The organism is Nitrosomonas marina, assembly GCF_900110145.1.
Classification (GTDB): Bacteria; Pseudomonadota; Gammaproteobacteria; order Burkholderiales; family Nitrosomonadaceae; genus Nitrosomonas; species Nitrosomonas marina.
Genome location: NZ_FOCP01000011.1, coordinates 57,672 through 105,759 on the forward strand (window position 1 = coordinate 57,672; position 48,088 = coordinate 105,759).

Sequence of the window (48,088 nt, forward strand, 5' to 3'; positions counted from 1 at the left end):
AGATCGATGACACCGTTTTCCAGGGCTTCTTCAGCGGTCAGGCTGGCTGCCTGGCGCACTGCTTTTTCCGCCCATTCGGCATTACGACCGCGCATTTGTGCCAGACCGCGGATATAAGCCACTGCATCGTTGATGATTTTATTTGACATGGGGTCTGCAAGTTGTGTTTCCTCCTCATTGCTGTCCCGAGACCGTTCAAACATATCCTTGTCAGGCGAACCTGGAAGACCACCGATCTGCACCGGCGTTGCCGCTCCAAGATTTGTGGCTGGCGCCATGGCGGCAATATGGCCAGCATACAGAATATACGTACCGGCACTAGCCGCACGTGCGCCACTGGGCGACACAAAAACAGCTACCGGCACTGGTGATGCGATTATGCTGCGAATTATTTCACGCATGGAAGCGTCGAGTCCGCCCGGTGTATCCAGCTGCAAAATAATCACCTGACTGTTCTGTTCGATCGCTTTGTCAAAACCGCGCTGCAGATAGTCATTGATAGCTGGACCAATGGCACCGTTCACACTCAGCCATAATGCCTGCCCGGTATTCTGCGCGGTCAATACTGGTGACCAGCAAATAAACAGGAGAAAAATAATAGCGCGGCTTGTAACTGAATAGCGCATGTTTCCAGTCCACCTCAGAAACAGTTCATACGGCATTGCTTACCCCATCCATTGCGTTCGAACCTGATCGCGATTTAATGCCAGCCATTGTAATGCAATGATTGCGCTGGCGGAATTGATTTTTCCTGATCTCAGATACTGCAGCGCAGTGTCGTAAGCAACAACATGTACCCGGATATCCTCGCCTTCATGCGCCACACCAAAAATACCGCCCGCACGTGCCGCGTCTACCCGGCCGCAAAACAAAGCAACTCGCTCGGTCATGCCGCCGGGACTGACCAGGTAATCATACAAAGGAATCAAATCAGCGACAACGCAACCCGCTTCTTCAACACTTTCACGCTTGACGACTTCATCCGCCTGTTCACCATCTTCGATAATACCTGCAACGATCTCAAGCAACCACGGACCGCCGGGCGCGCTCATAGCGCCGACACGGAATTGCTCAATCAGAATGACTTCATCTCTGTCAGGATCGTAAGGCAGCACTGCAGCCGCATGTCCGCGCTCGAACAACTCACGTACGATTGGCTGACTCCAACCGCCACTGAACAGGCGATGACGCAACCGATACCGGTCTATGCGAAAAAAACCCTGATAACAGACTGCTTGCTCGAGAATCTGCAGATCCTTGTCGTGCGCCATTGTCGCTTCCTTGTTCCTTCCTTTTCACATCAGTGCTTTTACTGGACAGTATAGTGTGGGAAGATATTATGTGCAAAAATTAAAAACAGTCACTCCAGTATAAAAAACCCGAACGGATGATCAGTTCAGTCTATACCACAAGGCGATAATTGATTCAGCCAACAATGCGCAATATCAGTGCTCGAAAACTTACGGTTTATCGCCCGGCTGGTCGAAACAACATGTCTATCGCCCCAATTTCACTGCACAATTCTTCATTGCACAATTCAAAATCCCCTGCTAGATTTAAGGTTGCTGAGAAAATGAATAATGGGCTCCAAAATATCCAGACTTGGCTCTAACAAACAGAATTTATTGACAAACAATACGTTATGGAAACAACATTACCACTTTATAGTTTCCGAATGCGCAGCACTCAAAGAAAATATCATGCATAGTGCCTCCGAAATAAAAATTCTAATAGTCGACGACGATACTTTCATGTTGAAAATTCTGACCAAAATGCTGAATAACCAGGGTTTTGAATCAGTAGATGCATGTGATAACGGAACCGACGCACTGGCCCGGATTGACCGGCAAGACACGTGCCCAGATCTGATTTTACTTGATCTCAACATGCCGAACATGGATGGCATCGAATTTGTCCGCTATTTGGTCGAACGCAAATTCCCTGGCAGCCTCATACTGGTCAGCGGCGAAGATGAGCGAATGCTTAAAACTGCAGAAAAACTCGTGCACGCGCACCGGATACCCATGCTGGGCTATCTGCATAAACCGGTCAGTCCCGATAAATTGAGCGCACTTATCACGAAATGGGCCCCGCCCGAGAAGCAGCAGCAACCGGTATCCGAAAAAAAAACGTACAGCGCAGAATCGCTACAGGCAGCAATAACCAACCGTGAACTGGTCAATTACTATCAACCCAAAGTAACGATGGCCACGGGCAAAATCATTGGTGTTGAAACGCTGGTACGCTGGCATCACCCTTCGGATGGACTGGTGATGCCAGGCCAATTCATCCATATTGCCGAACAGTGTGGACTGATCAACGATCTGACTTGCCTGGTTCTGAAACAGGCACTTACCCAGGCCAGAATCTGGCAGGAAAAAGGCATTGTGCTGCGCGTAGCCACCAATGTTTCAATGGATAACCTGACATCATTGGATTTTCAGGATCTGGTCGTTAATCTTGCCATTGAAAACGGATTGTCACCGCAGAACATTGTACTTGAAGTAACAGAAAGTCAATTAATGGACGCCGACTCGCGCGTGCCACTCGAGATTTTGACCCGATTACGTTTAAAGCGGTTTCATTTGTCGATCGACGATTTTGGCACTGGTCATTCATCAATGGCACAATTACGCGACATTCCTTTTGACGAACTCAAAATTGATCAGAGTTTTGTACATCGCGCGTGGGCAGACGAAACGTTACGTGCCATGTACGATGCCAGTCTCTCCATGGCAAAGCAACTGGGTATGGAGGTCGTAGCAGAAGGTGTAGCGGATGAAGAAGACTGGACGTTCATACGCAAAACAGGTTGCGATTTCGCCCAAGGCAACTTCATCTCGAAACCGCTCAAGGCCGAGGATTTTGAACAATGGATGAGCGATTGGGAGAATCGTTTGCATAACGGCCTGATCGCAAACACCGCCTGACTTTCAATCCCTTTCAAATCAACGAGTTAGTAACAATTCTTTATCAAAACCAATTGCAATACAGTGTAAACAGACAGCAGCGTGCTATAAACCCTGCATTAGCGCTGATTTTCCACGTAAGAAATAAAACTGAAACGTTTATGCGCTGTTTCAGCTTTCGCCGTTTTCGACTCATTGAGAATTTCTCGTTGGACAAACCATTCAGCTGTGTCTTTTTTGGCATTCTGTTTTTTTTAGTGGCCTGCTTACCGCTTTCTGTTGTGCGCGCCAGCACGCCGGAAGTTACCAAAAAACAAATCGGTATCGGCGCATTGGGTTATATCGAGCCCCGTTCCAGGGTGATCAGGGTTTCTCATAACGCTGGCCCGGAGGGGGCCAGAGTTGCGCAGCTTTTTTTTCGGGAAGCAGATCAGGTCAAATCGGGCCAGAAACTGGCCCTGCTTTCTGATCACAAAAAGAAATTTGCCGAAGTCGATGCTGCCAAAACCCGCATCAAGGCGCTGGATGCACAACTGGCTGCCGAAAAAGCCACTATGGTTTTTAATCAAAAAGAATACCAGCGTTATGAATCGCTTTCACGCCAATCGATGACAACGATCTCTCACGCAGAAAACAAGCATCTCGCGTTCAAGCAATCGCAATTAAACGTGGAGCGTCTTTTAGCTGAAATTGACAATGCAAAATCCCAATTATTGATTGCTGAGGCGGAGCTCGAAAATACAATTATTTATGCGCCGATTACCGGTACGGTGCTAAAAATTCTAACACGCCCCGGTGAACGCATTGCAGATGCCGGGTTACTGGAAATGGCCGATTTATCGCAACTGGACATTGTTGCCGAAGTATACGAGTCTGATTTATCCAAAGTCAAAGTCGGACAGCAGGCACGCATCAGCGCCCTTGGCTTCACACGCATGTACAGCGCCGAAGTCAGAGAACTCGGTTTTCAGGTCAAAAAAAACGACCTGAATGATACTGACCCTCTGGCCGACAGGGATAATCGTATCATTGAAGTACGTCTGACTCTTGAAACTGATGCCATCGTCGACCTGAAACATCAGATTTTTCGCCAGGTACGCGTGCATATCAAGCCGTGAGCATCGTGAACACATGGTTTTTTCCGACGCGGCTTGCCTGGCGGCAGTTGATCCATGACCGGCTAAAACTGGCTGCAGCCACCAGTGGTGTATTATTTGCCTGTGTTCTGGTTTTTATGCAACTGGGCTTCAAAGATGCGTTGTATGCCAGTGCAGCTTCCATGCCGCTGAAGTTCGATGGTGACCTGTTTTTGATCCACCAGCAAAGCGAGGCCATGTGGCGACCAGCGCAGTTTGAACGCAGCGAACTGATGCGCGCACTGGGCCACCCGGCAGTGGCTGAAGTTGCACCGTTGTATCTGTCACTGGCAACATTCAAGGCACTGGACACTCAGGTTAAGCGAACATTGATGGTCTATGGCTACGATCCGGATACCGATTTGCTGAATGTCGATGCCATCAAAACCAGGAAGCGTGAACTGCGGGTTAAAGACACTGTCCTGTTTGACGAATACTCCCGCCCTGAATTCGGACCGGTAAGCAACATGTTAGAAGCTGGTCAGAACAGAACAGAGGTTAATGATTACAAAGTTACCATTCTGGGTGTTTTTCAACTGGGCATTTCATTTGCAGCTGACGGCAATATCGTCACCAGCGATTTAAATTTCCTGCGCATCTTCCCGAACCGGAATGCCGAAGAGATTGATGTTGGTGTCATTCGATTGCAACCCGGTGTATTCATACCGGAGATAAAAGAAGAACTCCGTGCTCATTTGAACGACTTTGTAAAAATCTACACGTATGAAGAAGTGCTCAAACATGAACGGCTGTATTGGGAAAACGCCGCACCGATCGGGTTTATTTTCAACTTCGGCACCATCATGGGATTGATTGTCGGCATGGTAATTGTGTATCAGATCCTGTTTACCGAGATTAACAATTACCGTTTTGAATTCGCCACGTTGAAAGCCATGGGCTACCCACACAGCTATTTTATCCGCATGGTGTTTGCTTCAGCGTTCATTCTTGCCATTCTCGGTTTCGTACCAGGGCTGGCGCTGTCCAGCAGTCTGTACAATCTGGCTGAATCACAGATATTCATACCGATGCCTATGACATTTGAAAAAGCCTTTACTGTTTTCGTGTTTATCCTGTTTATGTGCACCACAGCCGGTTTCCTCGCGATCCACAGATTGGATTCAGCCAACCCCGCCGACATGTTCTGAGCATCATGGTCATTGACGTTCACAATCTGAATTTCAGTTTTGGCAGCGGTTCACTCACCCAACCTGTACTAAAAGGCATTGATCTCGCCATCCGAAAAGGGGAAATTGTCCTTATGACGGGCCCGTCCGGCTCGGGTAAAACCACGCTGCTCACAATTATCGGCGGTTTGCGACAGGCCTCGAATGGCAGTGTGGTGATTCTCGGTGAACAACTGGTCAACAGCAATGAGCAGACTAAAGTGAAAATTCGTCGCCAGACAGGATATATCTTTCAGCAACACAATCTGCTCAAATCACTTACAGCGCTGCAGAATGTGTGCATGACGCTGGAGTTACAGCGCGACCTGACAGAATCCGAACGACAATACCGCGCTCAACAGATTCTCGCCGCAGTCGGACTTGAAGACAGGATGCACTATTTTCCTGAAGCACTTTCCGGCGGCCAGCGACAGCGCGTCTCGATTGCCAGAGCACTGGCTGGGCGGCCCAAAATCATTCTGGCTGACGAGCCGACCGCATCGCTGGATAGACAAAGCGGACATGACGCCGTCGAAATTTTAAAGCAGCTTGCCAAAGAACTGAATACGACCATCCTGCTGGTTACACATGATTATCGAATTCTTGACATTGCCGACCGCGTGGTTGAGTTGGAAGACGGTTTAGTTAAAGCCGTTGAGCATCAAGAATAAGCGGCTTGTTGTTTTTGATACTTGTTTCTGGTTCGTGGTAACCGTCAGACAAGGGCAAAAACTCTTTGCATTCCGTTTAATCAGAAACGATAATCACCAGAAAACATAATCGTTCATCTGTTCGAGCCGTACTTTATAGTACGCTATCAGCCCAGATGTATACATACCGCCTGCTGCTCAGGTTACGCGAGACCCGTTGTGACAATCCTGTATCCGAACGATCCTGCACTTTTATACTTTGATTTCAATATCTCATAGTCCGGATTGAATCGCCCGGTCAGGAAGATATCCATTACTCACTACAGTTCATTTACATTCATCAGTATTTAAATTACCATTTTTTCCAATAAAGCTGACCATTTCTGATTCTATCGCCGCCGCCAGTATTTTACGCGCATCTTTTCGCAACCCTGCCTGTGTCGGATCATACCAGCCTGATCTGACTTGCTGACTTCGTCACAGGCCGAGCAAGCTTATAACTCTTTCAGTTTGACATAGATCAAGGTACGGTAGATGCATTACAGGCACCATTGCGAATCGTATATCATCCAATGACAATGATATCGTTTATTTTCAATTTTAAAGGACTATATCTATATGAAACAATTAGCACTTGTTTTTGTTTTGCTGTCTTCATTCATGTTTATGGCATGCTCTCCATCTGCACCGGAGTCTCCCAATCCGGACAGTTATGGGCAAACCATTCAACCTGATCATAATGTGCCAGCAGATCATCTGTAAACAAGTAATTTAAACGTACTGAAAGCATTGTTAACTCTTCATAACTTGCTTTCAGTAACTATTTAAAAAAACATTTTTATTAACTATCAGACAGATTCTTCCATGAACGCGCCTGGCACGCTTGATTTCAGCACAGTTCATGCGCACAAAAATCTATATTCGCTTCCGACTTAACAAATACCTTCACAACTCTTGCGTGTTTCCTGGATTTTTCGAGTGTCCATGACGCTCAGCACTGATTTCCACTAGATATAAAACAGCCCGGTGATGATTAAAATTCTGCCACTTACAAAGAATGATTCTGCCACTATCTCTATTCTGGCCAGAGAAATCTGGTTCAGACAATACTGTGACATGCTCTCGAACGCACAAATCTATTATATGCTGGCACAACGCTACTGTCCTGTGCTGATTCAGTCTCAATTATCAGAAGAAAATATCTGGTGGAAAAAACTGGTTATAAACGATACTATCATTGGCTTCTCCTGCTGCACGCGCGCATGCATACCGAATGAATTGAAAGAATTGAAAATCGACAAATTGTATATACATCACGACTATCACCGCAGAGGTTATGGCAAAATACTCATAGATGATGCGATAGAAACTATGCGCGGGATTGGCTGTAGCAAATTGACACTGACTGTCAACAAGGAGAACCATGGCGCTATCCACGCATACCGACATTATGGTTTCGAGATCATCGGAGACAGTGTCGTCGATATCGGCTGCGGCTTCGTCATGAATGATTACCTGATGTCGCTGACACCTGAGATTTCAATTTGAATCATTTCATTTCAGATGAATATAAAATTTACCAAGATGCACGGACTTGGCAATGATTTTGTGGTTATTGACTGCATCAATCAAAACGTTTCATTGAATCGCGAACAAATACGTTTTATTGCCGACAGGCACTTCGGGATTGGCTGCGATCAGATTTTGCTAGTAGAAAAGGCATCCACTGGTGCTGACTTTTTTTACCGCATTTTTAATGCCGACGGTGGCGAAGTGGAACAATGCGGCAACGGGGCGCGCTGTTTTGTTCGTTTCGTACATGATCAGGGTCTCACAAAAAAAAATTCGGTTCGAGTCACAACGCTTAGCGGTGAAATTACACCGGTATTACAGGAAAATGGTGATGTCATGGTCAATATGGGTATCCCCCTGTTTGAGCCAGAACAAATCCCCTTTGTAGCTGACAAACAGGCAATAACTTATTTACTTGATGTGGAAGGAAAGACTGTTAAAATTAGCGTATTATCAATGGGAAACCCACACGCGGTACGTATCGTTGAAAACGTGGAGACAGCGCCTGTAAACAGTGAAGGTGCATTCATCGAGACACACCCGCGTTTTCCCAAACGCGTCAATGTCGGCTACATGCAAATTGATGACCGTCATCATATACGGTTACGTGTATTCGAACGGGGCGCGGGAGAAACACTCGCTTGCGGCACAGGTGCATGCGCAGCAGTGGTCACCGGTATTCGGCAGAATCTGCTGGACACACCTGTGTCTGTCAGCACACGCGGTGGCAAACTGTCTGTCAGTTGGAAAGGAGAAAATACGCCTGTGATGATGACAGGACCTGCCGTGAGCGTGTTCGAGGGCGAGATTAATCTGTAAAATGGCAACCTAGACAAATCGGCTTGCTCAACATGCATTTATTCACATCAACACTAGGTATCCAGGAAAAATAATGAAACCGGAAGATGTTGCGCACTACCTTGCAAATCACCCTGATTTTTTTAACGACAATATGGATTTATTGGCCGATCTGCAAATTCCGCACCCGCACCAGAAAAATGTGGTTTCACTGCATGAGCGGCAGACAGCCGCCCTCAAAGATAAAAATAAAGTTCTGCAGGACAAGCTATTGGAGTTAATCAGTTTTGGCGAGGAAAATGATGCTATCAGCGAAAAAATGCACCGCCTGACGATTGCATTACTGACTGCATATAATTTCGACGATTTCCTAAACGGACTCAGCTACAGCCTGCGTGAGGATTTTGCCATTCCTTATTATGTCATGCGGCTATGGGAGCTTGAGTGTGAAAATAAGGAATATGAAGAATTTGCCGCAACCAGCGAAGACATTCATGCGATAGCCACAAGTTTGACTCAGCCATATTGTGGCAATCATGTGGCTGATGGCATCAAGGCGTTGTTTGCTGAAAATGCCGAACAGTTGCAATCATTTTCCATGATACCACTCAATACCACCCGCTCTATCGGCCTGCTGGTCCTGGCCAGCCCGGAAATTGAGCGCTTCTATGCCGATATGGGCACACTTCATTTAAAACGGCTTGGTGAACTTGTCAGCGCATCAATTGCGCGTCATACAATGACTACAAGTAACCCACAAAATCAACAACCAGCGCCCAACTGATGGACACCCAGTCTAAATCATTTGCAACCGCTTTCAATCAGCATCTTGCAAGTGAACGCCGACTTTCGGCACATACATGCAAGAGTTACGCCCATGACATTCATATTCTGTTCAGGGAAATCGCGCCTACCACAATTGCCCAGGCACAGTCCCAGCATATCCGCCATGCAATCATACGGCTGCACGGCATGGGATATTCAGGCAGGAGTCTCAGTCGCATGTTATCGGCCTGGCGCAGGTTTTATCATTATCTGATACGCGATTACAGCTTTAACCATAATCCATGCATAGGCATACGCGTGCCCAAATCGACCAAGAAACTGCCGCACGCGCTCTCTCCTGATGAAACCGCACAACTGCTAACCTTTGCAAGTTTGGAGTCCTTGACGATTCGTGACCGTGCCATGTTCGAGTTATTTTATTCTTCAGGATTGCGGCTGGCCGAGCTTACACAACTTCGAATCAATGATATAGATTTGTCGGAAGGAACGGTGAGAGTTACTGGCAAAGGCGGTAAAACGCGTATTGTACCGGTAGGAAAAAAGGCGATTGAAGCATTGCAGATATGGTCGGATTACCGAAGCCAGATCGTTAGAAATGGTATCGACACAATGTTTCTGACTCATCACGGCAATGCTATCAGCGCCAGAACTGTCAGCCATCGATTGAAAATTCACAGCAAGCGACAGAGCATGCACAAAAATGTCCATCCACACATTTTGCGTCATTCGTTTGCATCGCATTTACTGCAGTCAAGTGGCGATTTGCGTGCAGTACAAGAAATGCTGGGACATGCACATATTACATCCACCCAGGTATATACACACCTTGATTTCCAGCATTTGGCGCATGTGTACGATGCCGCGCATCCACGCGCCAAAAAGAAGCAAGACAATTGATACAAAGCGGATAGCATTCATTCTGCTTTATCGTCATCGCTTTCTCTCAGTATAGGTCGGCTGTTATCAGGTATAATTCAGGTTTTGAATCAGCTCAGATATAAAAACAGGTCATGACAACAATCGTATCAGTAAGACGGGGAAATCAAGTCGCACTCGGCGGAGACGGACAGGTTACCCTTGGCGCAGTCGTTGCCAAGTCGAGTGCACGAAAAGTTCGCAGACTTTATCATGACAAAATTCTAGCCGGATTTGCCGGTGGCACGGCCGATGCGTTTACATTATTCGAACGTTTCGAAGGCAAGCTTGAAGCGCATCACGGCCATTTGATGCGATCTGCAGTTGAACTTGCCAAAGACTGGCGCACCGACCGCATGCTGCGCCGGCTTGAAGCCATGCTCGTGGTCGCGAGTGAAGATTCGACATTGATTATCACCGGTGCAGGTGATGTTATCGAACCCGAATACGGTCTTGCAGCAATCGGCAGCGGCGGTTCTTATGCACATGCTGCTGCACGAGCGCTTCTGGAAAACACTGAGTTACCGCCCAAGGAAATTGTAACCAAGGCATTAATAATTGCAGGTGATTTGTGCATCTACACAAACCAGCAACATGCCATCGAAACCATAAACTAATTTGCGGCGTCCTTAATACTTTGCCGCTTTTACCAAACAACTTTTACATTTACACTTTAGAATCATGTCTCAAATGACGCCACAGGAAATTGTCCACGAACTGGACAAGCATATTATCGGACAGAATTCAGCCAAGCGCGCAGTGGCCATTGCGCTCAGAAACCGGTGGCGGAGGCAGCAAATTGCCGATCCACTGCGGCAAGAAATCACGCCTAAAAATATTCTGATGATTGGCCCAACAGGTGTTGGAAAAACCGAAATTGCAAGGCGCCTAGCCAAGCTGGCAGACGCACCTTTCATTAAAATCGAAGCAACCAAATTTACCGAAGTCGGTTATGTTGGCCGCGATGTGGATTCCATCATCAGGGATCTGGTTGAGACGGCAATCAAGCAATTGCGCGAAAAGGAAACCAAGAAGAAACAACCACTTGCAGAGGACCGCGCAGAAGAACGGATTCTTGACGCATTATTGCCGCCTGCACGGAATTTTGATTCACATCTCAGTTCAACCGAAGAAGACAACTCGACACGGCAGAAATTTCGTAAGAAACTACGCGAAGGTAATCTTGACGATAAAGAAATCGACATTGAAATCGCAACACCGCGCGCCAGTATGGAAATTTTCGCGCCACCCGGTATGGAGGACCTGACTTCCCAGATACAAGGGATGTTCCAGAATATGACCGGCGATAGAAAAAGGACCCGAAAGCTTACCATTCGAGAAGCAAAAAAACTGCTTATTGAAGAAGAAGCCGCTAAAATGGTCAATGATGAAGAACTGAAGCTCAACGCGATCCAGAATGTAGAACAAAACGGTATTGTTTTTCTGGATGAAATTGACAAAATAACCAGCCGCTCCGGCAATGTATCGGGGGGCGACGTGTCCCGCCAGGGTGTGCAGCGCGATTTGCTGCCATTGGTTGAGGGCACTACAATCTCTACCAAATACGGCATGATCAGAACAGATCATATTCTTTTTGTAGCAAGCGGTGCTTTTCATTTGACAAAACCTTCTGATTTAATCCCCGAGCTGCAGGGTCGTTTTCCGATACGTGTAGAGCTGACCAGCCTGAGCGTCAGTGACTTCGAACAGATATTGACCAATACCGACGCATGCCTGACTCGCCAATACGAAGCACTGCTTAAAACAGAGAGTATCGAACTCAAATTTTCATCAGACGCAATCAAACGACTCGCCGAAATCGCTTATTCCGTTAACAACAAAACCGAGAATATTGGCGCAAGGCGCCTGCATACCGTCATGGAAAGAATGTTGGAAGATATTTCATTTAACGCGCCCAAACACAGTGGAAAAACGATCGAAATTGATGCTGTGTATGTAGAGGAGCGTCTGGGTGAATTATCTCAGAGCGAAGATCTGGCGCGTTATGTGCTCTAATTATAGAAAGCAAAAAAAAGCATCTCGAGATAGAGATGCTTTTCAAATATAATCACTAGGAGAGAAACCGGACTTTAACATGCGGCATCTACCGAATGCCTTTGGGCAGTTGGTCCAGATAACTACCATTATATTAGTGTCCACTATTTTTATTTACATAATAAACCGGTTATTTACCGTCCATTTATCACATTTTTACCCGGACACCGGCTTGCCCGTACTAAATTACCGGGCCGCCTTCACTATTATTATTCCAATCAAGTATCACTGAAAAACTTGCTTCTGCCATGTTTCACAAGCAGTACTTATGCATTCCGGAAACGCGAACGCTTCACCAGAATAATGGACAAGACCGGTAAAACCAGACCAATAATGGTTACCGTTATCAGTAAATGGCCCAATTCGCTGTAATCCGCAGGAACAGTGATCTCACCTGTAACAGCGTCCTTCACTTCACGCGTTACTTCATAAATCTGATTCAGATATTTGGTACCCAGTTGAGAAGCTGACAACGCCAGATTTGTAAATGAGGCCATCACTGCAAAGAATGTAGCCTTGAGTTTGTCCGGAGCAGAGTTGGCAATCCATGCCAGCATCGGAATCATGGCTATCTGACCCAGCGGAGATTCCAGTGCCGTGTCAATCAACGCAATAAAACGTGCATCTACAACACCACCGGTCAATGCTGCAGTCCATTCATGCAATCCAAAGTACATACCGATTATGGGTAGGGATAAGAAAGTACCAGCAATCGTCAAGAATCCAATAATATAGGCGATAGAGCGCTCTGCCATAAAACGGCGAAAAATAAACATGCCGAATAACGTCAATGTTGCGCCTACCAGTGATAATACTGCGAGAAACTGCTGGTCAAACCCCAATTCATCTATCATCCACCAGGTGGAGCCGGCACCTGGTCCCGGAATAGCGCGGAAAATGAACACTAGAAACGCGGTGCCAACCAGAACATTACGTGCTTCAGGCTCGAGTTCATTCGTCAATCGCCACATCAGAAACAGCACAATCGACATGGATATCAGAAAAATCACCTCTTCCGCACCTGGCATACGACTCAAGCCTACTGTCAGTGAGGTGATCGTGAAAATCAAACCACCACCCAAGATCCACCAGTTTACAGGCGGCGGGTCCGTATGTATTGCCAGCAGGTTGGTCGCTTCGAGTTTGCTATATCCCTGGGAAATAAATCGTTGTATATCACGCCGGCGTAGCCAGGATGCCAACACCACACCCAAAACCGATACCAAGGGAATAATGAGCGCAAGTTCGTATACCAGTAAATACACTGCTTCTTTTTCATCTTCCGGTAACCCAGCGGCATCCCGCAACAAGAAAACATTTGCTACTGATACAAGAATCCCACCACCAACGATAGCCACCCGACCCAATGTCTGCATCGTAACGTGCATTAACTTGCGTGTCTGTGCACCCAGTGCCATTCCGTTTTCGTCGACACGTGGCACTGCTTCAACAGTCATCGCATCGGCGACAACATCCTGCAACACATATCCAATTGGCGCGAGCAATGCTGAAACAACGTACCAGGTTTCTACCGATGCCATTGACGTCATGATTTCCGTATGACCGAGCAATCCGATCATAATCAGCAGGCTTATCATGATCAGACCAGCTCCAAGATATACGAGCAGGCTCTTCCAGCGCCACATCAGATCAACAAGATGACCAAGCGGCATTTTTAACGCCCACGGCAACATCATCCAGAAACCAAGCATAGCCAGGAATTCAGCTGACAGTCCAAGTCTCTCCTTGACATAAAACGTCCCAACTATACCGGTCAGACCCGAAATACCAGCGGCAACATAGACCATGAGCGGCGGCATATAGGAAAGTCGCATTTCGCGGCCTAGCGAGATTATGTTTGCACTGAACCAGTGACTTGCAACTGAAAAAAAACCCGTAGCAGAAGAAATTTTCATGGATTGTTTTTATTAATAGGAATTGAGCATGCCGACATACTTAAAGTCAAAGTACAAATTATCATTCCAGCATCAGACTGGCTGCACAACAGCCTGAAGCAAACGATCACCTTCTCGTTAAAACACATTCACAGATGCAAATCTCAAACAGTAATGCACCAACGTGCCCATGATTCATATTGCTTCGACAGCGAAACTGCGAATAAAAATGCTCGCATTACGCATGACGGGAATGACGGATTTTTGAATTTTGAATGGCGTATGCCTTCCCGGAAGTTATTCTAATAATGAAGCCTGCAGAAACCTGTACCCATCAAAATTAAGTAAGATTCTGTATCGAAGACCTAGGCTTTCGGCAATGGGAACACCACTGACTCCACGACACCGCTTAATTCTTCCACGGAGACTTCCTCACCTGTTTGTTCCGCACCAATTTGCTTAATCCTGGCGATTACCTGCTGAACCAGTATTTCAGGTGCGGACGCGCCTGCGGTGATGCCGATCTGATGTTTGTTGGCAAACCAGTTATCTTTCAACTGTTGGGCATTATCTACCATATAGGCTTCTACATTGGCATTACGTGCAACTTCACATAAACGATTCGAGTTTGAGCTATTAGGTGAACCGACTACGATAACCAAATCACATTGCCTTACCATCTTTTTTACCGCATCCTGCCGATTCTGAGTAGCGTAGCAAATATCATCTTTCTTAGGACCGGTAATCTGTGGAAAGCGCCTTTTCAAGGCTTCAACTACCCGGGCTGCATCATCAACCGATAGTGTCGTCTGGGTTACATAGGCTAGATTTGATTCATCTTTAACCTGAAGTTTCTCAACGTCATCTTCAGTTTCGACAAGATACATACCCTTATCGCTTCCTTCAGCCTGGCCCATTGTCCCTTCGACTTCAGGGTGTCCCTGATGCCCGATCATGATGATTTCCTTGCCTTCCTTGCGCATCTTGGCTACTTCCACATGTACTTTGGTCACCAATGGACAGGTCGCATCAAATACCTGAAGCTCGCGTGCAGCAGCTTCTCTGCGGACTGCATGGGAAACACCATGAGCACTGAAAATCAAAATGCTGTCTTTTGGTACTTCATCCAGCGTCTCGACAAAAACAGCACCCTTTTTCTCCAGATCTTCTACAACAAAACGGTTATGCACGACTTCATGACGTACATAGATCGGTGCACCATGCATAGACAATGCACGCTCTACAATCCCGATTGCACGATCAACCCCTGCACAAAAGCCTCTGGGATTTGAGAGTAATACTCTGATCATTTCATTTTTCTCCATGAAAACATGCGTACAAATACATCATTCAATAAACTACTTTTAATCCTGTTCCTGACGGTAACGCTTAACCAGTTCAACACGTTTCAAATAGGCTTCACGCGCTATTTGAATATCCTCAAGATACTGCGGCAACTCTTTCATCAATAATGCCTGCGGCCCATCAACCAGTGCCTTACTGGGTGCCGGATGAAAATCCACCAGAATCATATTGGCACCCGCGATAACACCCTGAGCCGTTGCGTGCATTATATCGAGTATGCCGTCGGGAGAATCGGCCCGAGTCCCAACCGAATGTGATGGATCGATACAAACCGGCATTCGCGTCAACCGCTTAACTACCGGCACGTGTGCAAAATCGACAAAATTGCGATGCGGGTCACCCATATTCGTTTTCATTCCCCGTAAACCAAATATCACCTTGCGATTACCTTCAGAAGCCAAATATTCTGCTGCGTTTAACGACTCATCCAGCGTTATGCCGAATCCTCGTTTAATCAATACCGGAAAAGTCTGCTGTCGACCAACTATTTTCAGCAACTCAAAATTCTGGGTATTACGGGTTCCGATCTGCAACATGACACCTGTCGCGTTACCAGTCTGATGAAGCGCAGTACGTATTTCCTCCAGATGACCTTCATGGGTAATTTCCATCGCAATGACTTTTATGCCATATTTTCCTGCCAGGTCAAATACGTATGGAAGACAATTCTTACCATGTCCCTGAAATGAATACGGGCTGGTTCTGGGTTTGTAAGCACCCATTCGGGTACATACCTGCCCCTCGGCACGCAATGCTTTCATCATGACCTCAACATGCTCGATTGTATCAACAGCGCACAAACCCGCAAAAACATTTAGCGTATCCTGGCTGAAAACAACACCGTTATATTCAAAGCTGGAGGATCGATCGTCATTCTGATGTCGTCCCAGCACGCGATATTCTTCTGAGACACGCACCACGCGTTCTACGCAAGGAAGAATACTGATTTCCTCTGTAGATAGTGCCTTGGTGTTTCCGATCAAGTACAGTTCGGTCAGTGTTTGCTCTACTCCGATCTCGGTATGAACACGCGTTGTGATACCGGGCAGATTAGCAAGATATGCTAACAACTGTCTATATTCCGGGCTCTCAGGCCGAGTATTGGGAACTAATATTAGAATCATATAATAGCTTTAAAAAGTTTGCGCTGACAAACCAGGCACAAATCAATGAGTATTGAATTTTAACTGAAAATACAACCTGTCGCCATGGCTCCGCTAACGCTCCGCCACCCGATATCTGTCAAATGCCTGCAGACAAGCATGTATTAAATCACCTACACGTACAATGCCCAGAAACTGCTGTGTCTGGCCGTCAATCACTGGAACAGTTGAATGCCGACAATTCTTCAAAAATACATATGCCTGATAAACACTCAAATCATCTGTTAAAACTTCTGAAGGTGTTATAGGCATGTACTCACCCCATTGACCCAGGGCTGTTTGTTCGTCTCTGGCAATCAGCATCCTCGGATTGACCTGCCCCTGTAACACGCCTTCTTGATCAACAACATAGACTACGTCTGCCGATGATGCAAATGGCGCCACCCTGTGGCACGCTGTTTTCAATGTCATATCGGCAGTCAATACCACTGATTGTTTTAACATTAATGCGCTCACTGGTTGCTCAATCAGGATCTGTTGTATCTGGGAAGTTTCCGGCTCCATACCCCGCAAACGCAATTGATGAAAAAAATAGGATCGGTTAAACAAATCTCTGGTCACAGTACTTCCGACAACCACTGACACCATCACAGCTGTCATCAACAGATAACTGCCCGTCATTTCAAAAACTATCAAGATTGTCGCAATCGGCGCACCGATCACACGACTGACGACCGCACCCATACCAACAGCCCCGTAAATAGCCGGGGATACATCCATACCGGTCAATTCCTGCACGCCGATACCGAACATGGTGCCCATCACTGCACCGAGAAACAGCGCGGGTCCGAATATGCCACCTGAGAAACCTGTGGCAAAGCTCACAGATGTTGCCAACAATTTTGCCATTAACAGCATTACCAGAACACCCAGTGACAGTTCGGATTGCAATACATCGCGAATCACCTGCTCACCCAAACCAAATGTCTGTGGAAAAACAACTATAATGCCACCTAGCAACATGCTCCCTAACAGTGACTTGATCATCGCAGGACAGGGTAACCATTGTACGACAAGATTAAAACGGGCCATCATAGCCATATAAACGATGGCCAGCGCACCTCCACTAACACCTATCAGCGCAAACAGCAAATATTCCCAGTTCGCGAATTCCGGCAGGTCTGACAGTATAAAAATCAGACTGTCATACGCATGCAGTTTGACGACCGCCGTGGCCACCACAGACGAAATCACTATAGGCATAACAGATCTGCTGCCAAACCGGCCCAGTACTACTTCATGCGCAAACACAACTCCAGCCAGGGGTGCAGAAAATGAAGCAGAAATCGCACCCGCCACACCGCATGCAAGCAGGTTCTTTTTGCGCTCTGCCGTAAGTTTAAATACTTGCCCTAACCATGAACCTATAGAAGCCCCCAGATGGACCGCAGGACCGTATCGCCCGACTGATGCACCGGTACCGATTGACACAATGGTGGCTATCGCGCTGCTCACACCTGCTTTAATCGACATCTCCCCCGTTCCCAGCCGTGTTGCTTCAATGACATCAGCCGGCCCTTGATTTTCCTGTCCGGGCATTCCATATCGAATGATGAATCGAACGACAATCACGCCAACAACCGGCAGAAAAAACAAATGCCAGCTGGAAACTCTATCCAGATGATCATAGAGTTCAACACCCGCCTCTCCCAGAAACAGCAGATGTAAACGGTCAATCGACCATAAAAAGCCCAACGCGGCGTAACTTGTCACTACACCCACAATTACGGCCAATATCGCCATACGTATGGTTTCACGCCAATTGTTTTCGGAATCATCCATGGAATATCAAACTGTCACTAAGAAACATGGTTAGCAGTTAACGTCAGACCGGGCCGCGACAAAATGTCGCATGGTCATGCATATCAAATTAAACTAATGTAATATTTTCTACGTCAACGTTGACTGATCAAACAGAAAAAACCTGAAGACATGTGCCACTTTGAAAAGATAATAAGCTGAAAAGATAACATGCATCTTGAAACGAGCTCTAATCAATAGGGGGCAACCACGATTTTACTGGACTGAACTATGCGACGATACAAAAACCCGCACTTACTGTCATTCTGTATCTTGTGCATTCCCTGAGTATTTTTTTCTACACTGCAATAACTGGCCGGTTACGCCACAACTATTATAACTAACGCGCTATGTTTAACGATCTCAGCAAATCTCCGCTCAGCAAAAACCTGCAGCGATTATTCATGCTCAGAAATATTGCGATTCTCGCACAATGCCTGACATTCAGCCTGGTGTATATCATCATTGATATTGATATTCCGTGGACTGAGATGATTATTGTTGTCATCTTACTGGCAGCACTCAATTTATTAACTTGGATACGGCTATATCGAAAATGGCCCGTATCACATCTCGAATTTTTCGCTCAATTGCTGATCGATGTATTCGCGTTAAGCGCGCTATTATATTTCAGTGGCGGTTCAACCAATCCATTTATTTCCTTGTATCTTCTGCCCCTTACCATTGCAGCCGCCACACTTCCATGGCGCTATACCTGGGTTATGGCTATTATAACCATAGGTTGCTATACCATCTTGCTGTTTAATTATATTCCACTTCCACATGACCACAGCAAACATCTGATCGAATTCAATCTACATGTTTCCGGCATGTGGCTGGCGTTCGTACTCAGCACTGTCATTATTGCCTGGTTCGTCGTTAAAATGAGCATTTCTATTCGCGATCGCGATCACGATCTTGCCCTTGCTCGTGAACAGGTACTACGCAATGAACAGATTATAGCGCTGGGCACATTGGCAGCTGGTGCTGCGCACGAGCTTGGTACTCCACTCTCAACCATGGCCGTCATCACCGGAGAATTGCAAAAGGAATATGTCCACGATAGTGAATTTCAAAATAACATTCGCATTCTGCGTGACCAGATCACACACTGCAAGGAGACCTTGACGCAACTTCTTGCCAAGGCAGGACAGGCCCGCATCGAAGGTGGAAGTCAATTGCCTGTCAATGAATTTTTAAACTCATTGCTGGAAAAATGGGAGCTCATACGGCCGGCCGTAAAGTTCAGCCACCAAAGCAAGGGTCCATTGCCAGCACCAAAGATCATGGACAATCAGCTGGTTAGTCAGTCGATTCTGAATTTACTCAACAATGCCGCTGACGCATCGTCTAAACAAATCGAGATCAAGAGCCACTGGGACGAGAAAAACCTGCATCTGGAAATCATTGACGATGGCGATGGATTATCAGATGAAGCCACACAGCGTGCTGGTGAAGCTTTCTTTACCACCAAAACACCGGAGCAGGGATTTGGTATCGGTCTGTTTCTGGCCAATGCGAATATAGAGCGATTAGGCGGAAGCGTGCATTTATTCAATCTTGAGAACCGGGGCGCGTGCACACAAGTTACTTTACCATTAATTGAGTCCAAATCATGAACTTATCAGAATCAATAGATGCCAACGAACAGCCCGATCTGCTCATTGTCGATGACGATGAAATATTTTCCGACGTTCTGGCAAAAGCAATGGCCAAACGTAATTTCAATGTCCACACCACGCACACTATTGAAGCCGCACTGAATATGGCTGAAAGCATTGCACCGGAATATGCAATTGTTGATCTCAAATTATCCAGCGACTCGGGACTGGTGCTCGTAGAAAAACTAAAAACCCTGGATCCCGGCACCAGAATAGTCATGCTGACCGGCTACGCCAGTATAGCAACAGCTGTTGAGGCAATTAAACTTGGCGCCACGCATTATCTGGCCAAGCCTGTCGATGCAGATGAAATCATGGCCGCATTCGAGCGCACCAGTGGCGAAACCGATACACCCATCAGTGCAAATCCATTATCGGTAGGCAGACTCGAATGGGAATATATACATCGTATTCTGGCCGAGAATGATTATAATATCTCGGTCACAGCACGGGCATTGAATATGCATCGCCGCACACTGCAGCGGAAGCTTGCGAAAAAACCACACCGAGAATGACTTCAAATCTATAGCATCCGTTTTTACACCGAAACACAGAGAGATGGAACTTTTATCCTGTTTCCGTTACCTACTTTAGACCCTAAGTATAGATAATCAGGCAGATGAAAAAATTTAAACCAGGTCAGCGGTGGATTTGTAATGCCGACTTGCAACTGGGTCTTGGCGTTGTACAAACTGTTGAAGAACGTGTTGTCAGTATCGCTTTCATGGCATCAGGCGAAATACGCACCTATGCCCGCCAGTCCGCTCCACTGACACGCGTAATTTTTGGTATTGGCGATACAGTTACAAACATAGAAGGTGTCGCCATGCAAATATTAACCGTACAGGAAGAAAACGATCTTCTGATCTATTCTGGCAAAGACAAAGCCGGCACTGTATTTACGCTACCGGAAAACCAGCTGGCCTTCCATCTACAGTTCAACAGACCCATCGACAGGCTGTTCAACCTGCATCTTGACCCGGATAAATGGTTCCGATTACGTTATCAAACCTGGCTACAAAGCAATCAACTCTCAAATTCGCCCTTATATGGCTTGCTTGGCGGACGCACCAGCATCATTCCACATCAGCTATATATCGCCCATGAAATCGGTCGGCGGTTTGCGCCGCGTGTTTTACTGGCCGATGAAGTTGGTTTGGGTAAAACAATTGAGGCTGGCATGATTATGCACCAGCAACATTTAACCGGACGCGCCAAAAGGATTCTGATTGTGGTTCCGGAAGCACTGATCCATCAGTGGCTGGTAGAAATGCTGCGCCGTTTCAACCTTAGCTTCAGTTTGTTCGACAAAGAAAGGTTTGCAACAATTGAAGCAGACCATACCCATTCAAATCCTTTTCACAGTGAGCAACTGGTTTTGTGCGGACTGGATTTCCTCTGTCACAACCGGAAACACATTCAGGCAGCCTTAAAAGGTGACTGGGATCTGGTAACTGTTGATGAAGCGCATCATCTGCAATGGACAGAAGCTGAGTCCAGCCCGGCATATCAGGTAATTGATCAGTTGGCGACGTGTACACCTGGCCTGCTGTTATTGACAGCAACACCCGAGCAGCTGGGAAAAACAAGCCACTTTGCTCGCCTGCGCCTGCTGGATCCAGACCGCTATTCAGATTTTCACCGCTTCGTCGCTGAAGAGCAGCAGTTCGAACCGATTGCAAATGTCATCGAGCGGCTGATCGACGGTCAAACATTAAATGATGATCACATACACACAATACTATCCACCGAAAATACAACACAAACCCGGTCGCTGATTACCAGCCTCGAAAAACCAACGCTCGAGCCCGAAACAGATTCACAGACACGACATGTACTCGCGTCGCTTCTGTTAGACCGTCATGGTACCGGACGTGTACTGTTTCGAAATACTCGAGCGACAATTAATGGTTTTCCAGAAAGAAAGCTATCGGTTGTTCCATTGGCGCTTCCCGATTATTATGACGATTGTTTGACGAGTTTTGAAACGAATCCATTGTCCGAACCGCAGCTGTTGCTTTATCCGGAACTGCTTTATCAGGCCAGCGCCGATAACAATGCTCCGGAATGGATAGAAATTGATCCACGAATTGACTGGCTGAACAAAACTGTTCGCCAGCTCGGACCTGAAAAAATTCTGGTAATAACAGCCAGCGCACAAACAGCGTGCGATATAGCATTTGCGCTCAAAATGCTGACAGGCATTCACACCCCAGTATTTCATGAGCAGATGACGCTTCTGGAACGGGATCGTGCAGCAGCATTTTTCGCCGACAAAGATGCAGGCGCCCAAATTTTGATTTGTTCTGAAATTGGCAGTGAGGGACGTAATTTTCAGTTTGCACATCATCTGGTTTTATTTGACCTGCCATTCAATCCTGATTTACTGGAGCAAAGAATCGGTCGACTGGATCGCATAGGCCAGACAGATACTATTAACATTCATGTACCCTGTTTACAAAACAGCGCTCAGATGATTTTGCTCAACTGGTATCATGAAGGGCTGGATGCGCTACAGAAAAACTGCCCAGCGGGACAAGCTGTTTATCAGCGTTTCAAACAAGAACTGATATCAGCTATGCATCAACGAGAACTCGAGTCAATCACCTTTGCTGATTTAATCAAGCGGACCCGGCAAGCGAATCAGATGCTTAGCGAGGCGCTTGAACGCGGACGCGACAGACTGCTGGAATATAACTCATTTCGTCCGCATATTGCCGAACAGCTTTACACCATTGCTATTTCTCAAGATGAAGACAACAGCATACAACAGTATATGGAATCTGCATTCGATTGCCTCGGCATACATATCGAATCACATCGCACTGATAGCCATCGTCTAGAGCCCAGCGAGCATATGACAGCAACTTTTCCAGGATTACCAGACGATGGCCTGATTATTACTTACAACAGAAATACAGCGCTTGCTAACGAGGACATGCATTTTCTGACTTGGGAACATCCCATGGTCATTCATGCTATGGAGCGCGTACTGAATACCGAAACCGGCAATGCTACCGTATCAAGTTTTTCACACTGCGACGCCCAACCTGGAACGCTGTTTGTCGAGTGTCTGTTTGTACTCGATATTACTACGGAAGTCTCTGTTGCTGACAACCACAATCTTCCGTCTATCATGGTTCGCACGATCATTGATGAGCATGGTTGCTCTGAACATCCAACGCTAGATCATGACAGCATTAATCGGAATCTGACTACAATATCACCACATGTGGCCAGCCAGGTCATCGAATTAAAGAAAGAAGCTATTAAGGTTATGGTTGTCGACAGCGAAAAACTGGCTCAAGCACAAATTCCATATATTACTCAGCAATGCAGGAGCCGATTACAAAAAAAGCTTACTTTGGAAATAGAGCGACTGAAGGCATTACAGAAAATCAATCACAGCATTCGTGCAGCAGAAATCCGATTTTTCGAACAGCAATTGGAAACTATAACCCGGGTGCTGGATTCTGCACAAACCAGACTGGATGCAATACGAGTGATTGTTGCAATTTGAGTGATTTACGGGATTTTTGCGCACACACCGCTTTGACCGGATTTATTCACAGCAATCCCATTTGTATTTTAATTTTATTATTGTCTGAATTTAATCATGAACGAATCACGTATTATTGTTGCACTGGATTTCAATAATGCCAAACAAGCATTGAATCTGACCGCCCAGCTCGATCCACAGCTATGTCGTTTAAAAGTCGGCAAAGAACTATTTACCGCAGCAGGGCCAGGTCTGGTCGAACAGCTGGTACGAGGCGGGTTCGATGTTTTTCTTGACCTGAAATTTCATGATATCCCCAATACTGTTGCAGGAGCCTGCAAAGCAGCTGTCAGTATGGGCGCATGGATGCTGAATGTGCACGCTTTTGGCGGAAAAAAAATGCTGCTTGCCGCGCGCGAAGCGATCCCGCAGGGTACGGCCAAACTGATCGCAGTGACGTTGCTAACCAGCATAGGGCGAGATGACCTGGATGATCTTGGGCTACATGAAGAGCCTGAACAGATCGTACGCCGACTCGCGGCATTAACTGAAAGCTGCGGACTCGACGGAGTGGTATGCTCCGCACTGGAAACCAGCAGCCTAAGACACCGCGTGAAACCAGACTTTACACTGGTTACGCCCGGAATACGTCTAGAGGATAACAATCACGATGACCAGATACGCATTGCAACACCGTCTGCTGCGATAAAAAACGGTGCCGATTACCTTGTCATTGGCAGACCGATTACCCAGGCACATGATCCGCTATGCACGCTACAACAATTAAATCAGACCGTACAAAATGAAAGACCCGCTTCACCACACACTTTATAAAGCGGGCTAAAAATCATGTCAGCAAATTTAAAGACATAGTCTTCAAACTACCCGATTAACGGACAGAAATTGTCATCTTTTCATTAACTTGTTCAATTCTGAAATGACGCAACACATTCATGCCCAACAACGCCTCGCCTGATAAATCAGGTAAGATAGTGACGTCAACGTGAACCAGCCGGTATTTTCCGAATGTCAAATCGGATACAGTTGCAGAACACGCATCTACCAAACCGTTTGCGGTCGACACAATGCGAGGCTGACATTCTTTGATACCAGCCCTTGCTGCAATCTCGGCGGAAATAGAAACGGTTGTAGCCCCTGTATCAATCATAAATACGACAGGTGAACCATTGATAGCGCCCGAGCTGAAATAATGGCCTGCTGGCGTTTGCAGCAATTCTAACGCACCATCACCGATCACCTCTGAAGGTAATTTTATTTGCTGAGGGTCTACCGGACGCGCTGTGCGATATGCAAGCGCAAGCTGTATCGGGTCGAGGCTCGCGCCATAGAACTCGAGTGACGTAGTCTGACCAGTTTGAATAGCGATGCCACCTTCCACCAGAGCAGTCGCACCATCAGCAAATCCGCTATCGAAATTACACCAGCGCAATCCGAAAAAAACCTGCATGCCATATTGTCCGATCGGAACACTAAGCTGAACAGCCTCTGCGGGCGCAATCGAAACGGCGAAAAATTGCTTCAACCCCGTGTTGTCAGATAATACAACCACCATTGGATATCCATGTTGATTATGAATTTGCAAGCCGGAATAGAGTACATCAGTCCGCTTCATGAAAGCCGGTTCAATGGCATAAACGGACCCATGAGCGGGCAAGGGCTGGCAGTGGGACGGAAACAACATGGCATTATTTTCCAGTTGCTCCACAGCAGGGTAATTTTGTTGAGGCAACCATTCCTTTTCCCAGACCACCAGGCACATCAATCCGATTGCCAATCCAATTATAATCGCCCTGACGTTCGATCCATATGAATAATACGGAACTTGTAATGCAGAATTTGCCTTATATTGTCTGCCATCAAATCGGTACGTCCGGGCGTTGCCGCGCTTTTGAATAAACATTACCAGCCTGCTCTCTGTTTAATGAATTAAATTCCCAGTTAAAATTACATTGCCAGGCCGTCCTCAAAATCCGCTGATTTAACATTCATGGCGGAACGACACACCCACAGTTTATTAACGGCAAATTGCTGATTAATTTATATTCAGTCAAGGTTCAGTTCCACCACCCTACAATTCAGTCATTAGAATCGAAAGTGACTGGATGCACGATCCTAATAACAATATGAAAACCAGAATTGCTTTCGACAAAAAACTGTGGGCAGGACTGGACATAAAACAATCACCTGCCACGAAAACTTAAATATCAGGCTGAGGAGATTTATCCATAAGTCTGGTTATTGATGGAGGTGTATCATGACTTCAAAAAAATTATTAATCATGTCCGCATTACTCACACCATTGCTTCTTAGCGGATGTGTTGCTCCACCTTATTACAATGGAGCTGGATATTATGGGAGCGCCACCAACGGCTACGGCTATCGACCGGCCTTTTATGGCGGAGCGAGCTACGTAGGCGGCTCCAGTCACTTTTATCGTCCTTACAGAATTCATCGTGGAAGACACGGACACATACGTGGCACTCATTCGCATTTTCGCAGCGGACACAAGCATTTCCGAGGCAGCCATGGGCATATCCGACGCGGGCATTCATCCTTCAGAGGAAGTCACAGAAGCGGCAGTTTCCGACACGGGCACAAGCATTTCCGTGGTAATCAAGGACATTCCGGACGTGGGCATTCGCGCTTTAAAGGTGGCCATGGGAGAGGCGGCCATCGTCATTGATTCACGCAGCACCCAACATGATGCAAAACATGCCTAACACGGGTGTTTTATGATTATCCCTTCAAACATCGGAAGAAGAATCGATATATTTGCTGTAAAATGTCTAGCAAAACATACTTTATCCAGTAATTTAATTGCAAGAATAATACACCGTGACTGCGCATCATTCCGACGACAACAGTTCCTCACACGAGTTAACAACTTCTCTTTCCTATCGTGACGCCGGCGTCAGTATCGACGCCGGTAACGATCTGGTACAGGCAATCAAACCACTTGCCAAACGTACACAGCGTCCAGAGGTATTAGCCGGTATCGGCGGATTTGGCGCATTGTTTGAATTATCCGGAAAATACCGGAACCCGGTACTGGTATCGGGCACTGATGGCGTGGGCACCAAACTAAAGCTTGCTTTTCAATTGCACCGGCACGACACTATTGGCATAGATCTGGTAGCCATGAGCGTGAATGACATTCTGGTCTCTGGTGCAGAGCCGCTATTTTTTCTCGATTATTACGCTTGTGGCAAACTTGATCCAGACATAGCATCTGCCGTTGTCAGTGGCGTTGCTGCAGGCTGTGAGCAGGCCGGTTGCGCCCTGATAGGCGGCGAGACTGCGGAAATGCCAGGGATGTATTCTGAAGGAGAATATGATCTGGCCGGTTTTGCTGTGGGAATAGTGGAAAAAGACAAGATTATCAACGGCTCAGATATACAGGCCGGTGACGCCGTGATCGGCCTGGCTTCAAGCGGTGCGCACGCAAATGGTTTTTCATTGATTCGCAAAATCATCACCACAAACCACATCAATTTGTCTCAGGATTTTCATGGAAAACCTCTCAGCGATATTATTCTGGCACCGACAAAAATTTATGTAAAACCAGTACTATCGCTGATGAAACAAGTATCCATCAAGGGTCTTGCACATATAACCGGCGGCGGTCTTACAGAGAATCTGCCGCGAATTCTTCCGATCCAAACTACTGCTGAACTGAACACGAACGCATGGGACTTACCCATACTTTTTGATTGGCTGCAGCAACAAGGCCACATTAGCGATGATGAAATGTTTCGTGTATTTAACTGCGGCATTGGTATGGTAATAGTTGTCGCTGCAGATCAGGCAGATAAAGCTATTCAATGCCTGCAACACGCCGGTGAAACGGTTTTTCCGATAGGTAAAATAAAACAACGTACGCCCAACCAGCCAGCAGTCATACTGAAATAGAATCCTTCAGTTACGTTTGTCATGAAGACTCTGATCATTCTAATTTCTGGTCGTGGCAGCAACATGCGTGCCTTACTTGAAGCCAGGCTACCAGTTGATCGTATTATCGTTATTAGTAACAATCCAGCTGCTGAAGGACTAAAAACCGCTGCCACTAAGGGTGCGCAGACGATATGTATCAACCATCATGCTTTTTCAGACCGGACAGCCTTTGATAGCGCGCTGGCTGACGAAATTGACCGTTATCAACCTGATCTGATTGCACTCGCCGGGTTTATGCGTATACTCACAGACGATTTTGTTTTACGCTACCATCGTCGGCTTATGAACATCCACCCATCTCTGTTACCCGCATTCCCGGGGTTACATACACACAAGCGCGCACTGGGCGACGGTGTAAAGATTCATGGTTGCACGGTTCATTTTGTAACACCAAAACTCGACCATGGCCCTATCGTGATTCAGGCAGCTGTTCCGATATTTCCCAATGACACTGAAAAAGCGCTCGCAGAACGTGTCCTAAAACAGGAACACCGAATCTATCCCCAGGCCGTTCGCTGGTTTCTACAGGGCCGAGTCAGGCTGACTGAAGATACTGTAACCATAACCGATACCTGTGTTCACGATTCAGTGATTTACTCCCCCGGACTGCAGGAATGAAATTCTTATTAATTTCTCTGATTTTATGGTCCACGAATTCAGTCATCCACGCAGCTGAAAACAATTTGAATGCTGAAAAAAAAGATACGACAGGCTCACCGGCACGTATCCATATCAGTTATACCGTTAGAACGGGAATTGGTAATGGTGAACTGAATGAAACCGTTGATATCAGCCAGGAAAGTGATTCTCATATATATAGTATTATCAGTAATGCACAAGCAACTGGCGTTTTCAAGCTAGTTAATCCCGGCAATATTTTCAGAAACAGTCAGGGTATCGTAACCGAACTGGGTTTAAGGCCTGTCCGTTATTCAGACGAGAGAACAAACAACAACTCAAGCCTGGCACTGTTTGACTGGGAGAACAGAATACTGACACTGAAACACCAGAATGAAGAAACACAGACAACTTTAAATATCGACACACAAGATCGTTTGAGCCTGTCATACCACTTTATTTTTGCTCCCGAACATATATTAAAGGCAGGAAGTCTGCTCGCCATCAATGTAACCGATGGACGCAGCCACCAGTTAATGCAGTTCGAAGTCAGCAGAGAAAAACTCAGCACACCCCTGGGTGAGATGGAAACGATCGTATTGACCAAACAATTTAACCAAGACGACAAGATGCAGAGAAAAATATGGCTCGCGCCCGAGTATCATATGATTCCTGTGCAAATTCAAACCATAGAGGAAGATGGTTTGAACGTTGAGAAAATCATCGCCGAAATTCAGATTGATTACACAGACAGTAAAACCTGCTGCAAAAAATAACACCACAACTACGATGCAATTGACACTTGTGCAACTGAATAAAGCAGTTGAATCCCTACAGAAGCTGTTGCCACTTGAGTATCCGGCAGATTCAATACTAAGACGTTTTTTTCAACAAAACCCCAAACTCGGTGCACATGATCGCGCATTCATCGCCGAGGCAACATTTGGAATTTTGCGCCACCGATTCTTTTTGCAACAATGCACTGATTCGGCTGCACCCCGCTTACTACTGCTGGCATACCTGGTCCGTTTCCATAATATTAATGCGCACGAACTGAAGAACTGGATTCGAGACTCGGAAATGAGCACATTACAAACCATATCAGAAACAGCACTTGATTCACAGCCATTGAATGTTCAAGCTGAATTTCCGCTGTGGTTGATAGAAAAGTTGAGGTGTTTCATGTCCGACGACGCTATTCTCAGTCTCGGACTTTCACTGCAGAATGCTGCGCCACTGGATCTACGGGTAAACACGATGCTTGCCAAACGCGAGCATGTTCTCGAAACGCTGTTGAAAGACGGAATCCATGCAGAAGCTATGCATTTTTCACCCTGCGGTATTCGTTTGCACAGTAAACCAGCAATCAACCGTCATCCGCTTTTTTTAAACGGAAAAATCGAAGTACAGGATGAAGGTAGCCAATTATTAGGTTACTTACTGGCGCCCAGACGTGGAGAAATGGTAGTTGATTTTTGCGCCGGCGCAGGCGGCAAAACGTTATTGATTGGCGCGCTTATGCATTCAAAAGGTCGCGTGTACGCTTTTGACATTGATGAGAGACGCCTGAACAAACTGAGGCCCCGCCTCAAACGCTCAGGATTATCCAATGTTCACATTCAGCGCATCGCAAACGAGAATGATCTTAAAACAAAGCGTCTCTCGAAAAAAATCGATCGAGTACTAGTTGATGCACCATGCAGTGGTTTGGGAACCTTACGCCGCAATCCCGACTTAAAATGGCGGCAATCACCACAGAGTATCAAAGAATTACAAGCAAAGCAGTCATCAATTCTGGATTCGGCAGCTGGTTTGGTCAAACCTGGTGGGCGATTAGTATACGCCACCTGCAGTTTTCTTCCTGAAGAAAACCAGCAGGTTATCGACACATTCCAGTCAAAAAATGCAGAATTTGATTTACTAGACAGCTCTGAACTGATGGCAGAACAGAAAATTTCAATTAATACTGGAAAATTCCTACAGCTCTCGCCCAACATCCATCAAACCGATGGTTTCTTTGCGGCAGTATTGCAACGTAAAATACGCTGACCACAAATTGTCATACGGAAAATAGGAAAAAAAGATCAAGTAGACGGCCTGTGGTTAGCAGTATGCAACAATACGGGCAGAATGATTAAAACACATACCAGTGTCAACACAACACCGATCAGCAACAATAATCCCATACTGGTGGTGCCCTGGTGTTGCGAGAAGATCAAACTCCCAAAACCCGCCATTGTCGTTAAAGCACTATAATAAATAGCGCGTGCTGTACTGGTATATAGTAAATTTTTATACGCTTCCCCGTTATTGCGACTTCTATGCACCATATGAACGCTACAATCAATACCGATACCCAGAATCAACGGCAAGGCAATCACGTTGGCAAAATTAAATGGCAACCCCATCAATACGGTTACAGCGCCAGTAAATAACGCTGCGAGTATCAACGGCACCAATACAAGCACAGTCGATTTTAAGCACCTAAGTAATACCAGCAATGCTACTACAACGCCGATAATCGCCAGCGAGAATGCATGGATAAATGCGTCAACTACCGCCTTGCCCGCTTCCAGACTGATAACAGGTACGCCAGTTGCTCCGGGAGCTACATCCTGAACTGCACGCACAAACATTTTTAATGCATCATTATCACTAATATTATCAGCAGGGTATACTGCAATACGATACACTTCCTGTTTGCTTAACCAGTGCATTCTAACTGATTCAGGTATGTCTTCCAGGGTAAAGATCGACGCACCCAACGCAAGCTGCAGACGTTGCAGGGACACTGGCAGTAAATGCAACAAATCATGCTCGACCCCGGACAACAGGTTTTCCCGTGCTTCGTCTTCAGTCAGCGCATTCAATCGCGACAGCAGATTACGTAATGATACATGCAGTTTTTTTGCCGCCTGGGTAGCTTGATGTGCAGGCTGCTCATCCAGAAAAAGTGACAGCTCGCTCTTCAAATCCATCAAAACATTACGCTGTTCATCGATATTGACCCGTTTCTGAGAAGTTGGGGCAAATGAAACCGGTCCGAGAGTCATTGCCATCTCTTCAATCAAACGAATCTTCTCTTCCTGATCATTCGGCACAAAATCCAGCATGGTGACTACTTTGTCCACTTCCTGCAAACCGGTTAACTGTTGAGCAAGCCTTATGGTTTCATCACGGTTATCAGCCAGCGCAATGATATGCCAGGGTGAATCATCTGAATTTTCCAGCAACTCACGAAAAGTTTCCACAGACTCCGCCCTTGGATCATTCAGATTGAGTAGATTGTAATCAAACTTTATCTGCGGAAGTGCGAATATCGAAAGTAATGCGGCACATGTTGTCAAAATATAAATGCTTTTCCGTGCATGAATCGGCCATTCCAATACAGTATGCACAGGCTTAACAGAAATCAGCGGTTTGATAGGCTGTATTGGAAAAAATCGTTGCAAAGCAGGGACGATTGTCAATGTCACCAACAAACTGATAATCATGCCCGAACCGGAAATCAGACCTAGTTCCGCTACGCCATCATACGATGTTGGTATAAAAGCATAAAAACCAATTGCTGTCGTTACTGCGCAGATTGTCAAGGCTCGCCCGATATCACCGCCTGCCATGGGTAGCGCTTGAATAACCGGGGAACCGTTTTTTCTGATTTCTTCGTGCCGTAATAAAAAATGTATTGCGTAATCCACACCCAGTCCGATATACAGAACCGCAAAGGCAATTGAAATCAGATTCAAATGACCTACTGCAAACGTTGCAAATGCAGCAGTTAAAATCAACCCTAATATAAGGCTGAATATCACTGTCATGATTGCACCGAAACTACGGACCGCCACAAGCAGTACCACAATAACCAGCACCAACGCGAGTATTCCGGCACTTTGCGCACCATGCATGGCGCTATTCAGTTCATCGAAAGCAAGTGCCGCTTCGCCCGTAATGCGTAATTTTACTGGCGTATCACGGGCCAGCCCCATTTCCATTGCTGTTTCACGCACAGCATTCATCGACTGTTCTGCAGCAAACAACTGCGCATAATCATGCTTGGGTCTGGTCAATATCAATTCTTGATACATACCGTCCTGGCGCTCACCATCTAACAGTATTTGCCAAGATAACGCACGCGGTTCTCCAGCGAGTCTGGCGTCCAATGTTGAACTAACACCATTGAAAACAGTTCCGAGTTTTAGATTCCTGCCGCTATTGATCTCAGCGACGGCTTCGGATAGTACTGATATAAATGTATTGAGCGTCGGATTATCAGCAAGACGTGCGATCAGTGGCTGAGCAGCAGCAAGCTGATCCGTGATTCTTTCCAACTCGGACAAATCTTTGTAGAGCAAGCCATTTTGCTGAAAAAAAGGATCGCCGCTTAAATAGCTAGCCTCGTAAAAGTGAGTACCATCGTTCTGGAGATAGTAGGTCAGTTGTTTAGCGGCCGCATGCGCCTGTTCGGGTGTTGGCGCATCAACTACCAGAAGCAATGCATCCTCATATTGCGGAAACGCTTCTTTATAGCGTTTGTGATTAATCCGGAAGGGAACATCCTCTGATAGCATGTCAGTTGTATCAGTCTGTACACCCAGGTTATTTACGGTGTAGGTTATACTGATTCCAGCCGCGACAACTGCCAGAATAATGATCCAAATGGCTTTTTGATAGGAAAACGCTGTCCAGCGAGCGAAAAAAAGACTACCTGAGCCGATTGAAATTTTCACATTAAATCCTTCTGAACACTAATGCTTCATCAATCTAGTAATGAATAGCTAATAGCATTTCAGGCAATCTCGTCTGAGCAGCTACTCGCTATGCTCGGCTTCTGCAATTTTGACATTCAGCATGTCTATCAATGACTGGAATCCTTCGCGTTGCAAGATTGATCGATATTCGCTACGTTTAATCGCCAAATCACTGACGCCATCAAATAAAATGTTCACAATTAACCAATGCTCTTCTGGTTGATGAAGCACGTAATCAAAATTCACTGCGCCGCCATCTCCCTTGTTGAGCCGACTGCGCACCAGTTTCTGGTTTCTTGGCAAATCGCGCTGTTCGATAAACTCGAACTGCTCGTCATTATATTGTTTAAATCGGCCGGCATATGTTGCAATACTAAGCTTCCTGAATGTTTCTATAATCAGATTCTGTTGCATTGTATCCAACTCGTGCCACAGACTAGCCCCAAGGATGGTTTTGATAATTAGATCAATATCATGCGTCTGGTTGACAACGGACGTTAAAAATTCAACTCGTTCTGAATAGTCAAGCTGTTCCCCCTCACGCATTACATGCAACAAGGACTGTTGCAAAAAATCAATTGTACTTTGTGCACTATCCAATTCGGGTTCATCTGCGTGTGTAATACCGATTGGAACCACAATGAGCAAGGATAGCAGCGCAGCGGTAATTAAACACAACGGCAAGCTTATTTTTCTAGTAGTCTGTTTTGCTTTCATATCGACGGTCCTTCCAGCGAGCACGTTCACCGCGCCAGTAACGTATTGCTGAGGTCCATGTCATGGCAAGATACAGCGTACCAATAACTGGTAACGCAAATACCCATATTGGTGAACAATGAAAATAAGCCAAAGTCGGCCTATATGCTAAATACATGACCAGCCACGCTGCTGCACAAAGCATATAGGCTTTCTGATCATCAGGCAGCAACAAGAACAAGAATGGCCCAAACCAGAACATTGATATCATAATCACGGTACACAGGATCAATAATGGCAGCGAGTAATTAAGTTGTGTATACGCCGTTCTGGATACCATTTCCCAGACAGTCTCCAATCTAGGATAACCACGCTGACTGCGTACTGAGTGACTTAAACCTAACCAGATTTTGTTTCCTGCATGTTTGATGCGTGCAGCCAGCGTACAATCATCAATTAATGCATTGTGTAGACTGGCAAATGCTCCCACAGCACGCAATGCCTTCGTTTCCACAAGTATACACCCACCTGCTGCAGCAGCCATGCTTGAAGCAGGTTTATTTGTCAATCCAAAAGGATACAACAGCTTAAAGAAAAAGATAAATGCGGGCATGAACGAACGCTCTACAAGATTATTTAGAGGTGGCGCGGCCATTATTGACACCAAGGAACATTGCTCTTTTGTTGCTTTATCCAGAAGCGCGGCAATAATTCCTGGCGACAGAGCAATATCAGCATCAAGTAATAATGTGTAAGCGGTACGCACTTCCCGCAATCCCTGTTCGAGAGCCCAAAGCTTGCCACTCCAGCCAACCGGCGGCGCGACACCGCTAATAACCTGTGCTCCATTCGCTCGCGCTAACAGTGCTGTCTGATCCGTAGACTGATCATCTATAACAAAAATTTTTAAACCAGTCCCCTGGGCATGGACAGCTTCGAGTGTGTGTCTGATAAACTCCGCCTCATTGCGAGCTGGAATCAACACCGTGACGTCCTTTAGATTAGATGCAGAATGCGAACTCTGTTCTGGCTCTATCTGCTCATGTGTACTAGTCGGTCGCCAGGGGAGCAAAAGTATCAAAGACCAACCAAAAACTCCAAATGCGCCTAATACAAATCCCAATAAGCCAATCAACGAAGGATTAAACATAAAAACTTATAAATCTTTCGTTACAACAATCACCCACTGATTCACATTGCATGTGAAGCCACATGACAATCATTCGGTTCAACACTGCAACAGTGTTGATGTGATTCTTGTCTATTTATTTGATATCGTTACAGGAATGTCTGCCAGTTTTTTCCTTTTTTTGTCAGCTTCAGCAATCCACTTGGGTAAGGGTTCTGCTACCATTTCACCAGTTGTTCTGGGACCTTTAACTGAGGTTACAAGTGCCTTCCAGGGATGCTGCAACGTATCTTCCACTGCAGTGGCTTCGTAACCACAATGCGCCATGCATTGAGCGCATTTTGGGTTGTTTGCGTTACCGTATTTTTCCCAAGGTGTTGTATCGAGCAATTCCTGGAATGTATTAACATAACCCTCGTCAGCCAGTAAATAGCACGGTTTTTGCCATCCAAAAACATTTCGTGTCGGATTACCCCAAGGAGTACACTTATAATCCTGGTTTCCCGCCAAATAATCGAGATAAAGAGCCGAGTGATTGAGCCGCCATTTACGCTTCAGTTTTTTGCCTAACGCAAAAATACCGCGAAACAATTTTTTAGTATCGGCACCTTTGATAAATACATCCTGTTTGGGAGCATGCTCATAACTGAACCCCGGAGCAATTGTCGCGCCTTCAACGCCAAGTTCCATGGCATAATCAAGAAATTCGACAACATCTTCCGGTGTCTCGCCTTGAAATAACGTGCAATTAATTGTAACCCTGAATCCTTTTTCCAAAGCAATTTTAATCGCCTCAACCGCCCGGTCGAATACTCCATCTTGACAAACCGAAGCATCATGCCGTTCTCTCATACCGTCCAGGTGAACTGAAAATGTCAGGTATGGCGACGGAGTATAGTCATCAATTCTCTTCTTCAACAGCAACGCATTGGTACATAGATACACATATTTTTTGCGTTTAATGATACCGGCAACTATTTGCGGCATTTCTTTATGCAATAAAGGCTCGCCACCCGGAATGGAAACCATGGGTGCACCACATTCATCAACAGCCTGCATACACTCATCATACGATAACCGTTTATCCAGAATTTCCTCTGGGTGTGCGATTTTTCCGCAGCCAGCGCAAGCGAGATTACAACGAAACAGCGGTTCCAGCATTAAAACCAGCGGGTACTTCTTGACTCCCAAAATTTTTTGTTTAATCAAGTATGTGCCTACCGCGATTTGTTGGCGTAAGGGTACTCCCATGGACAAAACCTCCAAAAGCTTGTATCGATTGCAAAATATTGGCGGGTAGATGCCAAGCTCATGACATCAGAAATCAATATGGTCACATCAAAAATTTAATGCACCACACAATCCGCAATCGATTGAAAAAATGAAATATATACCGGCGGTTCTCAAAAAAGCTCCTTAGTTTCCTGAAAACCAATTACTCAGTAAACATTGTAATTATATCTTAATCCCACATGGAAACTGAACTACCAATCGCAAATCATTTGCATTCACCCGATAGCGATTGGACCATAAATTTCCTTTCAAAACAATTAATTAGCAACTATAAACGGTATTAAAAATCTGCTCATGTACAATTTGCATAAATGCAACACTGCGATGATATTTGTGTTTTGAAGCACACTATATTCAGAAAATTTCTTAAAACAACATTGTATGCGTTTACAAATTATGAGATTACTTATCCAGTCAACATTTTGATTCAAATTGTATACAAGTATCACCCATTTTCGGTTGATGGAGTGCCGGACAGGAAGCTTTTATGACAATTTGCTAAAAATCGACTCCAAGTGCACGCAATGTCTCCTTGGTAAGCTCACCCGTTGCCAGATCGTTATCTTGTTGAAAATTTTCAATGGCAGATAAAGTTCTTGGACCACTAATTCCATCGACTGGGCCCGGATTGTAACCAGCGTTTGCCAGAGCTTGCTGCACGCGACGTATTAAACCAGGTGTTGCTGCAACAACTTCATGTGAATCTTCCATAATTTCAATAGCCGGCTCAACAACTGTTGCCTCTAATGCATCGACAGCATCTTCCTGTATCTCGCTGACCGCAATTTCAGCTTCATTAGCAGTTTCTTTCGCTGCGTCAATCATCTCGTCAACCGCATCACCCGCCGTTTTCGCAGCAGTGTCAATTGATTCGCTTGTTGCTTCAGACAAGTCATTCAAGATACTTCCATGGAACTCATCTCTTCTTCCAAATCAATATTCCCAAACGGTTCAATGTCATCCGTTTCTTCTTGTATATCTACTAAAGGTTCAGGCTCAATGATTGTTTCCAAACTTTGAATTGGCTCATCAGTCACTTGCTCCTGGCTCTGAGTTGCCGCATCCTCCGGCTCATCACCGCAACCGGATAGAAACCCGGCAGTAAACAAGAAAACAACACTAGCTGATAATAATTTAACCCTGCTTGATTTCATTGACTCCCTCCGTACTTATGATACATAGACAACAAGCGATAACTCACATAATGCTGCATTTACTCTGCAATATACTCAATTGTTTTGGTATTATTATTATTTAATATTAATAGCATAACTCTCTTCAATGAATGTTATCCAGAACGTTTACTGGCTATAAAACATTCATCTGCGCACTGCTTAAGCACGCTACTCTGCTCTTGAACAACACAATATATCAGAATAGAGATAATTTTTAATTTTTTATCTGTTTTTCATGGTGTTGGCTGTCTCAAAAACAATTTTTAACAACTCGATAGGGAAAAACATCAAATTTTCCTCATATCCGGTATAGACTAATTTATATTGTTCCAAATTACCAATTTTTTTATTCTTATAGTCACAAATTATATGATTTTCGTTTTGCTCCATAATGAAAACTCACACATTCGAAAAACGACACTTGTGTTTAATTGGCGCAGGCCATAGTCATGTGATGGTGATCAGACAACTGGTCACAGAACCATTGCAAAATACAGATGTAACGTTAATAAGCCCGGATATGCATACTCCCTATTCAGGCATGCTGCCTGGGTTGATTGCAGGCCATTATTCATTTGAAGATTGCCATATAAATGTACGACGTCTGTGTCAGTGGGCTGGCATCAGATTTGTTCGAAGCACAGTTGAACAGATCAATCCGGAGCTTCAAGTGATCAACTGCCCAGATTTTTCACCTATTAGATATGATCTGCTATCCGTAAATATAGGCTCACGACCCACTACGCATGGAATACTCGGTGCAGATAAGTTTGGTTGTACCATCAAACCGGTTCGTAATTTTCTTTTACGATGGCTTCATTGGCTGGACTCTCGAACCGAGTCAAAACGAAAACAAAGAATTGTCGTGGTCGGAGGTGGTGCTGCGGGGGTTGAAGTATTGCTAGCAATGCACTATCACGTGCAAGCCTCAACCACAATTGACACCGACTTTACACTCGTTAGCGGTGATTTGACGATTCTTACCACACATAACAGCACAGTACAGAATTATTTTCACAGACATTTGCAGTCCAAAGGCATCACTGTTAGAAATGGAAAAGTGTCTTCTATTGACGAGCAGTTACTACATTTCCAGGATGGCTCCTCTTTAGATTACGATTTTACGGTGTGGGCGACACATGCTGGCGCATATTCATGGCCGGCAAGAAGTGGAATACAATGCGACTCATGCGGTTTTATTAAAGTTAATCAAACCCTACAAAGTATTTCGCATGAGAATATCTTTGCTGCAGGTGATTGTGCTGCATTTATGCCACAAGCATTGTCCAAGGCTGGCGTATTTGCAGTGCGACAAGGACCGGTACTTCTAAACAATTTAGTCGCATCAATCAATCAGAAGAAACTTTCCTCATTTAAGCCGCAACAACAATTTTTGAGTTTAATCACTACGGGCGCACGACATGCAATTGCATCACGGGGGGGCATTTTCTTACACGGAAGATGGGTCTGGCATTGGAAAAATTTTATTGACAGCAAATTTATGAAATGTTTTCGCCACTAACACCAATATCAAACAAAAAGTGCGGCAACGCAGTACACTTCTTACACCTCGGTCAATAATGCACATTAACGCACATGTCAGGCTGGTATAAATAAATCAAATATATGTGTCATTATCAGCGACTAATTAACGCATACAGGATGCAAAATTACATCAACGTGCTTTTATCAACTTTACAAGTAAAGATAAGTCCTCATTCTGCAAACCGAATTAATTCTGATACACCAATACAAAAAGAAAGTAACACAAATGTCTCAAATAAAACTATATATACAATTCATGAAAGATCGGCGCAATTGTTGTTTTGGCGCAACAACTGGCCAAGATTGCCTTGACAGAAAAAACCTCCTTATATAAGCTGCGCTTTGGTCAAATACGACACACTTATTGAACATTTGGAATGTCAGCTGTTAGCGATTAAGTAGGAATTTCCGGTAAGCGAAAAGTCAATAGACGACATATAATAAGAGTTGACACGCACCATCAAATACCTTGCTATAGGAAGCAAGATGAAACGTACAAGTTATATTACTTCGAGGGGAAGATCTTGAGTTCGACAATAACCAAGTTGAACGCTCCGCTAACGCAAGCGTTTGATTTTCAGCCTTCAAGCGAATTAAAAACAACACCAACACCGACACGCAACACTCTTGCGCAGCGACTGGCGGGGTTTGATACTCTGACGAACGCACTTGAATACGCTGCGCAAGGAATAACGGGATATAACTTCTATAATGCAAAAGGTCATTTGCAATCAGTTTTACCCTATAAATTGCTCAGGAACAACGCACGTTCGTTTGCTCGACGGTTAGCCGGATTCAATTTAGCACGAGGCAGTCGCATTGCCATAATAGCTGATACATCCCCTGAATTCATTGAGTTATTTTTTGCTTGTCGATATGCTGGATTAGTCCCGTTTGCCATGCCTGTGCCTGTAAATTTAGGCAGTCACGGTATTTATGTGCAGCAATTAAAAGGAATGCTTGAAAGCAGCCAAGCTAGTTTAGCGATTGCAAATCTGGATTACTTCAATTTTCTTGAAGAGGCTTCCGAAAAAACAACCAACATTCAATGGATTGGAACTCCATCTCAACTCAGAGAACTACCTGAGAAAGAGGTGTCACTCCAGCCTAATACACCAGACGAGGTGGCGTATCTGCAATTTACGTCGGGAAGTACGCGCATGCCCAGAGGTGTTGTAATAACTGAACATGCGCTCATGTGCAACCTAGAAGGTATCGTACGCAATGGTTTGGAAATAAAACCTGAGGATCGTTCTGCGTCGTGGCTGCCTTTTTATCACGATATGGGTTTAGTAGGACTGGTGTTAGCACCAATGGTCACTCAGATTTCAGTTGATTATTTAGCAACACGTGATTTCGCAATTCGCCCCCTGCAATGGCTGCGTCTTATAAGCCGTAATCGCTGTACAGTTGCTTTCAGTCAGCCTTTTGGGCTTAAGTTATGCACAATGCGTGTTCGTGAATCCGACTTAAAGGATCTTGATCTTAGCTGCTGGCGCGCCGCCGGTATCGGCGCAGAAATGATTCGTCCGGAAACTTTAAGAAATTTTGCAGAGAAATTTTCTTCTGCGGGCTTTAGTGACAGCGCATTTTTACCATGCTATGGACTTGCTGAATCAACGCTTGCAGTTACATTCTCAAAAATTGGCAATGGATTCCACAGCATTCAGGTAGATAGCAAAACTCTCATAGACAAAAGAATGGCTACGAATTTACGGGCTGAAGGACGCAAATATAACGAATTTGTTAATTGCGGTCGCCCGCTTCCAGGACATACAGTCAAAATTGTAGATGAGACAGGGCAACAGTTAGGTGAAAATATGGTTGGAAGTGTGCTTGTTCATGGCGCAAGCGTCATGACGGGTTATTACAACAATCCAGAAGAAACAAAGAAAGCCCTAATGCCCAATAACTGGTTAGATACAGGCGATATTGGTTTTTTGTACGATGGTGATTTGTATATCACAGGTCGCCGGACAGATGTTATTATCGTCAATGGTCGAAATATTCGAGCTCAGGATATCGAAGAATTAGCAGAACAACAACCTGAAATCAGATCAAGAGAAGCATCTGCATTTGGAATCAATGATGCAGATGGAATGACGACTATAGTTCTCGTGATCGAGTGCCGATTGACCTCGGCAGCAGAGCGTCACTCATTAATCAAAAGATTACAACAACTGGTTTACATGGCCTTTGGTGTTAACTGTATTGTTGAATTGGTGCCACCACACACATTACCGAGAACCTCTTCTGGCAAGTTATCGCGATTTGCTGCTCGTCAGGGCTATATTCAGCGAACAAATCTGGACGAACAACTGTTGTCAGTAGCCGAGTCAGGAGATCGTTAGGTCAATATGCGGAAATTGGTAGCAATTACGGGTGCTACTGGTTTTATCGGTCAACGGTTAATAAATAAACTTGCCAGCGAAGGCTGGCAAGTAAAAGCGCTCACCCGGAATAAACGAGAAAATTCAAAGTTTATACAATGGGTGTATGGGGATTTAGACAACCATACTGCACTCGCAGAACTAACACAAGAAGCTGCAGCCATTATTCATTGCGCAGGTGCAGTGAGGGGTCGTACGCTCAATGATTTCATCCATACGAATGTGATTGGGACCAGAAATATCCTTGATATTGTCGCTCGACAAAACCATCAACCCCGCTTTTTGTTTGTTTCTTCGCTAGCCGCGAAGCACCCAGAGTTGTCATGGTACGCTACAAGTAAAAATATTGCCGAACATGAAGTGATCAATCATGCAGCTGAACTGCAGTGGACCATATTTCGACCTACGGCAGTCTATGGTCCCGGGGATAAGGAACTCGCCCCTCTATTCAAATCAATCCGCAAAGGCCTGCTACCCTTGGTGGGAAAACCAAGCAATCGATTTGGCCTGATACACGTAGATGATCTAGTTCAGGCAATTCAATTATGGCTTGTTTCTGAAAAGCCGTGCAACGGTATATTCGAACTAGATGACGGCACACCCAATGGTTACAGTTTTGAGTCTCTAGCAGATTTGGCACAGAAAGTTTGGAAAAAGCAGATTCATTGTATAATGATCCCGAATTTTTTAATCAGGACTATAGCTGTTCTCAATCTCTGGTTAGCGCACTTGTTGCGTTACTCACCGATGTTGACACCAGGAAAAGTAAATGAACTTCAGCATCATGACTGGGTATGTGACAATACTCCGCTTATACGTGTATTACCTGCTTGGCAACCAAGCAATCAATTAAATGAATCGCTATCCCAAATCATTTAGTGCAAATATTTAAGGATCCCAAATTTTATGACTGATAGTAATTATGATGAAATTCTGCAGTTACTCAGGGATCGCCTTAGCAGCATAGCAAGTTCTGAAATAATCATAACAGCAGAGACCAATATCATCAGTGAGTTATCAATTGATTCAATCAAGCTATTGAATCTTATCATGGAAATTGAAGATACCTTTGATATTTCCATTCCCATCAATGCACTAGCTGATGTTCAAACTGTTCATGATCTAGCAAGTCTAATATCCAGAATAAAATCTAATCACTAAATGAATTTACTCGAAAAACTCGATGCAGCCGCTGCTGCAAGGAAAGCTATGCTTCCAGAAGGGGTCGGTGCTTTCGGCATACCTATCGAAGAAGTATACTCGGCGACGGAAGCGAGAATAGGAGAACGTCGCGTCATACTACTCGGTACTAATAATTATCTTGGCCTAACCTTTGCTCCTGAGTGCATACAAGCAGCCCATGATGCATTGGACGCAGAGGGTACGGGTACAACTGGCTCCAGAATGGCTAATGGTAGTTACTACGGTCATCGTGCACTTGAGAGAGAGTTTGCAGAATTTTACGGATACTGCACCGGGATAGTCTTCACAACCGGTTATCAAGCAAACCTTGGAACAATTTCGGGTTTAGTGAGCCGCGGTGATACGGTATTAATTGACAGTGATTCTCATGCAAGTATTTATGATGGTTGCATACTCAGTGGCGCGGAAATTATTCGCTTTAAACATAACGATATGATCGATATGGAAAAACGCTTACGCCGCCTGGGGAATCGCACAGCAAATACATTGATTATAGTCGAAGGTATCTACAGCATGCTGGGAGATCAGGCACCACTGGCTGAAATTGTAGATTTAAAAAACAAATACAACTGTACTCTTTTACTTGACGAAGCTCACTCGATTGGTGTGCTCGGAGAGACAGGCCAAGGTTTAGTCGAAGAAACAGGTCTACAAAACGAAGTTGATTTTATCACCGGAACATTTAGTAAGAGCTTATGTAGTATCGGTGGTTTCTGTGTCAGCAATCATCCACAGCTGGATCAATTACGTTATCTCAGCCATCCCTATATTTTTACAGCTTCGCCCTCGCCAGCAACAATAGCCTCAACACGCGCAGCATTGGTTCTATTACGAGAAGGGAAAACGTTACGCAGACAACTCTGGAGGAATTGTACACAGTTGTACGATCATCTACAAAAAGCTGGTTTTACACTTGGCCCGGAACCTGGTCCGGTCATCGCTGCAATACTCGACAACCCTAGGCAAGCGCTACAAATCTGGCAGAATTTGTTGGAAAACAATATCTACGTTAATTTAATATTACCGCCTGCCGCACCTGATGGAAAATCTCTCGTCCGATGTAGTGTAAATGCTGCCCACACTACTGAGCAAATTTCTTACGTAGGCGAAACTTTTGCAAGACTACATCGACAAATATTAGATACAGATGCATAAAAAAAATGTTTTGATGATTCAGTTTCTAATTATTGCGCTGTCTGTTTGAATTATTTAATCGCACTAATCTGGCTCACCTGAATAAAGATACAATTTAACGTAGACTAATAACAGGCCACCCTTTCGTTTCCGCGTGTCTCTTCAGAGTGGGATCGGGGTCGACAGCAACTGGATGGGTAACCTTACTTAATAACGGTAAATCATTAAGTGAGTCGCTGTAAAACCAGCTTTGTAAAAACGATAGCCACGTTAAATTATGTTGGTTCAACCATTCTTCAAGGCGATCAATTTTACCTTCCCTAAAACTCGGTTTGCCTGCGACTTTACCTGTAAATTCACCATTTTCTTCCTCAGGATTTGTGGCAATCAAGTGTTCAATTCCGAACAATCGCGCTATTGGCGCAGTCACGAAACTATTTGTAGCTGTGATAATGATACATAGATCTCCGTCAAGCATATGATTTTCTATTAATTGTTTTGAACCTGGCGCTACAAGTGGTTTTATTTTTATTTCTATAAATTCCTTTCGCCATTTTTCTAGCTGACTTCGCGGATGCCTTGATAGGGGCTTGAGCTGAAAATCCAGAAATTCATGAATATCCAAAGTACCTGCTTTATATTGTTCATAAAATTCTAGATTTCGCGCCTCATGCAATTCACGATCCAACGCTTTTTTTTCAATCAGGAATTGCGCCCATTCGAAATCACTATCACCTGCTAATAAGGTATTATCCAAATCAAATAATGCGAGTTTCATGATAATAAATATTTGTTTATGACATGCTACTTAACATTTCTTTCAATAACGGAATTGTAATTTGGCGTTTATGTGCCAATGAAAATCTATCAAGAGCATCAAGTAGCATCATCAGAGAAGACAAATCGCGTTGTGTATGTTGTAACAAATACTGGCACACTGCTTTTTTTAGTACAAATCCAAGGTCCGCGGCTTTTTGCTGTAATGCCTTTATTTTCTCATCTTCTGTTAATTCATGAACCTGATAAACCAGCCCCCATCCTAATCGGGTTACCAAGTCACGTCGTAGATTTAATTGTACTGGTGGCATAGAACCACTTACAAGCAGTGACGAAAATCCCTCTTCCTTCATTCGATTATAGACATTAAATAAAGTTATTTGCGATTCGTTATCTAACAAATCTACATCATCGACTGCCAAGCACCGCAGGCAATCCGCTGATTGAATGATACTAGTTATCTCTCCAGAGCAATAGTAAGCCATATAATCACATTGCAGGACCTCCCCGACCACAGCCTGGAGCAAATGGCTTTTACCACAGCCAGAATTTCCCCAAATATATACAAACTGTTCCTTTTCACGTGCAAAAATAACATTTTTCAGTGTCTGTACTAATTCGGAATTACGCCCTGTCACAAAATTAGTCAATGAGGGCTTTTCATTAGGTTTAATATCAAGCAATAATTGCTTCATGGGAAAACAACTATATAAATATTCATCAAGTATCAATTTATGCTGAACATAAAAAGGAGCTTTCCAAAAAATGAATTTTTCCTAAATTATTTAATTTTTTACAATTCAGAGTTTGATTGATAAATTTTGCTAAAACTAAATTACTTACCTTCTCACGATCTTCATATTCAAAGTTGAAACGACGATACTTACCCCAACCCACCGCTATGACGTTCATTAAATCCGTATAATTTTAATCCGGTGACAGAAGCGAATCTACTTGGAAGTCGATCATCCGTTAGAATAAATGACGCTTATTTGGAGAAGGCTCTATCCCTGACACCTTTCTATCTTGCTTAATCTACGGCGCCAATCCGTTCCCAATTGAATTCGATTGCCCAGCTCTGCTCCTTGGATTCTAATGGACTCTAGGTGTAAAAGTAATGGCTTAGGTTAGTCGGCCTATCGATACGATTTATCAGACTTATGGCCTCTCTGTTAATTAATCTCCTGCTAAATAATATTAATGTATTTTCCAATAAATTTATTCAGCAATTGATATTTGCTTACTATCCTTTTCAAAACAACTAGAAAACAGAGTCATATCTGATTTTTAATCATCAAACATCTGATACCTGTCCGTTCAGTAGCTGTCGATAGTATACAGTTATTTCATACACCAACTTAAACCAGGAAACAGCTTAAGCATTCAGTGGTTTAACTCGCTATGAAAATCCCAATCAAATAAATACTGTAGTTTGAAATTTCTTAATTAAACAGGGAACGCCACTTCTGATTCTTGATTTGTAATCCTATTTACAGCTCATCTGGTATTTGTAGCAATATATATTCTAAATTACAGACAAAAAAAGCCGGTACACCGGCTGTCATATGACAGTGGTGTACCGGCGTTGTTGCTTGCTTCTGGTTTACAGTCTGGTAAAGACCGGGATTACCGCTCCAGCAATACTGTTAATATAACGATTGCCTTCTTCATCCCATGTCATCAACAAACCTCCAAAACGGCTCTCAGGGTCACCCAGCAATGCCATCAAACGCTGTACTTCCCATAACGCATCTTTGGCTTCCATCTTGACTTCGCGGGTCTCGCCCGGCTCTATCGCCGCTTCATCATCCAATGTCAAACCGGTCGCAACCAGTTCCCTCGGATAATCCGGATCAAGATGCTCACGTCCCAGCGTGTTTACAAAACGTACACCCGCCGTCGTGAATTCACCTATGTTGATCGCCGTATCTCCATTGTTGGTAATGTCCATGGTTACACGTAACGCACGGCCAGGTACGTCATAGTTCGCATGGGTCACCTTGATCGCGACCGGATTCGGCTCAATCGGCAACGGCTCTATCTTGGATTCACCAGCCTGGATCGGAATCGTGTAAGGATGTTTGCTCTCCGTATAACGATATCCACCCCATACCAGCGCACATGTCAGGATCGCAACGCCCCAGGCCACTTTACGATCCATCGGATCCAGCAGCAGATCGTCACCATACGCCAGCAATACGCGGCTGCGTGGCAGGAACATCGGACGCGCTACGTAGTAGCCAATCCAGAATATGCCCAGACCTGTCCATACTATGTGCCAGAAAATACCATTGGCAAAGTTGAATGTTTCCGTGTCAATGGTCTCTCCCGTCAGTGTCTTGACAGGGTTGGTAAAGTCATCCCAGCTACCCGTGATGTTCATCCATGATGCAGGTCCCGCAATCGGTCCCGCTTCCTTCACGTTGACCATCGCGTGCATGTGATGTCGTCCAGGTATACGTGCTTTCAGCCTGACTTCAAACTCATAGTCACGACCAATTACCAGCGGACCAGATATGAACATCGGCTCGCCGTTCAGCTTGGTGCTCAAACGTACAAACACCGGGCTCGGGCTACCTACGTTAAAAAACGCACGATCCGGCTTGCCCACCGCACGCGGCCAGTCTTCCGCCATATGGAATTTACCAGTCATCGTCGCAATGTCGTTCACTTTGGTGACCTTCGGTTCCCATCTCATGTCATACCACTGGATGGTACGCATACGAAGGAAAGGCTCCTGTGAACGTTCACCATGCGCCGCTACCGGCGTAACATCGACCGCTACTGTCAACGCTAATGTCGCAGCTCCTACCGCCGCTCCATAAAGCCCCATGACGCCCAGCTTGAATATGTTCTTTATTCTCATTATTTAATCCTCTCTGCAAATCCTGGTTCACCAAATGCCGTGACGTCGTGTTTCTGCGAGATACGGCCTCTTTCGCCTCTAACATAGTAAAACGCGGTGCAATAGATTTTGCCAAAGTACCACCAGACGCAGAACATCAGCATCGATACAAAGGCCGAGAAGAACGCTGCAATTACCGTCGTGTGACCTCCAAACGTTCGCAGTGAGCCTTGTTCAATCAGCCTCACATACTCCGGTGTACCTGTACGTACATACAGGAAGCCCGTGTAGTCAGCTACTGACAACAGTACCCCTTCTACAACTACAGGCAGATGGGTCGGTCCAAATATCGGCCAGTTGCCAGGGTAAAAGAACAAGCCCCAGAATCCACCACCCAGCAGGGCCGTGATCAACCAGTTACCCGTCAACAGCATGATCGTGTCCAGCATCAGCGCGCCAGGTATCATGGTCGAAGGCAATACAAAGTTGATCGGGTAGTGTGACCACCAGTAAAAACCCCAGTAACGTGTCAGCCACTCACCCGTCAACAGGCATACGATACACAGGGTCGCTCCATATGGTAAACGGTAGTTCACCCACAAGTAATACATCAATGCCGCACAGTACATGACACCTACTATCGGTGTCACTACAGGCCACCACTGACGGTCTTTCCAGTCAAGCCAGAAATCCCAGTCCCCTGCCAACAGCATGAAGTGCATGTGGAATGTACCTACCAGCAGAATGCACAGAATCGGAAAATATACCGCATCTATATATCTGGACATTCTGATCGCTTCTGGCGGCATCTTCGCCGCCGCTAAAATTTCGTCTGTTCTGCTCACTAGACTCTCCCTTCGTTTGTTTCGTGTGATATTAATTTTAATAACATGACGATTCCTTATTGTCTTTTACGACTCCCCTTACGAGCAGTACGCTCTCCTTACTCCCTCGGCGCCATACCACTCTCAAGCATCGCCCCTACCCATCAGCAGAGGCGATGTAGTCAGCCTAGCTTAAGGAACAATCCGGTTGTCAAGGATTTCTTTGCTCTGGTTGTTCCAGATAACGTCCGTCAGGTTAGAGTAGCGCGTAATGATCTGCGCAGCTATACCACCCGAGAACAGTCCGGCCCAGCCCAGTATCACAAAGCCCCAGTGCAACGGCGCGCTAAACAGTTCTTCCATGAACCA

Annotated in this window: 43 protein-coding genes (1 of these 43 running past the window's edge); 25 read left to right on the forward strand and 18 right to left on the reverse strand. The window is 45.2% G+C overall.

The window, feature by feature from the left end:
* Together BMX44_RS09165 and nudF are read right to left on the reverse strand one after the other, a co-directional pair.
* A protein-coding gene (locus BMX44_RS09165; RefSeq protein WP_090631854.1) for an NfeD family protein crosses the window boundary here: on the reverse strand, positions 1–626 show its beginning. Its footprint begins 754 nt before the window's first position; the window shows 626 of its 1,380 coding nt (coding positions 1–626); the start codon lies at positions 624–626; the stop codon falls past the left edge of the window.
* 39 nt (positions 627–665) lie between these two features.
* Positions 666–1,271 (reverse strand): ADP-ribose diphosphatase, encoded by a 606-nt coding sequence (gene nudF / locus BMX44_RS09170; protein WP_090631682.1) that lies wholly within the window; start codon positions 1,269–1,271, stop codon positions 666–668.
* A gap of 309 nt (positions 1,272–1,580) precedes the next feature.
* Here nudF and BMX44_RS09175 point away from each other — a divergent pair, with 309 nt between their 5' ends.
* The 11 genes from BMX44_RS09175 to hslU all read left to right on the forward strand — a co-directional run bounded on the left by BMX44_RS09175 (position 1,581) and on the right by hslU (position 11,948).
* On the forward strand, positions 1,581–2,930 hold the full coding sequence (locus tag BMX44_RS09175; RefSeq protein ID WP_342708034.1) for an EAL domain-containing response regulator: 1,350 nt from the start codon (positions 1,581–1,583) through the stop codon (positions 2,928–2,930).
* 140 nt (positions 2,931–3,070) lie between these two features.
* Positions 3,071–4,027: an efflux RND transporter periplasmic adaptor subunit gene (locus BMX44_RS09180; RefSeq protein ID WP_090631687.1), complete on the forward strand. Its 957-nt coding sequence runs from the start codon at positions 3,071–3,073 to the stop codon at positions 4,025–4,027.
* A 5-nt stretch (positions 4,028–4,032) separates the two neighbouring features.
* A complete protein-coding gene (devC, locus tag BMX44_RS09185) occupies positions 4,033–5,193 on the forward strand; it encodes an ABC transporter permease DevC (RefSeq protein ID WP_245738887.1) in 1,161 nt (386 codons plus the stop codon).
* A 5-nt stretch (positions 5,194–5,198) separates the two neighbouring features.
* On the forward strand, positions 5,199–5,882 hold the full coding sequence (locus BMX44_RS09190; protein WP_090631692.1) for an ATP-binding cassette domain-containing protein: 684 nt from the start codon (positions 5,199–5,201) through the stop codon (positions 5,880–5,882).
* 597 nt (positions 5,883–6,479) lie between these two features.
* Positions 6,480–6,623: a hypothetical protein gene (locus BMX44_RS16815; RefSeq protein WP_177167719.1), complete on the forward strand. Its 144-nt coding sequence runs from the start codon at positions 6,480–6,482 to the stop codon at positions 6,621–6,623.
* Between the two features lie 267 nt (positions 6,624–6,890).
* Positions 6,891–7,409, forward strand: coding sequence for a GNAT family N-acetyltransferase (locus BMX44_RS09195; RefSeq protein ID WP_090631696.1), 519 nt, complete (start codon positions 6,891–6,893; stop codon positions 7,407–7,409).
* Between the two features lie 15 nt (positions 7,410–7,424).
* A complete protein-coding gene (dapF, locus tag BMX44_RS09200; RefSeq protein WP_090631701.1) occupies positions 7,425–8,252 on the forward strand; it encodes a diaminopimelate epimerase in 828 nt (275 codons plus the stop codon).
* A 73-nt stretch (positions 8,253–8,325) separates the two neighbouring features.
* Entirely contained in the window at positions 8,326–9,015 is a 690-nt protein-coding gene (locus BMX44_RS09205; protein WP_090631704.1) for a DUF484 family protein, read from the forward strand.
* Positions 9,015–9,914, forward strand: coding sequence for a tyrosine recombinase XerC (xerC, locus tag BMX44_RS09210; protein ID WP_090631707.1), 900 nt, complete (start codon positions 9,015–9,017; stop codon positions 9,912–9,914). Before BMX44_RS09205 ends, xerC begins: the two co-directional genes overlap by 1 nt.
* 113 nt (positions 9,915–10,027) lie before the next feature.
* The gene (hslV, locus tag BMX44_RS09215) at positions 10,028–10,549 is read left to right on the forward strand and encodes an ATP-dependent protease subunit HslV (protein WP_090631711.1); all 522 of its coding nucleotides are present in this window, start codon (positions 10,028–10,030) and stop codon (positions 10,547–10,549) included.
* Between the two features lie 64 nt (positions 10,550–10,613).
* Positions 10,614–11,948: an ATP-dependent protease ATPase subunit HslU gene (hslU, locus tag BMX44_RS09220; protein ID WP_090631716.1), complete on the forward strand. Its 1,335-nt coding sequence runs from the start codon at positions 10,614–10,616 to the stop codon at positions 11,946–11,948.
* Between the two features lie 305 nt (positions 11,949–12,253).
* On the opposite strand, the gene BMX44_RS09225 is transcribed toward hslU, so the two are convergent.
* The 4 genes from BMX44_RS09225 to BMX44_RS09245 form a co-directional block, all read right to left on the reverse strand.
* Positions 12,254–13,903 (reverse strand): MFS transporter, encoded by a 1,650-nt coding sequence (locus BMX44_RS09225; protein WP_090631719.1) that lies wholly within the window; start codon positions 13,901–13,903, stop codon positions 12,254–12,256.
* A gap of 344 nt (positions 13,904–14,247) precedes the next feature.
* Positions 14,248–15,192, reverse strand: coding sequence for a 4-hydroxy-3-methylbut-2-enyl diphosphate reductase (ispH, locus tag BMX44_RS09235; protein ID WP_090631867.1), 945 nt, complete (start codon positions 15,190–15,192; stop codon positions 14,248–14,250).
* A gap of 54 nt (positions 15,193–15,246) precedes the next feature.
* Positions 15,247–16,371, reverse strand: coding sequence for a 3-deoxy-7-phosphoheptulonate synthase (locus BMX44_RS09240; RefSeq protein WP_090631729.1), 1,125 nt, complete (start codon positions 16,369–16,371; stop codon positions 15,247–15,249).
* Positions 16,372–16,464: 93 nt separating this feature from the next.
* A complete protein-coding gene (locus BMX44_RS09245) occupies positions 16,465–18,192 on the reverse strand; it encodes a chloride channel protein (protein ID WP_090631733.1) in 1,728 nt (575 codons plus the stop codon).
* A gap of 368 nt (positions 18,193–18,560) precedes the next feature.
* Here BMX44_RS09245 and BMX44_RS09250 point away from each other — a divergent pair, with 368 nt between their 5' ends.
* The 4 genes from BMX44_RS09250 to pyrF all read left to right on the forward strand — a co-directional run bounded on the left by BMX44_RS09250 (position 18,561) and on the right by pyrF (position 24,204).
* Entirely contained in the window at positions 18,561–19,829 is a 1,269-nt protein-coding gene (locus BMX44_RS09250; RefSeq protein WP_090631737.1) for an ATP-binding protein, read from the forward strand.
* On the forward strand, positions 19,826–20,386 hold the full coding sequence (locus BMX44_RS09255) for a response regulator transcription factor (protein ID WP_090631741.1): 561 nt from the start codon (positions 19,826–19,828) through the stop codon (positions 20,384–20,386). Before BMX44_RS09250 ends, BMX44_RS09255 begins: the two co-directional genes overlap by 4 nt.
* 104 nt (positions 20,387–20,490) lie before the next feature.
* Positions 20,491–23,391 (forward strand): RNA polymerase-associated protein RapA, encoded by a 2,901-nt coding sequence (gene rapA, locus BMX44_RS09260; protein ID WP_090631746.1) that lies wholly within the window; start codon positions 20,491–20,493, stop codon positions 23,389–23,391.
* A gap of 96 nt (positions 23,392–23,487) precedes the next feature.
* Complete coding sequence (pyrF, locus tag BMX44_RS09265; RefSeq protein WP_090631750.1) at positions 23,488–24,204, forward strand: orotidine-5'-phosphate decarboxylase; 717 nt, start codon at positions 23,488–23,490, stop codon at positions 24,202–24,204.
* A 55-nt stretch (positions 24,205–24,259) separates the two neighbouring features.
* Here the strand turns inward: pyrF and BMX44_RS09270 are convergent, their stop codons facing one another.
* Positions 24,260–25,291 (reverse strand): retropepsin-like aspartic protease family protein, encoded by a 1,032-nt coding sequence (locus BMX44_RS09270; RefSeq protein WP_090631754.1) that lies wholly within the window; start codon positions 25,289–25,291, stop codon positions 24,260–24,262.
* A gap of 553 nt (positions 25,292–25,844) precedes the next feature.
* Here BMX44_RS09270 and BMX44_RS09275 point away from each other — a divergent pair.
* From BMX44_RS09275 to BMX44_RS09295, 5 genes are all read left to right on the forward strand, one after another.
* Entirely contained in the window at positions 25,845–26,111 is a 267-nt protein-coding gene (locus tag BMX44_RS09275; RefSeq protein WP_090631759.1) for a hypothetical protein, read from the forward strand.
* A 115-nt stretch (positions 26,112–26,226) separates the two neighbouring features.
* Positions 26,227–27,300, forward strand: a complete 1,074-nt coding sequence (gene purM, locus BMX44_RS09280; protein ID WP_090631764.1) for a phosphoribosylformylglycinamidine cyclo-ligase — start codon at positions 26,227–26,229, stop codon at positions 27,298–27,300.
* A 21-nt stretch (positions 27,301–27,321) separates the two neighbouring features.
* Positions 27,322–27,960, forward strand: a complete 639-nt coding sequence (gene purN / locus BMX44_RS09285) for a phosphoribosylglycinamide formyltransferase (protein ID WP_090631769.1) — start codon at positions 27,322–27,324, stop codon at positions 27,958–27,960.
* Positions 27,957–28,736: a DUF3108 domain-containing protein gene (locus BMX44_RS09290; RefSeq protein ID WP_090631774.1), complete on the forward strand. Its 780-nt coding sequence runs from the start codon at positions 27,957–27,959 to the stop codon at positions 28,734–28,736. The genes purN and BMX44_RS09290 overlap by 4 nt, the downstream gene beginning before the upstream one ends.
* Before the next feature lie 13 nt (positions 28,737–28,749).
* The gene (locus tag BMX44_RS09295) at positions 28,750–30,009 is read left to right on the forward strand and encodes an RsmB/NOP family class I SAM-dependent RNA methyltransferase (protein WP_090631778.1); all 1,260 of its coding nucleotides are present in this window, start codon (positions 28,750–28,752) and stop codon (positions 30,007–30,009) included.
* A 35-nt stretch (positions 30,010–30,044) separates the two neighbouring features.
* On the opposite strand, the gene BMX44_RS09300 is transcribed toward BMX44_RS09295, so the two are convergent.
* The 6 genes from BMX44_RS09300 to BMX44_RS09325 form a co-directional block, all read right to left on the reverse strand.
* A complete protein-coding gene (locus tag BMX44_RS09300) occupies positions 30,045–32,687 on the reverse strand; it encodes an MMPL family transporter (RefSeq protein WP_090631783.1) in 2,643 nt (880 codons plus the stop codon).
* 81 nt (positions 32,688–32,768) lie between these two features.
* Positions 32,769–33,425, reverse strand: a complete 657-nt coding sequence (locus BMX44_RS09305; RefSeq protein ID WP_090631786.1) for an ABC transporter substrate-binding protein — start codon at positions 33,423–33,425, stop codon at positions 32,769–32,771.
* Positions 33,403–34,554 carry a glycosyltransferase gene (locus tag BMX44_RS09310; protein WP_090631790.1) on the reverse strand — a complete coding sequence of 384 codons (1,152 nt, stop codon included), beginning with the start codon at positions 34,552–34,554 and terminating at the stop codon, positions 33,403–33,405. The genes BMX44_RS09305 and BMX44_RS09310 overlap by 23 nt, the downstream gene beginning before the upstream one ends.
* Before the next feature lie 111 nt (positions 34,555–34,665).
* The gene (gene hpnH, locus BMX44_RS09315) at positions 34,666–35,784 is read right to left on the reverse strand and encodes an adenosyl-hopene transferase HpnH (protein WP_090631793.1); all 1,119 of its coding nucleotides are present in this window, start codon (positions 35,782–35,784) and stop codon (positions 34,666–34,668) included.
* 540 nt (positions 35,785–36,324) lie between these two features.
* A complete protein-coding gene (locus tag BMX44_RS09320) occupies positions 36,325–36,726 on the reverse strand; it encodes a peptidoglycan-binding domain-containing protein (RefSeq protein WP_245738888.1) in 402 nt (133 codons plus the stop codon).
* Complete coding sequence (locus BMX44_RS09325; RefSeq protein WP_090631798.1) at positions 36,723–36,980, reverse strand: hypothetical protein; 258 nt, start codon at positions 36,978–36,980, stop codon at positions 36,723–36,725. Before BMX44_RS09325 ends, BMX44_RS09320 begins: the two co-directional genes overlap by 4 nt.
* A gap of 412 nt (positions 36,981–37,392) precedes the next feature.
* Here BMX44_RS09325 and BMX44_RS09330 point away from each other — a divergent pair, with 412 nt between their 5' ends.
* The 5 genes from BMX44_RS09330 (at position 37,393) to spt (ending at position 43,294) form a co-directional block, all read left to right on the forward strand.
* Positions 37,393–38,523: an FAD-dependent oxidoreductase gene (locus BMX44_RS09330; RefSeq protein WP_090631802.1), complete on the forward strand. Its 1,131-nt coding sequence runs from the start codon at positions 37,393–37,395 to the stop codon at positions 38,521–38,523.
* Between the two features lie 547 nt (positions 38,524–39,070).
* Positions 39,071–40,897 carry a fatty acyl-AMP ligase gene (locus BMX44_RS09335; RefSeq protein WP_090631808.1) on the forward strand — a complete coding sequence of 609 codons (1,827 nt, stop codon included), beginning with the start codon at positions 39,071–39,073 and terminating at the stop codon, positions 40,895–40,897.
* Between the two features lie 6 nt (positions 40,898–40,903).
* Positions 40,904–41,815, forward strand: a complete 912-nt coding sequence (locus tag BMX44_RS09340; protein WP_090631813.1) for an NAD-dependent epimerase/dehydratase family protein — start codon at positions 40,904–40,906, stop codon at positions 41,813–41,815.
* 27 nt (positions 41,816–41,842) lie between these two features.
* A complete protein-coding gene (locus tag BMX44_RS09345) occupies positions 41,843–42,097 on the forward strand; it encodes an acyl carrier protein (protein WP_090631816.1) in 255 nt (84 codons plus the stop codon).
* The gene (gene spt, locus BMX44_RS09350) at positions 42,098–43,294 is read left to right on the forward strand and encodes a serine palmitoyltransferase (protein WP_090631821.1); all 1,197 of its coding nucleotides are present in this window, start codon (positions 42,098–42,100) and stop codon (positions 43,292–43,294) included. It abuts the gene before it with no gap.
* Positions 43,295–43,388: 94 nt separating this feature from the next.
* On the opposite strand, the gene BMX44_RS09355 is transcribed toward spt, so the two are convergent.
* The 5 genes from BMX44_RS09355 to BMX44_RS09375 form a co-directional block, all read right to left on the reverse strand.
* The gene (locus tag BMX44_RS09355; RefSeq protein ID WP_090631824.1) at positions 43,389–44,051 is read right to left on the reverse strand and encodes a histidinol-phosphatase; all 663 of its coding nucleotides are present in this window, start codon (positions 44,049–44,051) and stop codon (positions 43,389–43,391) included.
* 16 nt (positions 44,052–44,067) lie between these two features.
* On the reverse strand, positions 44,068–44,745 hold the full coding sequence (hda, locus tag BMX44_RS09360; protein WP_090631828.1) for a DnaA regulatory inactivator Hda: 678 nt from the start codon (positions 44,743–44,745) through the stop codon (positions 44,068–44,070).
* 908 nt (positions 44,746–45,653) lie between these two features.
* Complete coding sequence (locus BMX44_RS09365) at positions 45,654–46,916, reverse strand: methane monooxygenase/ammonia monooxygenase subunit B (protein WP_090631832.1); 1,263 nt, start codon at positions 46,914–46,916, stop codon at positions 45,654–45,656.
* Positions 46,916–47,740 carry a methane monooxygenase/ammonia monooxygenase subunit A gene (locus BMX44_RS09370; protein ID WP_090631836.1) on the reverse strand — a complete coding sequence of 275 codons (825 nt, stop codon included), beginning with the start codon at positions 47,738–47,740 and terminating at the stop codon, positions 46,916–46,918. The genes BMX44_RS09365 and BMX44_RS09370 overlap by 1 nt, the downstream gene beginning before the upstream one ends.
* A gap of 171 nt (positions 47,741–47,911) precedes the next feature.
* On the reverse strand, positions 47,912–48,088 hold a 177-nt coding region (locus BMX44_RS09375), incomplete at its 5' end, for a methane monooxygenase/ammonia monooxygenase subunit C (protein ID WP_218143949.1).

What these genes read in the sequence shown, in the direction of transcription:
- hpnH (WP_090631793.1), bottom strand. Translation starts at nt 35,784, where the DNA reads ATGGGAGTACCCTTACGCCAACAAATCGCGGTAGGCACATACTTGATT.
- BMX44_RS09225 (WP_090631719.1), bottom strand. Translation starts at nt 13,903, where the DNA reads ATGAAAATTTCTTCTGCTACGGGTTTTTTTTCAGTTGCAAGTCACTGG.
- BMX44_RS09190 (WP_090631692.1), top strand. Translation starts at nt 5,199, where the DNA reads ATGGTCATTGACGTTCACAATCTGAATTTCAGTTTTGGCAGCGGTTCA.
- xerC (WP_090631707.1), top strand. Translation starts at nt 9,015, where the DNA reads ATGGACACCCAGTCTAAATCATTTGCAACCGCTTTCAATCAGCATCTT.
- BMX44_RS09195 (WP_090631696.1), top strand. Translation starts at nt 6,891, where the DNA reads ATGATTAAAATTCTGCCACTTACAAAGAATGATTCTGCCACTATCTCT.
- hda (WP_090631828.1), bottom strand. Translation starts at nt 44,745, where the DNA reads ATGAAGCAATTATTGCTTGATATTAAACCTAATGAAAAGCCCTCATTG.
- BMX44_RS09310 (WP_090631790.1), bottom strand. Translation starts at nt 34,554, where the DNA reads ATGTTTAATCCTTCGTTGATTGGCTTATTGGGATTTGTATTAGGCGCA.
- BMX44_RS09250 (WP_090631737.1), top strand. Translation starts at nt 18,561, where the DNA reads ATGTTTAACGATCTCAGCAAATCTCCGCTCAGCAAAAACCTGCAGCGA.
- BMX44_RS09345 (WP_090631816.1), top strand. Translation starts at nt 41,843, where the DNA reads ATGACTGATAGTAATTATGATGAAATTCTGCAGTTACTCAGGGATCGC.
- ispH (WP_090631867.1), bottom strand. Translation starts at nt 15,192, where the DNA reads ATGATCAGAGTATTACTCTCAAATCCCAGAGGCTTTTGTGCAGGGGTT.
- BMX44_RS09340 (WP_090631813.1), top strand. Translation starts at nt 40,904, where the DNA reads ATGCGGAAATTGGTAGCAATTACGGGTGCTACTGGTTTTATCGGTCAA.
- dapF (WP_090631701.1), top strand. Translation starts at nt 7,425, where the DNA reads ATGAATATAAAATTTACCAAGATGCACGGACTTGGCAATGATTTTGTG.
- hslV (WP_090631711.1), top strand. Translation starts at nt 10,028, where the DNA reads ATGACAACAATCGTATCAGTAAGACGGGGAAATCAAGTCGCACTCGGC.
- BMX44_RS09290 (WP_090631774.1), top strand. Translation starts at nt 27,957, where the DNA reads ATGAAATTCTTATTAATTTCTCTGATTTTATGGTCCACGAATTCAGTC.
- rapA (WP_090631746.1), top strand. Translation starts at nt 20,491, where the DNA reads ATGAAAAAATTTAAACCAGGTCAGCGGTGGATTTGTAATGCCGACTTG.
- BMX44_RS09205 (WP_090631704.1), top strand. Translation starts at nt 8,326, where the DNA reads ATGAAACCGGAAGATGTTGCGCACTACCTTGCAAATCACCCTGATTTT.
- BMX44_RS09255 (WP_090631741.1), top strand. Translation starts at nt 19,826, where the DNA reads ATGAACTTATCAGAATCAATAGATGCCAACGAACAGCCCGATCTGCTC.
- spt (WP_090631821.1), top strand. Translation starts at nt 42,098, where the DNA reads ATGAATTTACTCGAAAAACTCGATGCAGCCGCTGCTGCAAGGAAAGCT.
- BMX44_RS09305 (WP_090631786.1), bottom strand. Translation starts at nt 33,425, where the DNA reads ATGAAAGCAAAACAGACTACTAGAAAAATAAGCTTGCCGTTGTGTTTA.
- BMX44_RS09180 (WP_090631687.1), top strand. Translation starts at nt 3,071, where the DNA reads ATGCGCTGTTTCAGCTTTCGCCGTTTTCGACTCATTGAGAATTTCTCG.
- BMX44_RS09325 (WP_090631798.1), bottom strand. Translation starts at nt 36,980, where the DNA reads ATGAAATCAAGCAGGGTTAAATTATTATCAGCTAGTGTTGTTTTCTTG.
- hslU (WP_090631716.1), top strand. Translation starts at nt 10,614, where the DNA reads ATGTCTCAAATGACGCCACAGGAAATTGTCCACGAACTGGACAAGCAT.
- BMX44_RS16815 (WP_177167719.1), top strand. Translation starts at nt 6,480, where the DNA reads ATGAAACAATTAGCACTTGTTTTTGTTTTGCTGTCTTCATTCATGTTT.
- BMX44_RS09240 (WP_090631729.1), bottom strand. Translation starts at nt 16,371, where the DNA reads ATGATTCTAATATTAGTTCCCAATACTCGGCCTGAGAGCCCGGAATAT.
- BMX44_RS09295 (WP_090631778.1), top strand. Translation starts at nt 28,750, where the DNA reads ATGCAATTGACACTTGTGCAACTGAATAAAGCAGTTGAATCCCTACAG.
- BMX44_RS09330 (WP_090631802.1), top strand. Translation starts at nt 37,393, where the DNA reads ATGAAAACTCACACATTCGAAAAACGACACTTGTGTTTAATTGGCGCA.
- purN (WP_090631769.1), top strand. Translation starts at nt 27,322, where the DNA reads ATGAAGACTCTGATCATTCTAATTTCTGGTCGTGGCAGCAACATGCGT.
- BMX44_RS09245 (WP_090631733.1), bottom strand. Translation starts at nt 18,192, where the DNA reads ATGGATGATTCCGAAAACAATTGGCGTGAAACCATACGTATGGCGATA.
- BMX44_RS09175 (WP_342708034.1), top strand. Translation starts at nt 1,581, where the DNA reads ATGGGCTCCAAAATATCCAGACTTGGCTCTAACAAACAGAATTTATTG.
- BMX44_RS09270 (WP_090631754.1), bottom strand. Translation starts at nt 25,291, where the DNA reads ATGTTTATTCAAAAGCGCGGCAACGCCCGGACGTACCGATTTGATGGC.
- BMX44_RS09355 (WP_090631824.1), bottom strand. Translation starts at nt 44,051, where the DNA reads ATGAAACTCGCATTATTTGATTTGGATAATACCTTATTAGCAGGTGAT.
- nudF (WP_090631682.1), bottom strand. Translation starts at nt 1,271, where the DNA reads ATGGCGCACGACAAGGATCTGCAGATTCTCGAGCAAGCAGTCTGTTAT.
- pyrF (WP_090631750.1), top strand. Translation starts at nt 23,488, where the DNA reads ATGAACGAATCACGTATTATTGTTGCACTGGATTTCAATAATGCCAAA.
- BMX44_RS09365 (WP_090631832.1), bottom strand. Translation starts at nt 46,916, where the DNA reads ATGAGAATAAAGAACATATTCAAGCTGGGCGTCATGGGGCTTTATGGA.